The 51,105-nt window shown below is 41.6% G+C and carries 42 protein-coding genes, 1 tRNA gene and 1 pseudogene (1 of these 44 running past the window's edge); 25 read left to right on the forward strand and 19 right to left on the reverse strand.

Features of this window, described 5'->3' with window-relative positions; genetic code table 11:
- The 4 genes in view from L2W36_RS14730 to modC are tightly spaced (at most 2 nt apart) and all read left to right on the forward strand, a layout consistent with a single transcriptional unit that may run on beyond the window.
- Positions 1-1,131 carry the 3' portion of a cobyric acid synthase gene (locus tag L2W36_RS14730; RefSeq protein ID WP_236110414.1) on the forward strand. 339 nt of this gene lie to the left of the window's left edge, so 1,131 of the gene's 1,470 nt are visible here — the last part of the coding sequence; the start codon falls outside the window, past its left edge; the stop codon is at positions 1,129-1,131.
- Positions 1,131-1,889 carry a molybdate ABC transporter substrate-binding protein gene (modA, locus tag L2W36_RS14735; RefSeq protein ID WP_236110415.1) on the forward strand — a complete coding sequence of 253 codons (759 nt, stop codon included), beginning with the start codon at positions 1,131-1,133 and terminating at the stop codon, positions 1,887-1,889. The genes L2W36_RS14730 and modA overlap by 1 nt, the downstream gene beginning before the upstream one ends.
- A 2-nt stretch (positions 1,890-1,891) precedes the next feature.
- Positions 1,892-2,584, forward strand: a complete 693-nt coding sequence (gene modB, locus L2W36_RS14740; protein ID WP_236110416.1) for a molybdate ABC transporter permease subunit — start codon at positions 1,892-1,894, stop codon at positions 2,582-2,584.
- Complete coding sequence (modC, locus tag L2W36_RS14745; protein WP_236110417.1) at positions 2,581-3,693, forward strand: molybdenum ABC transporter ATP-binding protein ModC; 1,113 nt, start codon at positions 2,581-2,583, stop codon at positions 3,691-3,693. The genes modB and modC overlap by 4 nt, the downstream gene beginning before the upstream one ends.
- A 44-nt stretch (positions 3,694-3,737) precedes the next feature.
- On the opposite strand, the gene L2W36_RS14750 is transcribed toward modC, so the two are convergent.
- Positions 3,738-4,175 carry a DUF3069 domain-containing protein gene (locus L2W36_RS14750; protein WP_006072747.1) on the reverse strand — a complete coding sequence of 146 codons (438 nt, stop codon included), beginning with the start codon at positions 4,173-4,175 and terminating at the stop codon, positions 3,738-3,740.
- 234 nt (positions 4,176-4,409) lie between these two features.
- Between L2W36_RS14750 and L2W36_RS14755 the strand changes: the two genes are divergently transcribed.
- Positions 4,410-5,372 (forward strand): GGDEF domain-containing protein, encoded by a 963-nt coding sequence (locus L2W36_RS14755; protein ID WP_236110418.1) that lies wholly within the window; start codon positions 4,410-4,412, stop codon positions 5,370-5,372.
- 151 nt (positions 5,373-5,523) lie between these two features.
- Positions 5,524-6,480 carry a Solitary outer membrane autotransporter beta-barrel domain gene (locus tag L2W36_RS14760; protein ID WP_236110419.1) on the forward strand — a complete coding sequence of 319 codons (957 nt, stop codon included), beginning with the start codon at positions 5,524-5,526 and terminating at the stop codon, positions 6,478-6,480.
- 16 nt (positions 6,481-6,496) lie between these two features.
- Here L2W36_RS14760 and L2W36_RS14765 read toward each other — a convergent pair whose 3' ends face one another.
- The gene (locus L2W36_RS14765) at positions 6,497-7,735 is read right to left on the reverse strand and encodes a GGDEF domain-containing protein (protein ID WP_236110420.1); all 1,239 of its coding nucleotides are present in this window, start codon (positions 7,733-7,735) and stop codon (positions 6,497-6,499) included.
- 292 nt (positions 7,736-8,027) lie between these two features.
- Here L2W36_RS14765 and L2W36_RS14770 point away from each other — a divergent pair, with 292 nt between their 5' ends.
- From L2W36_RS14770 to L2W36_RS14805, 8 genes are all read left to right on the forward strand, one after another.
- Entirely contained in the window at positions 8,028-8,303 is a 276-nt protein-coding gene (locus L2W36_RS14770) for an HlyU family transcriptional regulator (RefSeq protein ID WP_006072740.1), read from the forward strand.
- A 344-nt stretch (positions 8,304-8,647) separates the two neighbouring features.
- Positions 8,648-10,186, forward strand: a complete 1,539-nt coding sequence (gene pntA, locus L2W36_RS14775) for a Re/Si-specific NAD(P)(+) transhydrogenase subunit alpha (RefSeq protein WP_006072738.1) — start codon at positions 8,648-8,650, stop codon at positions 10,184-10,186.
- Positions 10,187-10,194: 8 nt separating this feature from the next.
- Positions 10,195-11,598 carry a Re/Si-specific NAD(P)(+) transhydrogenase subunit beta gene (gene pntB, locus L2W36_RS14780; RefSeq protein WP_006072736.1) on the forward strand — a complete coding sequence of 468 codons (1,404 nt, stop codon included), beginning with the start codon at positions 10,195-10,197 and terminating at the stop codon, positions 11,596-11,598.
- A 619-nt stretch (positions 11,599-12,217) separates the two neighbouring features.
- Positions 12,218-13,672, forward strand: coding sequence for a sensor histidine kinase VxrA (gene vxrA / locus L2W36_RS14785; protein ID WP_006072731.1), 1,455 nt, complete (start codon positions 12,218-12,220; stop codon positions 13,670-13,672).
- Positions 13,647-14,306, forward strand: a complete 660-nt coding sequence (gene vxrB, locus L2W36_RS14790; RefSeq protein WP_006072729.1) for a response regulator transcription factor VxrB — start codon at positions 13,647-13,649, stop codon at positions 14,304-14,306. Before vxrA ends, vxrB begins: the two co-directional genes overlap by 26 nt.
- A complete protein-coding gene (locus tag L2W36_RS14795) occupies positions 14,306-15,184 on the forward strand; it encodes a DUF2861 family protein (RefSeq protein ID WP_031493195.1) in 879 nt (292 codons plus the stop codon). Before vxrB ends, L2W36_RS14795 begins: the two co-directional genes overlap by 1 nt.
- A 91-nt stretch (positions 15,185-15,275) precedes the next feature.
- Positions 15,276-16,394, forward strand: coding sequence for a conjugal transfer protein TraF (locus L2W36_RS14800; RefSeq protein WP_198558919.1), 1,119 nt, complete (start codon positions 15,276-15,278; stop codon positions 16,392-16,394).
- 78 nt (positions 16,395-16,472) lie between these two features.
- Positions 16,473-16,634, forward strand: a complete 162-nt coding sequence (locus L2W36_RS14805; RefSeq protein WP_236110421.1) for a YoaH family protein — start codon at positions 16,473-16,475, stop codon at positions 16,632-16,634.
- A 1,258-nt stretch (positions 16,635-17,892) separates the two neighbouring features.
- Here the strand turns inward: L2W36_RS14805 and yciH are convergent.
- A pseudogene (yciH, locus tag L2W36_RS14810) lies at positions 17,893-18,208 on the reverse strand (stress response translation initiation inhibitor YciH).
- Between the two features lies 1 nt (position 18,209).
- Complete coding sequence (locus L2W36_RS14815) at positions 18,210-18,584, reverse strand: DUF3319 domain-containing protein (RefSeq protein WP_124942082.1); 375 nt, start codon at positions 18,582-18,584, stop codon at positions 18,210-18,212.
- Positions 18,585-18,681: 97 nt separating this feature from the next.
- On the opposite strand from L2W36_RS14815, the gene L2W36_RS14820 reads away from it, so the two are divergent.
- Positions 18,682-19,641, forward strand: a complete 960-nt coding sequence (locus L2W36_RS14820; protein WP_236110422.1) for an integrase — start codon at positions 18,682-18,684, stop codon at positions 19,639-19,641.
- On the opposite strand, the gene L2W36_RS14825 is transcribed toward L2W36_RS14820, so the two are convergent.
- Positions 19,638-20,633, reverse strand: coding sequence for a D-alanine--D-alanine ligase (locus tag L2W36_RS14825; protein WP_236110423.1), 996 nt, complete (start codon positions 20,631-20,633; stop codon positions 19,638-19,640). The genes L2W36_RS14820 and L2W36_RS14825 overlap by 4 nt on opposite strands.
- 164 nt (positions 20,634-20,797) lie before the next feature.
- Positions 20,798-21,388, reverse strand: coding sequence for an SPOR domain-containing protein (locus tag L2W36_RS14830; RefSeq protein ID WP_236110424.1), 591 nt, complete (start codon positions 21,386-21,388; stop codon positions 20,798-20,800).
- 244 nt (positions 21,389-21,632) lie between these two features.
- Here L2W36_RS14830 and L2W36_RS14835 point away from each other — a divergent pair, with 244 nt between their 5' ends.
- A complete protein-coding gene (locus L2W36_RS14835; RefSeq protein ID WP_236110425.1) occupies positions 21,633-24,317 on the forward strand; it encodes a bifunctional acetate--CoA ligase family protein/GNAT family N-acetyltransferase in 2,685 nt (894 codons plus the stop codon).
- A 9-nt stretch (positions 24,318-24,326) separates the two neighbouring features.
- Here L2W36_RS14835 and L2W36_RS14840 read toward each other — a convergent pair whose 3' ends face one another.
- The 3 genes from L2W36_RS14840 to L2W36_RS14850 form a co-directional block, all read right to left on the reverse strand.
- Positions 24,327-25,214, reverse strand: coding sequence for a LysR family transcriptional regulator (locus tag L2W36_RS14840; RefSeq protein WP_006074908.1), 888 nt, complete (start codon positions 25,212-25,214; stop codon positions 24,327-24,329).
- A 116-nt stretch (positions 25,215-25,330) separates the two neighbouring features.
- On the reverse strand, positions 25,331-27,364 hold the full coding sequence (locus tag L2W36_RS14845) for a TonB-dependent hemoglobin/transferrin/lactoferrin family receptor (protein WP_006074907.1): 2,034 nt from the start codon (positions 27,362-27,364) through the stop codon (positions 25,331-25,333).
- A 212-nt stretch (positions 27,365-27,576) separates the two neighbouring features.
- A complete protein-coding gene (locus L2W36_RS14850; protein WP_006074906.1) occupies positions 27,577-27,942 on the reverse strand; it encodes a hypothetical protein in 366 nt (121 codons plus the stop codon).
- A gap of 509 nt (positions 27,943-28,451) precedes the next feature.
- Here L2W36_RS14850 and L2W36_RS14855 point away from each other — a divergent pair.
- From L2W36_RS14855 to L2W36_RS14865, 3 genes are all read left to right on the forward strand, one after another.
- Positions 28,452-29,684 carry an L-lactate MFS transporter gene (locus tag L2W36_RS14855; RefSeq protein WP_236110426.1) on the forward strand — a complete coding sequence of 411 codons (1,233 nt, stop codon included), beginning with the start codon at positions 28,452-28,454 and terminating at the stop codon, positions 29,682-29,684.
- A 151-nt stretch (positions 29,685-29,835) separates the two neighbouring features.
- Positions 29,836-32,190, forward strand: a complete 2,355-nt coding sequence (locus tag L2W36_RS14860; protein ID WP_236110451.1) for a fatty acid cis/trans isomerase — start codon at positions 29,836-29,838, stop codon at positions 32,188-32,190.
- 30 nt (positions 32,191-32,220) lie between these two features.
- On the forward strand, positions 32,221-32,406 hold the full coding sequence (locus L2W36_RS14865; protein ID WP_006074903.1) for a hypothetical protein: 186 nt from the start codon (positions 32,221-32,223) through the stop codon (positions 32,404-32,406).
- Between the two features lie 49 nt (positions 32,407-32,455).
- On the opposite strand, the gene L2W36_RS14870 is transcribed toward L2W36_RS14865, so the two are convergent.
- The 3 genes from L2W36_RS14870 to torS all read right to left on the reverse strand — a co-directional run bounded on the left by L2W36_RS14870 (position 32,456) and on the right by torS (position 36,347).
- Positions 32,456-32,920 (reverse strand): RES family NAD+ phosphorylase, encoded by a 465-nt coding sequence (locus tag L2W36_RS14870; RefSeq protein ID WP_171394080.1) that lies wholly within the window; start codon positions 32,918-32,920, stop codon positions 32,456-32,458.
- Between the two features lie 77 nt (positions 32,921-32,997).
- Positions 32,998-33,351: a hypothetical protein gene (locus L2W36_RS14875; RefSeq protein ID WP_236110427.1), complete on the reverse strand. Its 354-nt coding sequence runs from the start codon at positions 33,349-33,351 to the stop codon at positions 32,998-33,000.
- Positions 33,352-33,425: 74 nt separating this feature from the next.
- On the reverse strand, positions 33,426-36,347 hold the full coding sequence (gene torS, locus L2W36_RS14880) for a TMAO reductase system sensor histidine kinase/response regulator TorS (RefSeq protein ID WP_236110428.1): 2,922 nt from the start codon (positions 36,345-36,347) through the stop codon (positions 33,426-33,428).
- A gap of 92 nt (positions 36,348-36,439) precedes the next feature.
- Here torS and torT point away from each other — a divergent pair, with 92 nt between their 5' ends.
- A complete protein-coding gene (torT, locus tag L2W36_RS14885) occupies positions 36,440-37,432 on the forward strand; it encodes a TMAO reductase system periplasmic protein TorT (protein WP_062461515.1) in 993 nt (330 codons plus the stop codon).
- A gap of 145 nt (positions 37,433-37,577) precedes the next feature.
- On the forward strand, positions 37,578-38,033 hold the full coding sequence (locus tag L2W36_RS14890; RefSeq protein WP_006074898.1) for a methylglyoxal synthase: 456 nt from the start codon (positions 37,578-37,580) through the stop codon (positions 38,031-38,033).
- 49 nt (positions 38,034-38,082) lie between these two features.
- Here the strand turns inward: L2W36_RS14890 and L2W36_RS14895 are convergent, their stop codons facing one another.
- The 4 genes from L2W36_RS14895 to L2W36_RS14910 all read right to left on the reverse strand — a co-directional run bounded on the left by L2W36_RS14895 (position 38,083) and on the right by L2W36_RS14910 (position 43,715).
- The gene (locus tag L2W36_RS14895; RefSeq protein ID WP_236110430.1) at positions 38,083-38,997 is read right to left on the reverse strand and encodes an alpha/beta fold hydrolase; all 915 of its coding nucleotides are present in this window, start codon (positions 38,995-38,997) and stop codon (positions 38,083-38,085) included.
- A 172-nt stretch (positions 38,998-39,169) separates the two neighbouring features.
- A complete protein-coding gene (locus tag L2W36_RS14900; RefSeq protein ID WP_236110432.1) occupies positions 39,170-42,334 on the reverse strand; it encodes a response regulator in 3,165 nt (1,054 codons plus the stop codon).
- Positions 42,335-42,434: 100 nt separating this feature from the next.
- Complete coding sequence (locus L2W36_RS14905) at positions 42,435-43,304, reverse strand: YdcF family protein (RefSeq protein ID WP_236110434.1); 870 nt, start codon at positions 43,302-43,304, stop codon at positions 42,435-42,437.
- Positions 43,305-43,316: 12 nt separating this feature from the next.
- Entirely contained in the window at positions 43,317-43,715 is a 399-nt protein-coding gene (locus tag L2W36_RS14910; protein ID WP_124942090.1) for an OsmC family protein, read from the reverse strand.
- 126 nt (positions 43,716-43,841) lie between these two features.
- Here L2W36_RS14910 and msrB point away from each other — a divergent pair, with 126 nt between their 5' ends.
- Together msrB and L2W36_RS14920 are read left to right on the forward strand one after the other, a co-directional pair.
- The gene (msrB, locus tag L2W36_RS14915) at positions 43,842-44,978 is read left to right on the forward strand and encodes a peptide-methionine (R)-S-oxide reductase MsrB (protein ID WP_236110435.1); all 1,137 of its coding nucleotides are present in this window, start codon (positions 43,842-43,844) and stop codon (positions 44,976-44,978) included.
- Between the two features lie 247 nt (positions 44,979-45,225).
- Positions 45,226-46,332, forward strand: coding sequence for a mechanosensitive ion channel family protein (locus L2W36_RS14920; protein WP_443088398.1), 1,107 nt, complete (start codon positions 45,226-45,228; stop codon positions 46,330-46,332).
- Positions 46,333-46,378: 46 nt separating this feature from the next.
- Here the strand turns inward: L2W36_RS14920 and L2W36_RS14925 are convergent, their stop codons facing one another.
- Both L2W36_RS14925 and aroG read right to left on the reverse strand, forming a co-directional pair.
- On the reverse strand, positions 46,379-46,780 hold the full coding sequence (locus L2W36_RS14925) for a hypothetical protein (protein WP_236110437.1): 402 nt from the start codon (positions 46,778-46,780) through the stop codon (positions 46,379-46,381).
- A 110-nt stretch (positions 46,781-46,890) separates the two neighbouring features.
- Positions 46,891-47,943, reverse strand: coding sequence for a 3-deoxy-7-phosphoheptulonate synthase AroG (aroG, locus tag L2W36_RS14930; protein WP_006074887.1), 1,053 nt, complete (start codon positions 47,941-47,943; stop codon positions 46,891-46,893).
- Between the two features lie 381 nt (positions 47,944-48,324).
- On the opposite strand from aroG, the gene L2W36_RS27440 reads away from it, so the two are divergent.
- Positions 48,325-49,941, forward strand: coding sequence for a VRR-NUC domain-containing protein (locus tag L2W36_RS27440; RefSeq protein WP_236110440.1), 1,617 nt, complete (start codon positions 48,325-48,327; stop codon positions 49,939-49,941).
- Positions 49,942-49,996: 55 nt separating this feature from the next.
- Here the strand turns inward: L2W36_RS27440 and L2W36_RS14940 are convergent, their stop codons facing one another.
- A complete protein-coding gene (locus L2W36_RS14940; RefSeq protein WP_006075750.1) occupies positions 49,997-50,677 on the reverse strand; it encodes a MaoC family dehydratase in 681 nt (226 codons plus the stop codon).
- A gap of 332 nt (positions 50,678-51,009) precedes the next feature.
- Here L2W36_RS14940 and L2W36_RS14945 point away from each other — a divergent pair.
- Positions 51,010-51,100, forward strand: a tRNA-Ser gene (locus L2W36_RS14945).
- Positions 51,101-51,105: the final 5 nt, after the last annotated feature.

Below are 51,105 nucleotides of genomic sequence, written 5' to 3' on the forward strand. Positions count from 1 at the left end.
GCTATGCCTTATGTCCTTGATTCTTTCTCTAAACTAGGCAATCACTTCGACGCCATCATGATCGAAGGTGCAGGAAGCCCCGCAGAGATTAATCTTAGACAAAACGATATTGCCAATATGGGTTTTGCTGAAGAAGCCGATGTTCCGGTTATCATTGTGGCAGACATCGACCGTGGAGGAGTATTCGCTCATTTATACGGTACATTAGCATTGCTATCTGAGAGTGAACAGAATCGAGTCGTTGGTTTTGTTATTAATCGCTTTCGGGGTGACATATCATTGCTAGAGCCAGGGCTAGAATGGTTAGAACAAAAAACAGGGAAGCCAGTAATTGGCGTAATCCCTTTTATACATGGCCTTAATATCGAAGCAGAAGACGCCATCACTGCGGAGTACGTGACCGCCGAAACAACTAAACTAAAGGTCGTGGTTCCCATACTTACTCGTATTAGTAATCACACCGATTTTGACGCTCTCCGATTACATCCTGAAATAGACTTTCGATACGTTGGTAAGGGAGAGCGAATCGATAATGCTGATTTGATTATTCTTCCGGGCACGAAATCTGTTAGAGATGACCTTAGCTATCTGAGAGAGCAGGGGTGGGATAAGGATATCTATCGACATCTACGATTTGGCGGAAAGGTGATGGGAATCTGTGGTGGATTTCAAATATTAGGCAAGCACATTACCGATTCACTCGGTATCGAAGGAAAAATCGGAACTAGTGATGGTTTAGCCTTACTTGATGTCGACACTGAACTACTCCCAGAGAAACAGCTAACCAATGTCACAGGTGTGTTATCTCTTGAAGGTACAAGCGTAAGCGTTTCTGGTTATGAAATACATGCGGGACAAAGCAAGGTTTCAAGCCAGCCACTTATTGAACTCAGTATTGGCACGAAAGATGGTGCGATTAGTGAGGATAATCAAGTAATTGGAACCTACCTTCATGGCATACTGGACTCTTCCGAATTTGTATCTTTATTGGTGCGCTGGGTAAACGGAGAGTCTGTTTCTAGTTATTCGATTAACGATGAAAAGGAACAAGCGCTGGATACGATAGCGGATGCTCTCGAAAACCACCTAGACCTTCAACAACTCTGGCCAGACTTGGGTTTCACAAACTGATGAAAAAGTTATTAATTTTACCTTTAGTTACACTGTCACCAGTAACATTGGCGGCAACGCTTAATATATACGCTGCGTCTTCTATGACGAATGCCGTTGATGAATTAGCCAGTGAGTTTAATCAGCAATCAAATGTTGATGTAGTAAAGGTTTATGGTGGTTCTTCTTCTATAGCACGTCAGATTTATCAGGGCGCTCCAGCGGATCTTTTCATTTCTGCTAACGTTAAATGGGTGGACTATTTAATAAAGAAAGGGACAGTCGAAGCAGAAAATGTATCCAACATTGCACAAAATCGGCTGGTGTTAATCAAAAATAACGCCGTAACACATAAAAGTGCGTTTGTGTTCGATTCTGCGAAGAGTTGGGACCAATGGTTAAATGGTGAACGTTTGGCGATAGGGAGTGTGTCCTCTGTACCCGCTGGTATCTATGCCAAACAATCGCTTGAATCTTTAAATGTTTGGGCGTCTGTACGTTCTCATTTAGCGCCAGTTAATAATGTTAGACAAGTATTAGCTTTGGTTGAGAGAAATGAGGCTCCATTGGGGATCGTCTATAAAACTGATGCGATGGCAAGCGATTCTGTTGATGTAATCGGCGCTTTTCCTGACACGACCCATGATCCTATTATTTACCCGCTAGTTAAATTGAATTCTCGCCACGAGACCCAAGAGTTTGTAGAGTTTATTCAGTCTCAATCAGGCCAGCAAATCTTGGCCAAATACGGATTTTCGCCATTGGATGGTAACCAATAAGCATGTTAACAGACTACGAAATTCAAGCATTACAGTTAAGCCTGAAAGTAGCTGGTGTAGCTATAGTTTGGCTGATACCGATAGGTGTTTTTTTAGCGTGGATCCTAAGTAAGAAAGAGTTTTACGGCAAGAGTATTCTCGATAGTTTGATTCATCTTCCTCTCGTACTTCCTCCTGTGGTTATTGGCTATCTATTACTGATTTCTATGGGCAGACAGGGCGTTATAGGAAAGTTCATTTATGACCTTACAGGCATTAGTTTCAGCTTTAGTTGGCGGGGAGCGGTTGTAGCTTGCATCATTGTATCGCTCCCACTAATGGTTCGCTCTATTCGCCTCTCAATGGACAGCGTCGATCAAAAACTAGAGCAAGCTGCGCGTACGCTTGGTGCTACGCAATTAAAGGTTTTCTTTACCATCACTTTGCCTCTCGTTATTCCAGGAGTGATTAGCGGAACTATGCTCTCATTTGCCCGAAGTTTGGGAGAGTTTGGGGCTACGATAAGTTTTGTGTCGAATATTCCTGGTGAAACACAAACTATTCCACTCGCTATGTACAACTTCTTAGAGACCCCTGGTGCGGAAGATGCGGCGATGAGGCTATGTATTATCTCGATTGTTATTTCTCTTGCATCCCTCTATTTTGCAGAAGGACTAAATCGTTGGATGAGTAAACGATTGGGTGTAGCGAAATGAATAGAATAAGTCTCGACGTAAAAAAGAACTTCTCTGATAGAAGCTTTCACTTAAAAACACAGCTACCAGCGAAAGGTATTACGGCCATATTTGGACGCTCTGGAGCAGGAAAAACGACGTTGATTAATTTGGTCAGCGGCTTGGTAACACCAGATTCTGGGCTAATTGAAGTCGCAGATCGCGTTTTGTTCGACTCTACCTTAAAACTTGATGTAGCGATTGAAAGTAGGCAAGTGGGTTACGTGTTCCAAGACGCAAGATTATTTCCCCATATGACTGTCAGTCGCAATTTGCGTTACGGCGTCACGGGTGGCGACCCAGCGTATTTCAATGAAATTGTTGGGCTTTTAGCTATTGGGGATTTACTAAATCGTTATCCAAGCAGCCTGTCAGGAGGAGAGAAACAGCGTGTTGCAATCGGAAGAGCACTCCTAAGTAAACCACAAATTTTGTTAATGGATGAGCCATTAGCGTCATTGGATATTTCACGTAAACGTGAACTAATGCCGTTTTTAGAGAAACTATCCCACTCTATTGATATTCCAATTCTCTATGTCACTCATAGTTTGAATGAAATTCTTCGTCTTGCTCAGCATCTAGTAGTCATCGAAGATGGCAAAGTTGTGGAGAGTGATACCATTGAGAACGTTTGGAGTTCACCGATTATGCAGTCGTGGCAATCATTTTCAGATAGGAGTTCCTTGTTTAAGGGAGAGATTCTGGAGCAAAACAGTTATTACGGGCTTACGAAAGTAGCCCTAACTGAACAGCATTATTTATGGGTTCAACACACAGAAGGCGTGATAGGTGAACATGTTCGATTGAGAGTAAGAGCAAGTGATGTATCCATTGCGCTGGAACGCCCAAGTAAAACATCGATCCGTAATATTTTATCTTGTACGGTAGAAGCTATTCATCTAGGACGCAAAGGCACATCAAGGCAGAGTGTGGAAGTCATTCTCTCACTGACAAATCAACAAAAATTGATAGCAACAGTTACTCAGTGGGCTATTGATGACCTTGCGCTAGAAGTAGGCCAGAAAGTGTATGCTCAAATAAAAGGTGTCAGTGTCTCTCAAAGAGATGTGGCGATTGAACCGCAAATATAGAAAAGGTCGCAAATTCGCGACCTTTTAAACGAGAACAAAGTACTTTATTTCTCAAATACTTCTTTAAAATCACGCTTCAGAATAGCATCACGACGCGCTTTCTTAATCTGCTTAACCATATCACGAATACAGTTGCTTAAGACTTTATCCAGCAGTTGAGCTCGATAGTCTTCTTTCTCTTCGTCAGTCATGTCGGCAGGGAAATCCATCGTTGTGAATTCTTCCATTGTGCTGACGCCCGCAAATGCTTGACTAACTGAAATCAAAGCATGGAACTGCTCAAAGTTATCAAGGATATTTTGTGCACTGGCAGGTAATGTGTCCCAAGCTTCACGCACAGCTTCTTCAGTCACCTCGTGAATGGAAACCACCATGTTATGCAATTCTTCAGGCACGTCATCAAACGTGATTACTTGACGTAATTCTGGGGATACCAACTCTAAGTCAACTTTGGTTGCTTCGTTATTTTGTGTCTCAGACATACTACTATCTCAGTGTGTAAAATTGCGCCTATCCTAGGAGAAGCGATGTAAAAGTCAATAATAATCGAAGTCTCAGTAAAAATCCTCCCGATATTGGACAAATCAACCTTATCAATACGTTAAAACTCTGATTAAAGTGGGACTGGATGAATATTGTCCTAATATGTGTTATATCTGACTCATTAGGGTTGGCGTGCAATTACAGGAAGGCTTATGACACCCATGGATTCTTCAATGAGAATTCTTCTCGTAGATGATGCGCAACTAGAACGGATGCAGCTTCAAATTCGACTTAAACAACTTGGTCATGTAGTAGAAGTCGCCGCGAGCGGAAGAGAGGCGTTAGCCTTATACCCATCGTTCGATCCAGAGCTTGTACTACTAGATATATCAATGCCTGAAATGGATGGTTTTCAAGTGGCTGCGGAAATACGTGAACGCTATCAAGCAGACTGGATTCCGATTATTTTTCTGAGTAGTCATGATGAACCTGAAATGATTGCAAAGGCTATCAGAGCGGGTGGTGATGATTACTTAGTTAAGCCAGTTAATAAGATAGTGCTACAATCCAAACTTGTTGCTATGCAACGTATAGCTCATATGCGTCGTGAACTTAAACAAGCAAGTGCACAACTACAAGAAGCTAACAGGGCACTGCAACACCAAGCAAATGAAGATGGGCTGACTAAACTATTTAACCGCCGTTATATGGACGAAAAACTCACAGAACTTATTCAATGGCACGGTCGTCATCAGATGGCTCTCTCGGTTATTTTGATGGACGTCGATCACTTTAAGGCGTTCAACGATAATTATGGCCATACTGAAGGTGATCAATGTTTAATCAACATTGCTCAATTTCTCGATGTGATGTTTATTCGTAGTGGTGAATATGTCGGCCGATATGGCGGCGAAGAATTTGTTATTTTACTTAGTAAATGTGATATTCGTGAAGCAGAAGAGAATGCAGCTAGAGTCAGAGAAGGGATCTCTCAGTTAAACATTCCCCACCAGTTCTCTCACACCACGGACAGAGTGACATTGTCACTTGGTGTATTTAGTTTGGTTCCAACTGGGACTGAGACCATCAACGAGCTGTATGAAAGTGCTGACAAACTGCTTTATCAAGCAAAACGAACCGGTCGAAACAGGTACGTTTCCCAAATTGAAGGCGATATCATTAGTACAACCTCGTGAGTCTGGCGTAAAATTTACGTTATGAGCTCCTCATTTTATGAGGAGCTTTTTTATGTTGTTCCACTAGATAACTTCCTAAATTACATACTGTTACCCACAATTATTCAAAGTGGGGCTATTATTAAGATATTTCCACAATGGGTAGAAAGCTGTGTCCAAGGCTCGTTTCGTTTCTTTGATGTGTTTTACAACTTTATCTTCTCACAGCGCAGCTGAGCCTGAATTCCGTGATTTGTTTGAAGAAGATTTCGCAGCAGCTATCATTCTCACAGACAGTGATGCTCTTACATTAGGGTTCAAAGACTTTGATCCAAGCTCAGTACTCAATATTGATAACGACGAAATTGGCTCGCAAGAGGCGCTTGATCGACGCAAAAACATTGCTGTCTCTGCGTTACCGCTTACCTTTTCGTTAAATGATGATGACAGTTTCCAACAGAGGCTAACACTTAGGTTTTCAGCGCTCAGAATTCAAGACCAAATCGTAGATGCACCAGATAGCCATACCAAATATGTTTTAGGTGCGTTTACAGGCTATGAACAAGAAATACAGTTCTCTAAACACTGGACGTTTGAGACAGGCATAGGAGCACACCTTCAATATCTGCACAGTGATTATGATTTTCAATCTCCTTATTCAAAATTACTTCAGCCGTTCCTAGATGGCAAAGTCGTCAATACGTCTGCGTGGGCAGCTAGTTTGCAACCTAAAGTCGGCTTCAATTACCACAAATACAAACCGTGGGGGGAAGTGAAGTTTAATTCAACCTTCAACTATTTCTCAGGGGTAGGTTGGGGAAAAGCAAATGATGGGGATGTGGGAACGCCTGAAGGCTGGTATTGGTCCAATGAAGCCAAATTATTTTATGATGTAACTGATTGGGGGCGTTCAGTTCAGACTATTTACACAAGTCTTAGGCGAGTCGATATTGGAGGGGATACTGTCGGTATGCTTGGAACTCCTCATTACTACGAAGGTACGGTCGGTTGGCTAATGACACCTCCGTTTAAGATTGAGTTTGTTGATAATATCGGGATTGGATTAAGTATTAACTATGGAAGTGACCTCAAAGGGGGTAGCATAGTCCTGTTTTTCAACCAAGATTAATTCACGTAGGACAGTATCAGCGGGTGCACTGAACTTGGTTGCGTCCCTTTTCTTTGGCGCTATATAACGCTTTATCTGCTTTCTTTAAAACTTCTTCTGGTTTTTTTGTGCTTTTGCTGTCTGCTGCACCAATACTTACAGTGATACTTACTGTTGAACCTTTGTTGCTCGCACTACGTTGTTTTGCGCCTTTTTTGTTGTCATTCGGGCGTTCGGCGTTATTTCTAATCACCATTTCATAATCCGCTATCTTCTCTCTCAATTCATCAAGATAGACTTTACTGTCCTTGGCTGTTTTACCCTTAAACAGAATCGTAAATTCTTCGCCACCATATCGATAGACTCGTGCGTTCCCGCCAACAGATAACATTCGTGAAGCAACCAGTTTCAATACATCATCACCTGTATCGTGACCGTAGGTATCATTAAATTTTTTAAAGTGATCGACATCCAGCATCGCAACAGTGAACTTTCTGCCCAAATGCTTCATGTCCATTTCTAAAGCACGACGACCAGGAATGTTGGTTAGTCGATCGTTAAATGCCATTTGATGGCTGGCGGAAATAACATAAATAATGACTAAAACACCCGCTAAAGAAAACAGAGTGCTCGACATATGCGGTACATGAAAGAAAATGAATGTGCTGCTCGCAAGCAAGATACTGGTATAAACAACAGCATCAATCGGTCGATTGTAATTTAATAAGAAAATACCCGTTGCACCGGTTATAGCAAGGCTATACAAAACTAAAACCAAAGGTAAACGCGAAATTTCAGGAATGGCCAAGAGCAGATCACTGTCAAAATGGTTAAAACCACCAGTAGCAAAGTGGCTCAATATCAAATAGCTCCATAGTAAAAAGCTTATGACAATCGCAGAGAAAAGGTACATTCCCTTGCTCAATACACCGGTATCTGGAAACAGAAACGCAAGACAACAAGCAACAGGTAGTAAAAGGCTTAACAAGGAGAGTTCTAGAAGAGTCGTTCCTGTCGATAAAGGACTTTGTAATCTTAATTGAATTACGCCGTACGCCAACAACATTGAAAGTGCCACCATAGCAATGCGCGATTGTTTGAAGCTATGGCTTAGTGCGAAAGCAGTACCAAACAAAATATAGGGCAGGTTTGTAACAAAGCCGGAGTTGGCTTGAGTTGCTGCAATGATATGGTTTAAGCCTACGAGTATACCCGCAATCATGATAAGGGGAATAAATAGCCGGAACAGATTTGAGCTAGCAAAAGAGGTCGACATTAACGATATGACTCAGAGACTTAACAGTAGATTATAGTTCAACACCTTAGGATACGGTAATTTGATGTTTTGCCAAGTAATTTGTTAATGGAAGGCTCAAAACTCACGCCATATTCTCAAACTCAAGAAAAATCACTTCATTAGTTTAATGAGTTTCATAAACCTAACGCCTATATAGCGAAGCTAGAAGTAACGCAAATTGTAAACAAGATTCACTTTCCAAACGCTAATGGTTGACCAAGCGCTATAAACCCTACAACATGAATCAATCCATATAGAAAGAGGAAAAAAAGTGGGATTCTTCTCTAAGTTATTTGGTAGCTCTAAGGCTGCCGAGCCAAAAATCGTTGAGCCAGTTGAGTACAAAGGTTTTTTAATCTACCAGGAAGCGTTAGCTGAAGGCGGCCAGTATAGGATTGCGGGCAGGATTACAAAGCAATTTGGTGATGAAATAAAAGAACATCGTTTTATTCGCTCTGATGTGGTTGGGTCTGAGTCTGATGCGAATGAGCTAATGTTAAAAAAAGCACAAATGTTCATCGACCAAATGGGAGACAGTATTTTCTAAAATCAATCCCACCACCAATATATTGATGTCGATTGATGAAGATTTATTCTGGCAAGACCAGTATTAGTTGTTTGATTTAATTGATGTTGGTCATCTGCTTGCAGCATTTATTGTCATAATATGACCTACCTACACGAAATTCCTCTGCGAAAGCGTATTATAGCACTGGTAAGACCTCTATATTGAGGGTTTCGTGTGGTTTTTTTACTAAAGATACCTGTTTAAAAGTCATTACGTTCAGTTATATGTAATGAAATATTGTTTTTTTATTACAAATAGCTTGATGTTGTGCACTTGGTTGGTTAAAAAAGAACAATACTTCTGCCAATAGTTAAGGAATAGCTATGCAAATTGGTGTGCCAAAAGAAATTCTCGCGGGAGAAACGCGAGTCGCTGCGACGCCCAAGTCGGTTGAGCAGTTACTAAAATTGGGGTTTGATGTCTCAATAGAATCACAAGCGGGTCTACTTGCGAGTTTTGACGATTCAGCTTATGAAGCCGCTGGAGCTACCATCACTTCTTCAAAGGAAGTATGGGAGTCGGATTTAGTGCTAAAAGTAAATGCGCCTACTGATGAGGAAATTACTTTCCTTAAAGATGGAGCGAGTTTAGTGAGCTTTATATGGCCGGCCCAGAATCCAGAGTTAATGGAAAAGCTTTCAAGTAAGAACATTAACGTGATGGCTATGGATTCGGTACCGCGAATCTCTCGTGCACAGGCTTTAGATGCATTAAGCTCCATGGCCAATATTGCTGGTTATAGAGCCGTCGTTGAAGCTGCACATGAATTTGGACGCTTCTTTACTGGTCAAATTACCGCTGCTGGTAAAGTGCCACCCGCTAAAGTGCTGGTAGCTGGGGCTGGAGTTGCTGGCTTAGCTGCGATAGGTGCTGCAGGTAGTCTTGGCGCAATCGTTCGTTCATTCGACGTGCGTCCAGAAGTAAAAGAGCAAGTAGAGTCGATGGGTGCAGAGTTCTTGGAAGTTGATTACCAAGAGAACTCGGGCTCAGGTGATGGCTACGCGAAAGAAATGTCAGATGAATTCAACAAAAAAGCAGCTGAACTCTACATGGAGCAAGCTAAAGATGTTGATATCATTATTACCACGGCATTGATTCCTGGTCGACCAGCTCCAAAGCTGGTAACAAAGGAAATGGTTGATGCAATGAAGCCTGGCAGCGTTATCGTTGATTTAGCTGCAGCGAATGGTGGTAACTGCGAATACACTGTTGCTGACCAAGTGGTAACAACAGAGAACGGTGTTAAAGTTATCGGTTATACAGACATGGTAGGCCGCCTTCCAACTCAATCTTCTCAGCTCTATGCGACTAACCTAGTCAATCTTCTAAAACTTCTTTGTAAAGAGAAAGATGGCAATATTGACATCGATTTTGAAGACGTTGTACTTCGCGGTGTAACCGTAGTTAAAGAAGGTGAGGTCACATGGCCAGCACCGCCAATTCAAGTGTCTGCTCAACCAGCTCCGGCAAAAGTAGAAGTAGCTAAACCTGCGGAAAAAGTAGAAGAGCCAACGTCACCAGTGAAAAAGCTGCTGGGTCTTGCTGCTGCCGTTGGTGTATTTGGCTGGGTTGCTTCTGTTGCACCGGCCGCGTTTTTATCTCACTTTACAGTCTTCGTATTGGCGTGTGTAGTAGGTTATTACGTGGTATGGAACGTCACACATGCACTTCATACACCACTCATGTCGGTAACTAACGCGATTTCAGGGATTATCGTTGTAGGTGCACTTCTTCAAATTGGACAAGGAAGTGGCGTTGTCACGTTTTTATCCTTTATCGCGGTATTAATAGCAAGCATCAACATTTTTGGTGGCTTTACCGTAACCAAGCGCATGCTTGAAATGTTCCGTAAAGATAAATAGGAGGCAACATGTCTGCAGGATTAGTACAAGCAGCATACATTGTTGCTGCATTATTTTTCATTATGAGTTTAGCGGGTCTGTCTAAACAGACCTCAGCACGTGCTGGTAACTATTACGGCATCGCTGGTATGGCAATCGCGTTAATTGCGACTATTTTCAGTCCTGATGCGCAAGGCTTCGGCTGGGTTATTGTAGCAATGGTAATCGGTGGGGCGATTGGTATTTTCTATGCACGTAAAGTAGAAATGACTGAAATGCCCGAGCTAGTAGCAATTCTTCACAGCTTCGTAGGTTTAGCGGCTGTTCTTGTTGGTTACAATAGTTATATTGATCCACCGGCAATCGCTAACGTTGAAATGCTTTCTGAAGCCGAAGTTCATGCTCATCATGTAATTCACATGGTAGAAGTCTTTTTAGGCGTGTTTATCGGTGCAGTAACCTTTACAGGTTCTATAGTAGCATTCGGTAAATTACGCGGGGTTATTTCATCATCTCCACTTAATATTCCGCACAAACACAAACTCAACCTTGCTGCGATTGTTGTCTCAACCTTGCTGATGATCTACTTCGTGAAAGCAGACGGCAGCATGTTTGCTCTAATTGTGATGACACTAATTGCTTTCGCATTCGGTTATCACTTGGTTGCCTCCATTGGTGGTGCGGATATGCCAGTAGTCGTTTCAATGCTTAACTCATATTCTGGTTGGGCAGCAGCGGCAGCTGGTTTCATGTTAGCAAACGACCTGCTCATCGTTACAGGTGCATTGGTCGGCTCGTCAGGTGCCATCCTTTCTTACATCATGTGTAAAGCGATGAACCGTTCGTTCGTTAGTGTTATTGCCGGCGGATTTGGTCAAGAAGTGGTTATTTCAAGCGATGAAGAGCAAGGTGAACATCGCGAGACATCGGCTGAAGATGTTGCCGATATGCTTAAAAATAGCAAGTCAGTTATTATTACTCCTGGATACGGTATGGCAGTGGCTCAGGCTCAGTATCCAGTGCATGAAATCACTGAAAAATTGCGTGCTCAAGGCGTGGAAGTGCGTTTTGGTATTCACCCCGTCGCGGGTCGTTTACCTGGTCACATGAACGTTCTATTGGCAGAAGCGAAAGTACCTTATGATATCGTTCTGGAGATGGACGAAATCAACGATGACTTTAGCGAAACTGACACGGTTCTAGTTATTGGTGCAAACGACACGGTTAACCCTGCAGCTCTTGAAGATCCAAATAGTCCTATTGCCGGTATGCCAGTTCTAGAGGTTTGGAACGCGCAAAATGTTATTGTATTTAAGCGCTCGATGAATACAGGTTATGCGGGTGTACAAAATCCGCTGTTCTTTAAAGAGAACACCTCGATGCTCTTCGGTGATGCTAAAGAGAGTGTGGACGCTATTTCCAAGGCGCTTTAAAGCTCACTAAAAATGATTAAGCCAGCATATGCTGGCTTTTTTGTGTCCGGTTATAACTACTATAACCAATAGAAACGCCGTTAGCTTGTAGTGTTTGTATTGATTTAAGCCTAATCACTCAGTGAGAACAACACTTCAATTAAGGGACTTCGATGCTAAAATCTTTTGTTTGCTTTATAATCTTTGCCGCGATTATGTCAGTTGGAATAGTGAACTATGCAAAGGACTCAAAATCTTATTATCTAGTTCATAAAAATCATCTCGCCGATATCACCTCGACGCTCGACAAACGACAAGAAGCCTGTACAAAGTATTTTAGTTGTTCAACAACCTCTTACTCACAGCTAAAGTACCAAGCTTGTATCGATCCTGAGCGTGGAACTGCAAAGAGCATCTTGCGTCAAAAACGCATAGCTGAACTGCGGTTAGCGAAGCTAAAAGGTCGAGTTGGGAAGATCTTGACGTCATAACACGGGCTACCTTTAAGTCAGCATGGTAAATAGAACCGCAAGTCTTGTTTTCCAATAATTGACAAAATAATTGCGTGCACTTGGCGCGAATCTTGCCGATAATATGTAAATTAGTGTTTTTATATTATTGACCAGACAAGATAATTCGTTTGAAGAAACTAGCGCGCCCTTTGCTTACCATTATATCTATTGTTCTTGCTCCTCTGGCTTTTGCTGAGTCGCTACCTGAACGTATAGATAATTTCGTCAGTTTTTTTGATTTCGAACAAGCGACCGCCTCATACGATGTAAGGGTTATTCAGGCTGATTACCCGACACAGCTTCTTACACCTATATCTATGCTTCCTCAAACAAGTAAATACCCCTTGAAAGAAGTACAACAACTCTATCGGTTGGCTGAAAAGTGCAGTGGCACGTTACCACTAAGCCCTTTAATCACAGAACCTTTAGTTTTTACTAGAGCAATGTGTGGTGGTCGTAAGTTATCGACGAAATGGTTTGCGCGCAGTGGACTGATTCATCCCGGTGGTGGTACTTACGCAGCTAGGTACATCACCAAATACCCAGATAAAAAACAAGAACTTCAAAAGTTTATGCACATCAAAGAAAGAGAACTGGCAGCACCAGGTTCTCTCTTGGGTAGGCTGCAAGTGATGGATGAGCAAACTGTCATATCCTTAATCCGAGGCTCCTCAATGTTCGTTGAAAACGAGGAACTGTGGTTGAGAAGAGGCGATATTTACTATTTATTCCCTTCGAACATTTGGATCTCGAAAGCAAAAGAGGCTGGCCTCAACTTTAAACTAGCTTCTCAAACCAATACGTGTTTCGTGCAAAGAGGGAACTTATGTTGGGAAGTCGAAGATCATTCTGATGTACTTCGTATCAGCATGATCAGCTTGATCATCGCTAACATACTGTTAGTAATTGGTTGGGCAATCTATCGCTGGAATACAAAACGTCAAGAGATGAAAAGCCGGATGTTAGTGTTACAAATTCTTACACACGAATTGAGAACACCCATCGCCAGTTTATCTCTGACAGTTGAAGGGTTCAGACGTGAATTTGAGCACTTACCAGAAACTGTATATGATGAGTTTAGAAGACTATGTGAAGATACACGTAGACTGCGTCAGTTAGCTGAGGCCAGTAAAGACTACCTACAATCTGATAACAAACCTTTATCGACAGAATGGCTACCATCTGTACAAGATTGGTTAAGTTTCAAAGCAGAGGAAGAATTTGAAGCTGACGTGAATTTGACTATTAATCAAGACGTAGCAGCTAAAATTAACATATATTGGTTAGGAACTTGTATTGATAACCTAATACGTAACGCGATTAAGTACGGCGTTGCACCAGTGAGTTTGAATGTTGTGACTTCTTCAAACTCTATCAAAATTGAAGTCATCGACAACGGACAATTAACTTCAAAGGACTGGCGTGAGCTTAGAAAGCCATTTGTAAGTAAGGCAGGCCTTGGGCTTGGTCTTACTATAGTAGAATCTATGGTTGGTCGAATGGGCGGTAAGATGTACCTAGTCGGGCCACCAACAACATTTATTTTGGAGATACCTTGTGAAACAGACACTGCTACTTGTTGAAGACGACAAGAATCTAGCTGACGGCCTTTTGGTGAGTTTAGAGTTGGCTGGTTATAACTGCCTTCACGCTGAATTCATCTCTCAGGTCGAGCAACACTGGGAAGAAGCAGACTTGGTAATTCTCGACCGACAACTTCCGGATGGTGACTCAGTAGAGCACCTTGCTGGTTGGAAGAAAATCAAAGATGTTCCAGTGATATTGCTCACTGCGTTAGTCACAGTAAAAGACAAAGTAACCGGCTTAGATGCAGGCGCAAATGATTATTTAACCAAACCTTTCGCGGAAGCTGAGCTTTTTGCTCGTATTCGTGCACAGCTTCGCGCACCAGAAGCTGACACTGAGGATGCAACTAAGGTTGTAACAGAGAGTTTGGTGATCGATAAAGCGACTCGTGAAGTGAACTATAAAGGTGAGCTGATTACGTTAACGCGTACAGAGTTTGATCTATTGCTTTTCCTAGCAAGTAACTTGGGACGTGTGTTTACTCGTGATGAACTGCTTGACCATGTTTGGGGTTACAATCACTTCCCAACAACACGAACTGTTGACACTCACGTGTTACAACTTAGACAGAAGCTTCCTGGGCTAGAGATCGAAACACTTCGTGGTGTTGGCTACAAAATGAAAGGCTAATGTCTAGAGCATCAAAATTTTTAGCGCTAGCAATCCTTACGGCATCAACGTCAGTTGGTGCCGATTGGTTTGAAAATAATACAACCATTACACAAGCGCATCGTCATTTACTTAATCGTGATTTGGAATCTATGTTCCAATCGCTAGTGGAAGAGTGGCAACAACAACCGACTAAGAGTATCAAGAACCACATAAATAGGTTGTTTTTACAATCTTTAGAAGTGGATTGCGGTAAAGGTTACTCCTCTCAACCTCTACCTGAATGGATTAATTCTGTGGTAGTAAGGCAACAATCTATTCAAAGCCCAGGAAGAGACACCTATTTATCCGCGATAGAAATTGAATCGAAACGAGTCATTTCAGAAATAAGCCTAAAAAAATGGGTTGATAGAAGAGTTTCTAACGACAGCGAATTCTACGTGAATCCAATTGGTGACGCCGTAACGGAAGAAGCAGCTTATGGGATCCGTTACAACTTAACATCGCCCTTAGATGTCGGTCTTTATAGACTTGACGTGCGCTTACTTGACGGCGAAACTTGGAGTCAGTGGTTGATCTTTACCGATCAGTCATTGAAACAGACTGTTCGTTGGTCAGCAAAAGATGAATGGCGTATCGAGAAAAATGCGCTTCTAAACCCTTATTGCCCGCTACCAAAACTCGAAGTGGGTTTATACGATTACATTGGTGGCAAATATACTCAAGTATGGGGCAAAGAGTACGAGTCTGATTATCCAACGAGTCTAGAAGCTAACAACATCACGCCTGATCGATATGTGCTTGCAGTTTCAATGAAGCAAAGCCGTTGGCAAGGCCCAATACTTTTCGAGCGTTCTCAAATAATTAGTAAAACGTTCGACGTGTCCGCCGATGAATAACTCATAAGTAAGATTTCGCTCTGAAAACGCTAAAGAATCTCTAATCGACGCCGTTAATAAATGCACAAAGGATTAACGGCGTTATTTTTAGATGAAAACCCAATTAAAAACACTAGCAGCCCTTATTATTACTACTTCTATGTCGGCAGGCGCTTCGACGTTAGCAATCGATGCTCGTGGCGATGCGATGGGCGGAACGGGGGTTGTCTCTGCTTCTTATCTTACTGCTCCATTCTATAATCCAGCACTAGTTGCCATCTATCGACGAAACGATGATGCAGGAATGTTGTTACCTAGCTTAGGGCTTAACTACAACGACGAAGACAAAATGTTGGATAAAGTTGATAACGTCGTAAATAACCCGAGTGCGGCAGCGCTTAATGAGTTGAATGGTACACAGGCCAAAGTCGATTTTGGTGGTGCTGTAGCATTTGGGCTTCCTAACCGTTTCATCGCGGCAAATATATTCGGCAAGGCATATGTGGAAAACGTAGCTACACCAGATATTGATCAAACAGGTAGTAATGATGCGGAAAAAGCGGCTAGATCAGCAGTAAAAACCGCTTCAGTAGCCGTTACCGAAATCGGAATATCCTTGGCCAAGTACCAAACTTTATTTGGTCAACATTTTTCATTCGGCGTTTCTCCGAAAATCCAAAGAACCTATACGTACGCTTCAGTAAGTTCATTAAATGATTTCAATTTAAACAACATAAGAGAAAACTCTCAGGGCGATACCGCATTTAACATTGACGCCGGAGCGTTATGGTTCCATGGTCCGTTTAGAGTAGGGTTTTCAGCCAAAAACATGTTGTCGCGAAATATTGAAACCGCGAACGGTTCTAAGAATATTGGGGGAAAAGACATACACTATGGCTACGAATACCAATTGTCGCCCCTATATACCGTTGGTGCAGGTTTTATCGCTGATTACTTTCAGTTTTCCGTAGACTACGACCTGAACACCGAAAAGAAATTCACTCAGTTCGATGATGACGTAAGAATGCTAAGAGCGGGTGTAGAAGTCGACTTAGCGCGACAAATTCAGTTAAGGGGAGGGTATATGAAGAACATGGCTCGAGATTCAGATGGAACAATTACAGCAGGTATTGGTTTACGTCCTCTAAATATTATTGAAATGGACATTGCTGCAAGTTACACATCACCTAAGGCTATGGGGGCTTCAATCAACTTTATTGCAACCTATTAGGTTTAATTCCCTTGCTAGTAAATCTAAATAGTCTATAGTCCTGTCATTAATTAACGTCCATGTTATTGGGAGGACTTTATGTTTGACGATTTATCCCTTAGCCATGAAGAGCAGCAAGCTGCTGTAGAACGAATCCAAGAACTGATGAAGCAGGGGATTAGTACTGCTCAAGCGATCAAATTCATAGCTCAAGAGATCCGAGAAGAAAAATCGAAAGACAGTTCTGACGAACAAAGTTGATTTCTGTTATTCAAGTTTATCTATAAAGCCCTTTTAAAGGGCTTTTTTTGTACCCAAATTTAATCCATTCGAATATCAAATACATGCTGCAGAATAGAGCTAAAACGCACGTGATTCATGAGCGCTTGGTAATTGTAAATAACATATTCTATATATATCAATTACTTATAGTAGCGCAATCTACTGTCAGCTTCATTTAAATATATGAGCTTGTAATAAAATTACTTAACCGTTCGAGCAGTGTATATGTTGCAGTGAATTATGCTGCTCAATGAAGGCAGGTGGTTAAAGAATAGTAAGTAGTCACGATCTTAATTTGATCATTTTTAGGTGAGCGAGGCTTGTAACAATTAAGAGGCATGCCTTCGATTACAAAGACTGATAGGTGACTTTGATTAGTCAAAACCAAATAAAACATGACAGTGTCACGTTTATGATAATCTCTTAGTTAGCCAAATAAGATCACCAGAACTAAGACTAGAGTTGCGACTATTAGAAGCACACGCCATATCGGACGTGTGTTTTGAACATCTGAACCGTTGTGATGACACATACCCATAACAAAAATACTCGACTAATTGATTCCATTTGTTAACCATAAAGGTTGCTCCAAGGTTAAAGTCAACGATCCAAAAAGACTAAACTAGAACAACAACCAGTACGGTGCATAACAAAACATAAATGTGGTTTCGTGTTAAAACGTTATTATGTAAGGAGAGAAGTTTAAGGTAGGTTATCTAGGTTCCTTCAAAGTGATGCTGCTTTTAGTTGGGAACATTAATCAAAAATATTTGCACATACGCCGTCAGGTGTTTTTGGATGCCACTTGAACTCCCCAACATTCAAGTGGCTTTTTTTAGCGTCATTATGTTTCTATAACGTGAGGTTTCGTTTTTAAGAAAGGAACATGTTCTTAAGGATTTATACAAACTCGTTGTCAGGCCTTAGATAGCTAGAGTGTTAATTGAAACTCTAGAATCATAGAAGATAGTTTTTAGGTAGTTGTCAAAGGCCTTAATACGTCGTTATATATACCTCATGATGAGTGCGTATTATCTATCTTATGTTAAATACAAGATGTATGAGTTTAAAATCCTTACCTTGAACCCGCTCTACTATCTTGTTTTAGTCCCGATTTAACCATAATCGACATTTACCATAAAATACCTAATAATCACATGAGTTAATCTACGTTTAACTCTGTGTCTATTAGGCTCAAAAAAGCCAGCATTATTATGCTGGCTTGTACGCTATTGGATTAACCGCCCGCAAGTTTGACGGTATATCCTTTTTTCTCTAATGCGGCTTTTATTTTGTCTCTTGCATCACCTTGTATTTCGATGTTGCCGTCTTTGACAGAACCACCACAACCACAAACTTTTTTCAGTTCCGCTGCAATGAGTTTTAGCGCAGCATCCTCTAAGTCCAAGCCAGTGACAATTGAAACACCTTTACCTTTGCGTCCTTTATTTAGTCTGTTTTTGAATTCTAACGATACCATCGCCTTTTGGACGTTCCGGTTTTTGCTTTTCTTCTTTAATGCGTCCAGTTTCTGTTGAATATACAAGAGTCATGTTAGTTCTTAGTCTGTTCTGCTTTCTTCTTTGCGATTAGATAAGCTTCAATGTGTCGTTGAATTGCAAGCTTACCACCTTTGATAAGTTTACCATTAAACATACAGTACCAGGCATTATTTGCACCTGTATCATTCTTTATAGTAAACCCATGAAAATTTTCTTGTGTGCCAGCAGACCCGCTCGCGCGTTCAGTTGCAGCTTGCGTCAGCTGTGATGGATCTATGATAGACGCTGTATCACACCACCAATCAATGCTTTTTTTAACCGCAGGTAAAGAGCCTTGTAACTCTCTGTTTTTAATGGTTACTTTCCAAACTTGGTTTGTTGTACCAATGGATTTGAGGGTAAACCCACGATAACTCGCTAGAGCCATAAAGATCTATCTCTTATTGTGTACGTTGATGCTTTACATTGTGTTTCACATGGTATCAGTTATTCTAAACCAATCAATCGAGTTATAGTGCATTAGTATGAAAAAAGACATACCCAGAATCACAGAAACAAAACAAATTGATAGATACTTAGCGAAACTTAGAGGTTCTATAGATACAAGTACCTTTGATGAACTAACTTCCTATCGCTATTCTAAAAATTCCGTCATCGCGATGACCAAAGATTGGAATTTGTTCAATGACTTTTGTCTCAGTTCTCACTACCCATCGCTTCCAGCTTCCGTCGCCACTATAAAAGCGTTTATCGAGCGTGAACGACGAACAAGAAAGTATTCAACAATAAAACGTTACGTCGTAACGATATCATTAATCCACTATTTATTCGATTTTAAAGATCCTGTCAAATCGAGAGAAATTGGCTTAATTATTGAAAATATAAGAGTTTTAGGCATTGATTCTGTCTCAGAAACTCAAGCATTAACACAGGAACACCTCAAACAGTTAAGGTTAAAACTTGAACGTAGTCAATCTCCGAAAGATATTAGAGACTTGGCTATATATAGCGTGATGTTTGAATGCGCATTAAAACGGCGAGATTTACGTCAACTATCTCGAATGAATGTAAAGCTTAACGAATACGATGAGTGTCTCGTGGAGATTGATAGCGCAGTTTACCAATTAAGCAATGAATCAAGTACCATTTTATTACGATGGCTCGAACTAACACCCTGCACTACTATATTTACCGGTATTGACCGACACGGCAACATTAAGGACAACGAACTGAATGATTCTTCGATTTTTCGAATCTTACGTCAGGCCAGCGACATACTAGAACTACCGTTTGAAGTTAAATTTTCTTCCCAATCGTGTCGTGTAGGTGCTGTTAAAAAGTTGGCTCAGGACGGTCTTAAAATAAAAGAAATTCAAGAATTTGGTCGATGGGCTAGCCCCGCTATGCCACTACAATATAGCGGCAAGCGGACACTATCCGAAAAGGAAAAAGCAAAGTTTAAAGACGACAATAACTATGATTAACGGAATGAAGATTCAATGCAGTCGGACAAAAACTCTGAGAACTCAAGACCAGAATGCTCAACCATCTTCGGAAACATAGAAATCGGTGTCATACCTGGAAAGGTGTTAACTTCGTTTAGGTAAATCTTGTTGTCTTCGGTCAAAAAGAAATCAATTCTTGATAGGTGTCTGAGCTTCATTTGCGTGAATACTTTGACTGCACTGGTATGAATAATGTTTAACTGCTCGTCTGTTAGGTCACTCGCTTCTACTGTTGTAGTTGAATGACTGTCTGAACTGTACTTTTCATCATAAGTATAAAACGCACCATCAGGAGCGATAATTTCACCAGGCTTGGTAATGTGCAATTTCCCTTTGTACTCGTAAGCCGCGACCTCCAGCTCTCTTGGTTTTACTGACTGCTCTATAACAACTTGATCCGAATAACCAAAAGCTGCATCAATACTGGCCTCCAACTGTTCGATTTCAGTTACACTGTAACATCCCACAGAAGACCCCTGCTTTGCGGCTTTTACAAATACTTTTCCCCACTTTTCAAAAGCTTGAGTAGCTCTCGCGTGAGCTTCTTTATCGTTGTCGGTAAGGAATAGATAAGGTGTATTAGGTATGTCTAATGTGTCATACCACAACTTCGATGTGATTTTGTTAAAGCTATTGCTACTAGCTTCAGGGCCACAGCCCAAATACGGAATACCTGCCATCTCAAAAAGAGATTGAATATCGCCGGTTTCACCAGGGAAACCGTGAATACAAGGAACAACGTAATCGATGTGCAGAGTTTGCTGATCATTAACAAGGGCTTTTTGATTAAGGTCTAAGACAACTAAATGACCATCACTGCACTTCCAGCCCTCTTGAGTTATTTCAACCCGCGTAACATTGAATCTAGGATTGAGTTTGAGTTGGCTTTCAAGAAAGTTTGCTGAAACGAGAGACACCTCGTGCTCAGCAGAGCCACCACCACATAGAAGAAGAATATTGAGTTCTGACATCTTAAGCTTGTCCTTAAATTGCTTTCACTAAATGATAAACGATCGAGAAACAACATTCAGTTCTAAATCTGTTAAATCTGCCACCATAGTTACTGTCTGCACATAATACATACAAAAACGCGCTCAATTTTGGATTGAACGCGTTATAACAGTATGAGTATCAATTAGTTCAGCTTGCTCAATGTCGGATATTCCGACTTCTTGATTTGGTCGATGCTACGTACGAACGGCTTAAGGTTTTTAAACTCATTTGGCAGTGTCGCGATAGCTTCCTTCGCTTGTTGCTTCGTTGCATAGTCACCGAAGAGGATTGAATACCATTTCGTTCCGTTTACTACCTTGTAGTTTTGCCAAATTGGCTGGCCGTTCTTTGGTAGTTTATCCGAAAAAGTTGCAACTTTGGCTTGGCTGCCAACGGCAACTACTTGAATTGTGTAGCCAAAACGGAAATCTTGCTCAGCTTGTTTTTTTGATGGTGGTACGATTTTTACTACATCATTTTTAGCAGGCTGTGTTTGGGTCGTTGTCGTGGTAGTTGCAGCCACTTTTTGCTCTTGCACGGGGGCTTTCTGTGCCGCTGGCTCTTTCTTAACATCTTCTGTTTGTGTAGCCGCTACAGCAACAGGAGCAACTGTCGTTGTTTCTACGGGTGTGTAATCCTCGCGATAACTTTCAGATTTCACCTCGGTTGTATACTCACTAGAAGAACACGCTGCTAATAATGAAACTAAACTTAAAATAACGACTTTTTTCATTTTATTACTGCCTGAGTTAATAATTCCCTAAATCATGCAGACAGAACTCTCTTGAATCAAAGATTCACAGCACCTGTCCTTTCTTCCTGTGACATGTTACACAATAATTGAGGTACAGCAATATGTTATGTCTAATTTTAGGAGCCAACAGTGTCTAAGTGATGCCTTCCTAGACTACTATAGTTACGTCTCATAAGGATCATTTGTAGGTCACTGTCGTCTTTTACTGTTGTAGAGGTAAACCATGTCGTTAGACACTCTTTTCAAGCCATCTTCTATTGCTGTTATCGGCGCATCGATAAAGCCTCATCGAGCAGGTAGCGTAGTGATTAAAAACCTTCTCTTGGGAGGTTATCAAGGTACGATTTTGCCCGTTCATCCTCGATATAAATCTGTTAACGGCATACTCTGCTATCGCGCAGTGAGTGAACTTCCGCTAAAACCAGACGTAGCTATCTTGTGCACTAAAGGCGAGCGAAACGTAGATTTATTCAATGATCTTGCGATTTCTGGCGTTAAAACCGTTATCGTAATGGCATCAGATATGAGTCGTCCGTTTGATGATGCGACAACGATAGAACAAAAATGCCTTCAGATAGCGCAGCAGTCTGGCATGCGTATATTAGGTCCAAATAGCCTTGGCATCCTTTTACCTTGGCAAAACTTCAATGCCTCATTTTCTCCTGTTAACTGTAAGCCAGGTAAACTAGCGTTCATATCTCAATCATCAGCGGTTTGTACTACTATACTTGACTGGGCCAATGATAAGAGCATAGGTTTTTCAGCGTTCTTATCCATTGGTTCTGGATTGGATGTGGATTTCGATGAGTTACTTGATTACCTAGCTCGAGACAGTAAGACCGAATCCATTCTCTTGTATGTAGACTCTATTCGCGATGCTCGCCGTTTTATGTCGGCAGCGCGTGCGGCATCGCGTAACCGTCGGATTCTGGTGTTAAAGGCAGGTAGAAACAATCTGACTAATTTAGTCAAAGGCAATGAATCCAACTCATTTGATATCGTTTACGACTCGGCGATTCAGCGCGCCGGTATGCTTAGGGTAAATAACACACACGAACTATTCGCAGCAGTAGAAACGTTAACACATTCCGTCCCACTCCGTGGAGAAAGACTGGCTGTAATAACCAACGGAATTGGCCCAGCAAACATGGCTTTGGATACGTTAACCGATCGAGGCGGCAGTATCGCCCAACTTTCTGATGACACAATATCTAGACTGTCTAAGGTTCTACCTGATACTTGGTCCAATGGGAACCCTATCGACCTTGTCGGTGATGCAACCGCGAAAAGATACTGTGACGCACTGAGCATAGTCTTAGACAGTGATGATGTGGATGCTATTCTAATCATGCATAGCCCATCTGCCACAGCAGATTCGCAGCAAACGGCTGCGGAGCTCATTGAAACGATCCAAAAACACCCCAAATCTAAACGATTTAATGTTTTGACGAACTGGTCTGGAGAAGCGACAGCTAAAGACGCCCGCCTTCTATTTACCAATCATGGTATACCAACATACAGAACGCCTGAGAGCGCAGTCACGGCCTTCATGCATTTGGTCGAATACCGACGAAATCAATGGCAATTAATGGAAACACCAACAACGACAGACTCGTATACCACAGAGCAGCTTTCTAAAGCTCACGAATGGCTCGCATCCCATGTTGAATCCATATCCGAAGATAAAGAATTCACGCAACTTGAATCTCATATCTGCGAACAACTATTTGATTTATTTGAGCTTCCTACTCTTCCCACTTGGTTGGCTCATGACCCAACAGAGGCGATACATCTAGCAGAAAATATAGGTTACCCTGTCACAGTAAAGCTTCGTTCTCCTGATATTGCTCACAAGTCTGATATACATGGCGTCATGTTAAACTTGAGAGATGCCAATGAAGTCAGTAGCGCGGCACAGTCAATACTCGACCGCACCAAGCTCTCCTATCCCGAAGCAAGGATTGAAGGATTGACGGTACAACAAATGGCTAAGATTGCAGGTGGTCAAGAGATTCGCGTCAAAGTGATCACTGATGCTACGTTCGGGCCAGCAATCTTTCTAGGCCAAGGTGGTTCAGACTGGAAAATTGAAAAAGAAGCGGTCACCGCATTGCCACCAGTCAATATGGCTCTAGCTCGTTACTTAATTATTAATGCAATTAACAAAGGAACGTTAAGATTCCAGCAATCTCCTAATCCGGTAAATCTTGGAAACTTAGCGCAATTTTTGGTGAAAATTTCACAAATTATTGTTGCTTGCCCTGAGATACACGAATTAGATATCCACCCACTCCTTTTGAATGGTGATGACATCACTATATTAGATGCTTCAGTGGTAATAAAAGGCTACGAGGGAGAACCTCAAGCTCGGCTTGCAATCAGGCCGTATCCTACCGAGATGGAGGAGCTCATAACTTTGAAAGATGGCTCAAAAATTTCGTTGCGCCCTATTCGACCTGAGGATGAACCTTTTCATGCAGATTTCATTAATAACGTCACCAAAGAAGACCTTTATAAGCGTTTTTTCTCAGATGTCGGTGAGTTTAACCATGAGGCGTTAGCAAACTTAACTCAAATCGATTACGACCGTGAAATGGCATTTGTTGCTGTCGACCTTAGTTACGCTAATCCACACATCATAGGAGTCTCTCGAGTTTTAGTTACCCCCGATAATTCTGACGCCGAGTTCGCCATCTTGATACGTTCTGATTTGAAAGGCAAAGGGCTTGGGCGTGTATTAATGAATAAAATTATTGATTATTGTAAAAGTAAGAACACCAGACAGATCTCTGGAATGACCATGCCAACAAACCGCGGGATGCTGACGCTAGCCCAAAAATTGGGTTTTGAGCTAGACGTACAATTCGAAGATGGTGTGGCAGATATGGTTTTAGTATTAAATCGATGATTTGAGCAATTATTGTAGATCCCAAGTGTTGGCTAAATGGCGTATACACCAGGACTTGGCCTCTCCAATATTGTTTCTTTTCCAAGCCATAACGATATCTATGGTCGCTTCATCGGTGTCTTTGATTCGTTTGAGCTTACCTTCTTTGATCAAAGTATCAGCTACTTGTGTTGGTAAGGTCCCAATCCCAAGCCCTTTTACCAATGCATCTATTTTAGTCACTAAGTTTGATACGGTAAGACGAGGTTGCTTCTCTAGAATATTAACACTTAATGCAGGTTGCTCTCTCGCAGTATCAGCGATAGCAATGACTCGATATTTTTCTCGAGCACTACTGTCAAAAACACCACTGCGTTTATGTACATAATGATCAGTTGCAGCGACCCAAGTCATTGACATAGGGCCGAGTATTTGTGTTTTCACCCCTTGAGGCACAACTTCAGGTTGAGGACACACCAACAAAGCGCAACGGTCTTCATTTAATGACTCCCAACAGCCCGCTAATACCTCTTCCTCTAGTTTGATTCTGGTTTTGCTCACCATGCCAAGTTTATCAACTAAATCAAAAAAATTGCCAACAGGAATAATGCTGTCGTATGCAATCGTAAGGTCAAGCTCCCATCCATTTGCGAGCAAACGAGCCTCATTGACCATATTCTCTGTAGCTTGGAGTATGACTCGTCCTCTCTCTAGAATAAGCTTTCCTGCATCCGTTAAAGATGCTTTGTGGCCCGAACGGTCAAAGATCATAATATCTAAATCTTGTTCAAGTTTTTGAATCTGATAGCTCAGGGATGACGTTGCTTTATCGAGTTCTGATGCAGCTGCAGCAAACGACCCTCTTCTTTCTATAGCGTCAAGAATATGAAGAGCCTCTAGTGTTATGGGGTTATGCACTTAACTTCCTTATCAATGAAACAGATAAATATATAATACAACCTAGCGCGAATAAAAAAAGCGACTTCATTTAGAAGCCGCTTTTCTACGTTATAGCATTTTAAAATCTGAGCATATTAAAATGTATATTGAGCATTTAAGCGAACAGAACGACCTGGTTGATATACTTGCGTCCATGCTGTTCTGTAATTTTCATCAAAGGCATTAATTAAAGATAAATCAACCTTTAGCCCTTCGAGGTTGCTTGTAGGTTCCCAAGATGCATAAAAGTCAACAAGTTGGTAAGAGTCAAATGGCCCCTCGGTGTAACCTGTTGGAACTCGATCCTGTGCACTTACGAAAGTAGCCCTAGTACCGATTTTGGTATCGATATTCCAAAAACCATATTGTAAATGTGCAACCCATTTATCCGCCGGAATGTTAGTAATCCATTCATCAGTATCGGTATCTTTACCACGAGTTTGACCATAAGATAAACCGACCAATAGTTGCTGCCAACGATAGTCCGCTGCTACTTCATAACCGGTAAGTTCTGCGTTATCGATATTGCTCGATCTACTTGTACCTGCACACCCCTCAAGCGAACCACCAATACCACACGAGCTAGAAGGTGTCATGTCTACATCTAAGTTGATAAAGTCTTTAACTTTGTTTTGGAATGCAGCTGCTGTTATGTCTAAAGAGTCATCAGCAAATACATTTTCAAAGTTAAATTGTCCCTTAAGCTCGATGTTGTGAGATTTCTCTGGGTTCAATTCTGGGTTTGGAACAAAGATGTTGCTAGGACCACCAGGTCCAAAGGCAAAGTGTGTTCCACTCATATAAAGCTCTGATGTATCAGGCGCTCGGAACGCTTCGTCATATCTAATCGACCAGGCCATCCACTGCTTAGCTTGCCACAACAAACCTACAGATGGTGACCATGCCGACTGGTTATTATCGTCATAGCCTTGAGCTTTAGATGTGAAAGAATCGTATCTGACGCCCAAGTCAGCGACTAATGATTCCACAATTTGGTAATTGATGTAGCCAAACGCTCCAATTACTGAAGTTTGTGCATCTTTAGGTAATTCAGGTCTTCCTGAAACTGATGCTGCTCGCGTTGCATCTAGCTCATCTAAATAACCATCGACTCCGGTAAATAACTTCAATTTCCCTGATTCAGATTGGTTCGTTAGATTGAACCCTGTGGTGTTTACTTGAGATATATCTTCACCAGCTATAGAGGGGTCGTTTTCGGTGATCTTAGTATCATTTCTATATAGGGAGGCTTCTAGGTTAACCCAAGGATTATTAGGGTTAAATGCGTAGTTGACGCCATAGGATTGATCTTTAGTGCGGCGACTAATCAAGCCATCAGGATCATTAAGTTGGCCACTAGAGTCACCTACTACAGGTGGGCGACCATCTAAATCAGCATAACGGAGGTTAAATCCAAGTTTGTGTGCTTCGTTGATTTGCCAGTTAAACTTAGCAAGGCCCGTTTTGTTAGTAGCCTCAGTACCGTAAAGTGTAGAACCATCACCTTGTTTCATGTAACCACTGTCTTTGTAGCTACCAGCGAGAATCCAATCAATGTTGTCGTTTTTGTTAGCTAAAGCCGCGGTATTTGTCCAAACATCACCATTGTCTTGGTAACCAACTTTTACGCGACCACCTAAACCGTTTTCTTCAACGATATCGTCAGCGCTCAGGGTATTCTGTACTACTACGCCACCTATAGCACCAGACCCGTATAACGAACTGATTGGGCCTTTCACAACTTCAACGCTACCTAAAAGAGATGGATCTAAAAAGTAAGTAGGTCGATGGCCGTACTGCATGTTTTGACGGTTGCCATCAATTACTTGCAAGACTTTGTTACCACTCAATCCTCGGATATTGATAGATTGATTACCAGGTACATTTGCACCTACTACGGACACGTTAGGTTCATACTTTATAGCTTCGGCGACGGAATTAGGTTGGATTTCATCGAGTTTTTCTAAGTCCACTTTAGCTACAGAACGCGTTTTGTCTTGATCAGTTTTCTCAGCACGAGAGCCTGTCACAACGACCTCATTCAATGAGGAAACATCATTCTCCGCGAAAGCGTTTGAAGAAAGTGCTAGCACCACTGAGCTAGCGATAATCGACAGTTTAAGTTTCATAGTTCCTTCTTTATATCTGTTCGAATCACATCAAGGACGTTGATTATTACAAATATAAATACGAATTACTATCATTTCCACTTGCGTTAGTGGCAATTATTTTCATCTTTACATTGATTTACACTACAGTGTGCATTCTGTTTTATATGGGATTTTAGGCACAAAAAAAGGAAGGTAAACCTTCCTTTTTTAGATAACTTTGAATGATATCTTTAAGCCAACGATGACTTCATTACTTTAGGTGTAGGCGTAATGCTATCTCTATAGCTAAACCACAGATAACTTACTGCAATAATGTAGAACAGATATGAAAGCGCAAAAACAATAGGCGATGTGATCAGATCGTTTGAGATACTGAGGCCAACACCAACTACAGTAACGGTCAATTTGGCCATCGTACCTAACAACAACAAGCCCATTGCAAATTGAGGGAATCGAGTACTTGCAAAAGCAATCATGTAACATGCCCCTACTGCTAGTGATGCAATAGATAAGCCTAAAAGGTATGAGTGAAGGTGATCAGCTGCCGCATAACCTGCTCCAAGTGAAACACCAAGCAACATTAAAATCTTAGTCATGAACATAAGTTACCTCAACAAAATAGAAAAATAGTGTTTGAAATATCCATTTTTCAAATATGCAAACTCATTTTACATGTATTGTCTGTGTTATTTTATCGAAATTCAAGCACGTTTTTTACGCAATTTACTAGTTTAAATCGACACCATTTTTGTTGTAACAAGTAGCTAACATAACTTACCTTTGTTCTCCCTTATTTACAGTATGTTACGTATTTTACCTACGTTAACTGCAACTGAATTAACAAATAAATTACATACAAGAGAATTCGGATTAATTTAGATTTCTGTGAACAGCACCGGGAATACTTTCGATGAAACAAAATATTAACCTGAAAGCGTAACTTATTTTACATGAGTGAGTTTCTTTGAACTAATTCAAAGAAATCGATTCCAATCACAGTTTTATTGGTTATAATCCGCGCTCATTTGCGACATATGTTGATAAACGCAAACTTAATTTGAATTTTTAACCCCCCGAACATTGTTCGAAATATCAGAGAACCAAAATGAGCAAGATTGATAAAGCTATGCGAATCCTAATTGCAGGATTCTGTATCAACCTTTGTCTTGGCATCCTATATGCTTGGAGTGTCTTCAATAAAGCGTTAGTTAGCGAATGGGGCTGGAGTGCTGCTGATGCATCTTCACCTTATGCTATTGCAACCATCACCTTCTCTATCTGTCTTTTAGTTGCGGGTATTCTTCAAGACCGTATGGGTCCACGTAACATCCTAATTTTAGGTGCAGCATTAACTGGCTTAGGCATGATCGCGTCAAGCTTTGCTCAATCAGTTTTAATGCTAAATATTACCTTTGGTGTTATCACTGGCGCAGGTATCGGTTTTGGCTACGCTTGTCTTTCTCCATCTGCGATGAAGTGGTTCCACCCTTCCAAAAAAGGTATGGTTAATGGCTTAATCGCCGCTGGGTTCGGTTTAGCGGCGGTTTACCTGGCACCTTTGACTTCATCTCTGATTGGACAAATGGGGATCAGTTCTGCGTTTATGGTTCTAGGTGTTGGTGTCCTAATCATTGCGGTTCCACTTGCTGCTACTATTAATAACCCACCAGCAGGTTACATTCCTGAAGAACCAAAAGTAAAAGCAGGCAAAGCACCAGTTCAGGTGAAAAAGGCGACCGATATTAGTTGGAAAGCGATGCTTAAAACACCTCAATTTTACTCGCTTTGGATCATGTATGCATTTGCAGCGGCAGCCGGCTTGATGATCATTGGTAACATCACAAATATCGCGAGTGTTCAAGCTAACTTACCAAATGCTGTTTACCTAGCTTCATTACTGGCTATTTTCAACTCTGGTGGTCGTATTGCAGCGGGTATCCTATCGGATAAAATTGGTGGCGTTCGTACGCTGATGCTTGCGTTTATCTTACAAGGCGTAAACATGGTGATGTTTTCGACTTTCACTAGCGAATTCATGCTAATTATCGGTACCGCTGTTGCTGCAGTTGGTTACGGTACGCTTCTAGCTGTATTTCCTTCTCTAACTGCGGAATATTACGGTCTTAAGAACTACGGTACTAATTACGGCGTACTTTACACCTCTTGGGGTATTGGCGGTGCAATCGGTGCAGCAATCGTTGGTTACTCAATGACTCACGGCGGCGGTTATAACCTGGCCTACACAATTTCAGCTGCAATGATGGGCGTTTGTGTGGTTCTGTCTTTCATCACTAAACCAATTTCAGAGCAAAAAGCGACGCAACTTTCAGCGGCTTAACAGCTCTATCTAATATTGTTTCATCAAGGCTCAACGTTCCGTTGGGCCTTTTTTTTGTTAAACGTTGGAAAAATATTGATTTATTAACAAAAATTAGCACTATGCATAACAAGGAATTTGAACGCAATTTGCGTAGCATTGAGAGCTAATGATGAAAACGAAAAGTATTGTCCTTTATTTACTCGTACTGGTGTTTTCTGGTTGTGCTACTTACGCCGGCCTAAACTATGACCAGCTATTTGGAAAACCAGAAGTCCGGGAAAGAACCGTTACCCCAACCTCACCCACCGCAGATTACTTTCTTACTGAAGTTAAACCTATTATCGATAATCGCTGTGTCGTATGTCATGCATGTTATGACGCTCCTTGTCAGTTAAAACTGTCTTCTGTCGATGGAATAGACCGAGGTGCTAGTAAAGAAATGGTATATCAAGGCACTCGCCTAACGGCGTCTCAACCAACGCGATTGTTTGAAGACGCACAAAATACCTCTGAGTGGCGTGAACTCGGTTTCTTTCCTGTTTTGAACGAACGTCAGCAGACATTAGCTGGTAACTTGGACGCTGGGTTGGTCTCTCGAATGATCACTCAAAAAGCCAGACATCCTCTTCCGGAAACGGCACAACTTGAAGGTTTTGATTTCTCTATTGATCGTACTCAAGTTTGCCCGACTATTGAAGAATATGACGCTTATGAATCAGATTATCCGCTTTGGGGAATGCCTTTTGGTATGCCTAATTTGGAACCATCGGAGTATCAAACGCTGATTGCTTGGTTAAGTGCGGGAGCAAAAATGAATGCGCCTATCCCGCTGAACTCAGAAGAACAAATGATGGTCGACAAGTATGAAGTGTTATTAAACAAAAGTGCTCGCAAAAACCAACTTGCCGCTCGCTATATATATGAACATTTGTATTTGTCTCACTTGTATTTTTCAGAGATTGAGTCTCAACGTCGATTTTTCACCATTGTTCGCTCAGCTACGCCTCCAGGAGAACAATTAAAACGTATCGTCACCAGAAGACCTTATGACGCTCCGGGCGTGGACCGTGTCTACTATCGTCTTGTTCCCGTTCGAAGCACCATTGTTGATAAAACCCATATGCCGTTTGCACTTAACGATCAGAAATTGGAACAATGGTATGAATGGTTTATTGAACCGGATTATGTCGTTCAGTCCTTGCCAAGCTACGATATCAATATAGCAGCGAACCCTATGACGGCTTTCAAGGACATACCTGTGAAAGCGCGTTTTAGCTTTATGTTAGACAACGCACAAAACACAATTATGGCGTATATCAAGGGGCCTGTTTGTCGCGGTCAGTTAGCGCTTAATGTAATTAACGATCGTTTCTGGGTGTTCTTTTTAGATCCAGAGAAATCCGATATACCCGCGGTAAACCAATTTTATCAAGATCAAGCTGACAACTTAAAGCTCCCTAGCGAGCTAGAAAGCAATACCGTTCCAATCACTAACTGGGTCAAGTATTCGAATCAACAGGCTCGATACCTTGAGGCTAAATCTGAGTTTATGAACACGTGGTTTAAGGGTGGAAAGCATCTGACTACCGACGTACTTTGGACCGGGGATGGCGAGAACCCAAATGCTGCGCTAACCGTCTTTAGGCATTTCGACAGCGCATCGGTTGTTCAAGGGCTAGTTGGCACTAAACCCAAAACGGCATGGATCCTAGACTATGCGTTGCTTGAGCGTATTCATTACCTACTCGTTGCAGGCTTTGATGTTTATGGGAACTTTGGCCATCAACTTATCACTCGTATGTTTATGGACTTCTTGCGTATGGAAGGAGAAAGTAACTTCTTGGCACTGCTACCAAATACAGTTAGACATGAAGAGTTCAGCAGTTGGTATCAAGACCAAAGTCCGCAATTTAGTGCGTTCTTACAACGAAACATCAAACCATTTAGTCAACCGACTCAAGAGCTTTACTTAACTACAGATTACAAATCTGAGCTATTTGACAAGATTGAAGCCAAACTTGAGCCAGTGCTGCATGACCGATTTAAGATCGTCAACACAGGTCTTTCAGCAGAAAATGAGGCCTTGCTTCAGCAAATCGATAGCATCACAGGTGAAGGGCTTAAATCCGTACCGCAGATTATTATGGTGATGATAGAAACCGAGTCAGGTAATGCACAGTTATTTACGCTACTACACAATAATGCTCACATAAATATTTCGAGCTTATTTTCAGAAGAAGCCAACCGCGATTACAAGAATGACAGTCTCACATTTGTGCGTGGAGTGATCGGCAGCTACCCTGCTGCGTACCTAACTCTCAAAGAACGCGAAATTAAAAATTTCGTTAACGACCTTAAAAATATTCAGGATGAACAGAGCTACATAAAACTGCTCGACAATTATGCAGTTAGACGTAGTAGCAAAGAATTTTGGGGTTTTAGCGACCGCGTTCATGAGTTTTACCAACGCACCCAGCCTATCGAATTTGGTCTTTTGGACTATAATCGATTTGAGAACAGATAGGTGCTCTCCGGAACTCTTAGGAGGTGTATGATGAGCATTAAAGATAGCATTGAAGCCATCGAGCAACAGATATATGTTGCCTGTTCAGACGGCGACTACGAGGCCGTGAATATGTTGGAACACCAACTTGAACATTTGAGAGGACTCTCAAACAGAGGACTTGATGAAGACCCCTATGCGATTGAACATCGCACCTTCTATGAAGATGAACGGTAAATCATCAAGGACGATCTAATAAAGGGCTCATTTGAGCCCTTTTTTTATTTTATGATTTAATTATGAGCTGCTTACCATACACGGCGGCGAGGCGCTCATCCGGGTCATATAAGGTGATTTCACCATCCTCCCAACGGATAGCTACCAAGTTATACTCGCCTACCATTTGATAGCTAGGTACTAATAGTGCCTTTACCTCAGGACGTCGTTGAAGTGCTTGGTATAGAACCCAACCCAAAGGCTGTTTTTTCTTCAAAAGCTCAAGTCGCCAGCCTGGAGAGAACTCTTGATAATATAAACGTAAGTCGAGTACACCATTTATGTCGATATGGTATGAACATAACGTCATCGGGTCGAGCAAACGTGTCGATGCGCCACCTGCTACCTCGGCAATACACGTTTCCGGCTTCAAACTTAAGTACAGTGCGGGCGACCCCTTGGGATTGAATCGCCCCCCCACACGCGAAGCTCCTTCAGTACTCAGTGGAGACCATGCCCAAACCGGGTTGTGCATTCGATAACAAACACCTTGAAACCTAGTTAAAGGGGCAGAAAGCAGAGTGGATATCAGTGGATTGGTTTGACTTAACATCACTCAAAAGAACCCATCTCTTTTGCTGTAATATAATCGTTCAATGCGGCTACACCGTCAGCTTTATACTGCTTAATGACCTCCGAAGGCGTCAATCTGCCAAACGAAGCGATCGGTTCTCCAATAAACCATGACCAAGCCGCTTGCTCACTCGAAAACCAAGGCTGAACCCTTCTTAACAGTGCATGGACTTCTATAAGACGGGTTTGAATTCTCGCTTGCTTTATGCGGTCCACTCGTTTTAATGACTGAACAGGTAAGTCCACAAATAAAGCGATATGATCAACTGTCGTGTAAAACGCGTTGGCCCATAGTTTGGGATCTTCTAACCCTTCACGTTGTAAACTCAACATTGGCACCTCGACAAATTAATGACATGATATTACGTCAATTATAAGTCAATATCAGCAAGTAGTCACCTTTTGGTTCAACCTGTATACTTATCCAGTACTGCTATCAGTGAGTCTACGGACATTCTCTGAGCCGCAACCAAAGGTTCCAGCAGTTCTAAATATCGTCCAAGTTGATCTTCTGAAGATTCGATGGATAAACAGATTTCAAAAAGTCTACTTAAGCCAAGAGAGCCTGCAGAGCCCTTCATTTTGTGGGCTAACGCCTTAATATCTTTAGCATTATCAATTTGTGCGGCTTGTTCTAACTCGTGTAATGTCTGCTCACTTGTACGAGTAAATGCGTCTACAATCTTGGCCATTCTTTCGATTCCTAGCACTTTGATGTCTGCCTCAATAACACTAGGATCGATAATACCCGTTTGTTCAATAGCAGGTTCTTCATGAGTAGAAATTACATGTTCTTCATTTTTCATTTCGAAATCGCGGCCTTTTAACTTCGTTTGTATCATCTCTTTTAACGCTTCTCTATCTACGGGTTTCGGAAGGTAGCCATCAAAACCTGCTTCTAAGTAGCTCTCAACTTCCTCACTAAATACGTGAGCAGAAACGGCGATCATAGGCGCATGATGTTTTTGTGCTTGAGAATCTTCGATTTCACGAAGTTGATGCATTAGGTCAACGCCATTGCAGTCAGGAAGGTTGATATCAACTAGGACGATATCAAAGTCGTTATGAGAAAAAATATGTTTTGCATCATGGCCACTTTCAGCGCAAATGACATGGTGTCCCATATTCATTAAAAAGCCTTCAGCCACCATTGCGTTAACCGCATTATCTTCAATCAACAGGATGCGGCCATTTACCGTTTTAGTGATACCAAGCGGTTGGATTATTTCTTGTTTATCTATAGTGCATTGCTCCAGTGGAACAACAAACCAAAAGCGGCTACCTTCTTCTAAGTAGGAGTCAACGTAAACTGCCCCATTCATCGCTTTGACCAATTTTTGGCTGATCGCTAAGCCAAGCCCAGTGCCGCCCGCAGTTGAATACCCATTTTCAGCTTGAGTAAATGCGTCAAACAGATTGAGCTGATCCTCAGGACTGATACCAACTCCTGTATCTGAGACTTCAATCATGACACACGTTTCGTCATCTGGATCGAGAGAGACGTATATATCCACTTGGCCCGAAGGTGTAAACTTAATAGCATTACCGACGAGATTATTAAGCACTTGGCTTAATCGAGTGACATCGCCACAATAGACGTCAGACACGTCACTTTCGATATGAAATTTAAAGTCGAGCCCCTTCTCTAAAGCTTTGCCTAGCATAAGTTGATAGCAGTCTTGGATCATACGATAAAGATCAAACGGCTTATTTCTGATTTCTAAATGTCCTGCTTCTATTTTAGAGTAATCGAGCACATCATTGAGAATCGCAAGCAGGTTCTGACCACTTCGATTAATGACATCCAGAAACTTCTGTTGCTGGTTGTTTAGTGGTGTCTCTTCCATTAAAGCTGCTGTACCTAAAACTCCATTCATAGGAGTGCGTATTTCGTGACTCATTGTCGCTAAGAATGCCGATTTGGCACGGTTGGCTTGCTCCGCGGCATTTCTCGCTTTGGCATGGTTGAGTACTTCTTGATTTAATCGTTCATTACTCTTCTGAAGCTGTAACGTTCGATCAGCCACGATCTCTTCAAGATGTTCTTTATGCTCTTGAAGCTCTCTTTTTGCCGCTGCTTCAGCCTCAGCAACCACCTTAAGTGCCTGAGCAGTATTGCGAGCGGTGATGATGGCTTGTCCCATATGAGCAAGTTCATCATTACCCTTGACGGTGACATCCACCTTTAACTGGCCTTTAGCAATGGAAAGTAGTGCTGATGAGTATTCACCAAGACGTTTCACTACGGATACATAAACCACTCGCCATACAATCAAAACAACAACGACAAAACCTGCAATAGATAAAAGAGTTAACGTCCATTGCGCAAAGCTTAATGTCGAAGATAGCTCAGCCACCGCTTTCGTGGTCGTCGCATTTGATTGATCGACTAACTTCGACACGGTGGAGTTTAACGACGTAAACTGTTCTAGCGTCTCTTGCATCAATGCTTTAGAGCGTTGTCTAACATTGTGTTTCTGAGTAAGTAATGAGAAAACGCGCTTTCCTTGAGATAGTTCAGCCAAAAGCTCACTCATTTGCTTAGAACGAGCAGGGTCTTCAACTCCTTTGACTCGTCTTGTCATAATACTGATGTTGTTTTGGTAGTCCTTTTGCAGTTCTTCAATTCGGCCGAGATCTGAAACTGTACGACTCTCCTCAATTTGATTTAGAGTCTTAAAAGCCAATAAGTGCAACTCATGTAATCGTTCCGACAAGTCAAGGTCGACTTCTACCAAACTGTCTAGCGCATCTAGGGCATCGGCTTTATTTTCTTGCTCCAGTAAGCGATATATGTGAGTGACGTTCGCAACGGCGATAGTACTGGTGTTAAGAACCTGAGTGCGCGTTAGCTGCTCGAGTTCTTCTGCTTTTACTCTTAGAAGCTCGACTTCATCATCAATAGACTGATCCAATGTAATAGATTGCTCCACAGCAACTCCAAGCTCGACAAGACTATCAATAATTGATTGGACATAGTTCTCAAGCTCGTTGAGCAATTGAGAATCAAATGAGTCTGAACCTAACGTTTTTATATGAGTGAGGAGCGCTTCCAAACGTGAAAATAACACCTTGCCGGCTTCTTGGTGTTGTTCTTTGGTTTTCGCATTAGACAAGGTTTGGACAGAAGCGATGATACGAGTACTCAACTCTGATACTTCACGCGCTTCGAGCATTGAAGGAATAGCGGTATCGACTACATTGCGCTCTGTTTTAGCAACAAAAGAGAACCCTGATACACCGATAGCCGTTGATAACAGAACCAACATCGCCATAACAAGAAACGAGAATAATAATTTACGGCCAATACTGGCTTTAGCGAGTAACATTAACCACTCCGGCAGAATCCACTTCTTTACTCTTTGATAGTACGCTATATTTTGCAGTGTTGAAGATAGAGATGCCACTAAACGATTAACCAATGTCAAAAAAAAACATATTCCATTCCATTTTCTCTGCTGCCTTGCTCATTTCTAGCTCGCAAGCCATCGCGTCTCAAGAAAAGATCTGTGCAATTTATCCTCACCTCAAAGATTCCTATTGGCTATCCGTTAACTACGGCATGGTTCAAGAAGCCAAAGAGCAAAAAGTAGAGTTGAAAGTGTTAGAGTCTGGTGGCTACCCTAATATTGATAAACAAAGGGCTCAGTTAAGCGCTTGTCGTCAATGGAATGCGGATGCCATTATACTGGGCACCGTCTCGCCTACCGCATTCACACACGATTTATCGGTCTATACAGGTGATGTACCAGTTTTTGCAACCGTTAATCACCTTGTCGTCGACAAACAACAATCTAAACACGTGAAAGGCGTGGTTGGCGTTGATTGGTATTGGATGGGTTACAGAGTTGGAGATTATCTTGCCAAGAAACACCCCAAGGGCTCAGGAAACACCCCTGTAGCATTGCTACCTGGTCCTCGCTCTAGTGGTGGCACGAAGCCCGTCATTCTTGGGTTTCTCGAAGCTATCAAAGATAGCGACATCAATGTAGTAGAAACTCTATGGGCTGACAATGACAAGGAGTTACAGCGTAACTTGGTTCAAAAGGTTATAGAGGACCACGATAGTCTGGCCTATATTGTTGGGAGCGCTGTTGCGATTGAAGCAGCAATCAGTGAACTACGAAGTTCTGGGAAAGAAGATAGTATTGAGCTTTTGTCCATCTACCTCAGTCACGGTGTTTACCGTGGGTTACTGCGAGATAAAGTTCAACTAGCTCCAACAGACAAAATGGTTGAACAAGGTCGCCTCTCATTGCTCCAAGCCACTTCTTACTTGAGAGGTATTCCATTTCAAAAAGACCAAGCACCGAGTATTGAAGTACTTTCACCGACACACTTATCGAGTCTAGCGATTGAAAAATCACTATCTCCTACAGGCTACCGACCTGTCTTCTCAGTCCAAGGAGATTAACTGTCACAGATATCAGTTATCTTCATTGATACTGAGTAATACAACTATTAACATCAAAGTATCTGAATACCTTTCAATTCCAATAATCAATGTGACAATACTCGGTTATTGGAATTGGAAGATAAACACTTAGGAATTGAGTCAAATGCAAAAAACCATTCGTACCATGCCAGCACATAAACACATTGCATTGGTCGCACATGACCATTACAAACCAGAATTGCTGCGTTGGGTACAAGAGAACAAAGAAAAGTTACAAGGTCACTTTTTGTACGCCACTGGCACCACTGGCCACATGTTAAGTAAAGAGACCGGCTTAGCAATCAAAAGTATGATTAGTGGCCCAATGGGTGGCGACCAACAAATCGGTGCGTTGATCTCTGAAGGTAAATTAGACATGCTGATTTTCTTCTGGGACCCACTAAACGCGGTGCCGCATGATCCTGATGTTAAAGCCCTACTGCGTATCGCTAGCGTTTGGAATATCCCTGTCGCCACAAACCGTGCAACGGCCAACTTCTTGTTTGAGTCCAACCTTCTAGAGCAAGAAGTTGAAATCGAAGTTCCAGATTACGATGCGTATTTGGCTGAGCGAGTCTAGGCATTCAAACAAAGCGCCAGTAACTTACTGGCGCTGTCAATTTGCTACTTTAACTCCGAGCTAAATGTTCCAACAGTGCAACATTCACTTGCTCAGCCGCCTCAAACTGCAATACGTGACCAGCATTCTTCAATAACACTAATGTTGTTTTTTCACCCAACATGTCAACTACCCTGCTAGCATCTTTAACTGGTATTACTTTGTCTTGATCACCCCAAATAACCAATTTGTTTATGCCACTTCGCCCAACTACTTTATAATCTTCGCTAGGGTCTTTGGAAATTAGGTTAATAGCCGTATCGATAATGGCTCTTCTGAAACCTCTGTATTGCATTTGCTCTGCAAACCTCTTTTCCCAATTTGGCTGTTTTTCCGGATAGACTAAATCATTAAGTTGATTGGCGGCAAGCTTCGGAATAAAGAAACTATATCCAAGCCATTTGCCAATGACAGGTAATGTCAATGAACCAAGGTCAATAGGCTGATTAAACGGTGCAATGTAACCCACACTCAGTACTTTGTGTGGGAATGTTGAAGTGTAGCCCGACACTATTGCACCTCCCATAGACAAACCAATCAAGTGAAATTTATCCTTCGGCACAACTGCCTGCGTTAACTGTTCTATCTGGTTAACAAATAGTTGGCAATCATAGGTTGTATTAGGTCGATCACTGAAACCGCGTCCATACAAATCAAACGTAAGCACTCTGTAGCCTGCACTAACAAGCGAAGATATGTTTTTCTCCCACATATATGAGGGTGCGGAAAAACCATGAACCAGCACCACTACCTCGCCACATTCGTCACCTTGTAATTCATAATGAACATAACCCTCTGACAGTTTAATCACTCTCCCAGGCACCAGAGCTCGACTATATTGGTCGAGGGAACCCTTCTCTGTATTACGAATAATGGGTAACAATAAAGCAGCAAATATAAGAATTGAAATAGAGATAAGTAGCATCGAAACACTCGCGTAATTTAGGTTTACTCATAGTAGGTGTTTCGTTGTGATGGTTCACCTAATAAAGCGAACAAAGTATGCCTTTATTTAATAGTACAATGGCATTGCTATCTTTCGTGACGTTATATGTGTCCCCGCAATGCCATTGTTAAAAAGACTAGGTCTAGAAAAACTAAGACAGATAGTTGTTCATTTCATGTAGGAGTTTTTCTCTGCGAACAGGCTTTGGCACATAAGCATCCATTCCTGCATCAAAACACTTCTGAATATCATCATCGACCACACTGGCTGTTAACGCGATTATTGGCGTTGGGTTCAATCCATTCTCTTTCTCGTACGAGCGTATATCCTGTGTTGCATGAAAGCCATCCTTTATTGGCATCATACAGTCCATCAAAATGACATCGAACTTACCTTGACTGATAAATAGCTCCAATGCTTCTTGGCCATCAGCCGCTATCACGTAATCAAACCCAGCTTTTTTGAGATGTAGTGATGCAACCTTCTGATTAACTAAATTATCTTCCACCAACAGAACTCTTCCAGAAGAGTGAGCATCAGACACTGACTGAGCTTCTGCCAGTGCTGGATTAGATTTAGGCGTCTGTTCAATCGATATCTTGTTATCGAGTACGATAGGACTATCAACCGCGCCTTTAAGCTCAATCGCCGACACGATCTTTTCTTTGAGTATTTCGGCTTTGAAGGGCTTAGGAACATAATCATCCATACCCGAGTCAAAACACTTCTGAATGTCATCATCGACTACACTAGCTGTCAAAGCAATAATTGGAGTCCGAGGTAGATGATTATTAGATTCGTAACTGCGTATTTTTTCTGTCGCTTCGAATCCGTCCATAATAGGCATCATACAGTCCATCAAAATAAACGCGTAGCTCGTATCTTTCTTGTAATGCTCAATAGCTTCTACACCGTTGTTCGCAACATCATATTCAAGCCCCATTTTATTAAGGTGCAGGCTAGCTACTTTTTGATTCACGATATTATCTTCAACTAATAAGACTTTGACTCGTTTAGTAGCATAAGTGTCGATGTTTGGAGTAGCTAGCCCTTTATCTAACGTCCGACAGCACGCCTCGAGCGATTTCAAAAGTCGATTACCCAGTAAAGGGTAAGTAATGAGTGCGCAAATGTTATTGCCAAAGTCCTTATTCGAGCTTTCAAACTGTCTGATTAAACATATTGCCGTTCGGTTAGCTTGGATCTCTGCAAAGCGTGTTTCATCCTTATCAGAACTGACATCTCCACCTTCAACATAAATTAATAAAGTTTTCTTCTGTGGATTGAGCAAGTCAGCCTCTTGAATTGAACGGCAAACCCGAGCGATGTTCAGCTGATAAAAGTCGAGCTCAGTACGTAAACGGCGTTCATAGGCCGGCGCATCACAAACAATAACGAGCTCATCGAAGAGTAATGGACTGCGGTGCTGATACTCTTTTTCATCAATGGCTAAATCTAGTGTGAAGTAAAAGCGACTCCCTACTCCCTTCACTGAATCAAGTCGGATTTCCCCTCCCATTAATTCAATCAATTGAGTGCTGATCGCTAATCCAAGACCCGTACCTCCAAACTGTCGCGTTGTAGAGTCATCTTCTTGAGCAAACGCTTCAAAGATTTTGGATTGCCTTTCTTTGTCGATGCCAATACCCGAATCCTGAACTTCAAACATCAACGACGCCATGTTATTAGACTCGCCTTGATAGTGTACTCCTATGGTAACACTACCTTTATCAGTGAATTTAACGGCATTAGACATAAAGTTCATTAACACTTGACGCATGCGATGATCATCAGCAAGAACACGAAACGGAACGTTCTGGTCGATATCAACGATTAGCTCTATGCCTTTCTCTTTGACTTTTGGTGCCACGATCGATGCGATGTCATAAATCGTTTCCCGTATAGAAGTGGAGTGCGGGTTGATTTGAAGCATCCCTGATTCAATCTTCGAAAAGTCTAGGATGTCATTGATTAGGCTTAATAGCAGCTGGGAAGAGGTCTCAATCGTATCAACGTAATCTTTTTGAGTAGCAGTCAAGTCTGTATCAGACAAGACTTCAGAAATACCAATAACACCGTTTAGAGGGGTACGAATTTCATGTGACATGTTTGCTAAAAAACTACTCTTTGCTTTACTTGCTTCGATGGCATTTTCTTTCGCATGCTCGGCTGCGTTTTTAGCTTCAAGCAGCTTACGTTGACTCTCTTGCTGTTCGTTCGTCAACCTTTCGACCTCACGTGCAAAGCGGCTCAATTCGTCTTTACCGCCAATTCGAGCCGTAAGCGGTATGTCTCCAGTACTTTTTTCATTCTCCAAGTAAGATAGAACCAAACTCAAATTACGAGTTACACGATGAGCAAGACTTATCCCAATACCGACCACTAAGATGGTTAGAACGCCAACTAGTGTTAAAAACAGCAGTCTTTGTTTTTCAAAGCCAGAGACAAGTTCTCTAATTTCACTTCTAAGTTGTACCTCAATAGACTGAGACACGCCCTGAATTAGATTGAGCCTCAAGTCTAGCGCTTCCATTCCAAGCTTAATATCAGCTACAGATAAAGCGTTTGCACTCTTGGTATTTAAAAGCTGCTCTCTAAAAACACTGCTCTGCTCAAAAGCAGCGTTAGAAAAGGCTTTCAATAGCAAACTAACTTGAGTTTCATCCGCATTTATCGCGATAAACCTTTCTACAAAAAGTTGCTGGCTCTGCACTAAGTTAATTATCGACTCTCTTGCTGATAGCATAGCTTCACTGTTTAGTTGATTGCCATTTACTAACGCATTGATCTGCCAGATTTCTTCTCCAGCCCAGAACATTAGCCACTCTAACTGTGCGAGAGATACCAAGTGCCCATCGACTTGTGGAATAACAGCCGTTAATGGAGTTTTCTCTACAAACAACAGTAATTGCTTGTAACTCTCATTTTGCCAATCAACTAGCTCATGGGTCTCCGTTATATCTTGGCTATCTCTAATCGATTCAAGCGTTTCAAAATAATCAACAAGAAGGTTATCAATCCGCTTTAAATCTTCTACACCGTATATTTTTGCCGCATATTGTTGGAGAGAATCAAGCACAGGGGAAAGCTCAACAGTCGCCTTTTCAAGTCGCGTAGAATTTGACTGTGATTGTGTATCGGAAAGAATTTCAGAAAAGCGTACTAACGCTTCTACTTTTTCAAGGTTGTTTAGTTGGAGATTTAGGGTAGAAATCTGACGAGATGCCAAGAAAATAATCAGCACTATCGGTAACAACACAAGTAAAACCATTTTGCGTTGAACCGACAAGTTATTCCAAAAGTTAAGTTGCCTCATTCCCTTGCCCAACTAAAGTTTAGATACTTTGAGTGTAGGACATCATGGAGACAGGTCGAACTAATCGACTAATTTAATGATAATTTTCACCAGAAGTCTGTTATCGCCACCACTTAATACTCTCGTCCCGCTCAGGATCCAAACATCGATTTAGGTAGTTTAATACAGTGTCGAATAAAGAAAGATCGTTCTCTATGTCACTGGTGTTCTCTGTTGATGATGTTCTTTCAACTGCTGCCTTCAAGGCCGGCAGTTGGTCATACAACACAGCATGAGATGTAGGCGAAACGAGATCTTCTAACTGCGCTAATGCACGATGGGCAATAGATAACGGTTTTACGACTACTTCAGATAAAGGACGTCTAAACACCTTATCCCTAACCCCCTCCAAATACACACGGTAAGTCGTCAGTTCATCGAGCAAGAGAAACAACTGTCCGTTTACACAGTGGTGAGGATAAGGTACTGGGAAATGTGACTTTATGTCAGATGAGATAGTTAAATTCAACCCTGCACGCTGGCATTCGGATTTTAGGTAGCGTAGCAAACCTTGCTCATCGAGTAAGGATTGGATGGTAAACATCCTTTCCAAGTGGTAGTCATTCGAAACAAACTTCACTTCAATTTTCGCATCATTTTGTAGCAATTCACTTTCTAAGAGTACTTCTGACAAGTGAATGATGTTTTCCACCGTACTTGTTGATTCCTCTTCGAGCAAAACAGCGCCAATGTTGGAATTATCCATCGATGAAAGACCAGCTTCAAACGCTTCAAACATTAATCGAGCCTCAGAAACTGACTGTCCATTCGTCACGCCACCACAAAAGGCAATAATCGATGAGCTACAGTCACTGCTGCCAACATGACGCAAGATTTCTTCAACTCTAGACATTCCTTCCAGAGTGAGTGCATTGTTGTTGAGGCGCTTTCCTAGAACAACGATAAGTTGATCGAATTCCTTTTCTTTCACCGATGTCGTCCTTTAAATAATTTCCCAAGAGTGAGTCATTTCAACACCAGCACCAAGCATGAGACATACCGAGCAATATTTCTCTAATGAATCTTTGGTTACCTTAGCCACTAAGGCTTCGTCAAGATTGTCACCACTGACTTCGAAATGAATGTTAATCGCGGTAAAGATTCTTGGTGCTGTTTCACGTCGTTCTGTCGTTAGCTTCGCATTTACCGATGTTACGGCTTGGTTTTCTGACTTTAATCCGTCTACCACATCAACTGAACTACAACCACCTGCTGCCATTAAAACCATTTCCATCGGACTTGGTGCGGTATCACCCCCACTGCCATCCATCACGATGGAATGACCAGATTGAGATTGTCCTAAAAACTTGAATCCTTCGATCCATTTCACTTCCGCTTGCATATAAACCTCTGCACTCCGACTGATTGTAAGGACTGAGATAGTAACCGATAAAACGGCAATTTGAAATTTTTCCCCATGCCACTCTGTCTACTAGAAATAACAAACACTACTTAATTTGGAGCTTAAATGACGAACTTCACCAAACTACTTGTTGCGTTAGTAGCGGCCGTTCCAGTTTTTTGGCTTATGGTACCGAGCAAGGGGATGGCTGACTCACCTAAAACAAAAGGAGCGAATCAAGAGGTCGCGACTTTAGCGGGTGGCTGTTTCTGGTGTACTGAATCAGATTTAGAACAATTACATGGCGTGACAGAAGTTGTATCTGGTTATGCGGGTGGTCAACAACAAAACCCGACATACCGACAAGTCGCGAGTGGCAGCTCAGGTCATATTGAAGTTGTTCAAGTAAGCTATGATGCTGACGAAGTCTCGTACGAGCAAGTTCTTGACTACTTCTTTCGCCATATTGATCCAACTGATGATAAAGGCTCATTCGTAGACCGAGGGCCGCAATATCGCCCTGCTATTTTCTACCATAACACCGACCAAAAGCAGATTGCGGAGCGATTTATGTCCGAGATAGACACACTCGGTGTGTTTCAAAAACCTCTCGCTACCGAGTTGATTGCTTTTGATACTTTCTGGCCTGCGGAGGAATACCATCAGGATTTTTATAAAAAAAGTAGCTTGAAATACAAATACTATCGATACAATTCTGGTCGCGACCAATACTTAGATGAGATTTTCGGTGAAGACAGAAAAGATAACCCAATGACCCTTCGCCAAATGATAGATAACCAAATGAATAAGACTTCGGTAAAGCGTTATACCAGGCCAGATAACAATGAAATCAAACAGACCCTTACTGACTTACAGTTCTATGTTACTCAAGAAGATGGTACAGAAAAGCCATTCAACAATGAATATTGGGATAACAAAGAGGATGGTATCTACGTAGATGTTGTTAGTGGAGAGCCTCTATTTTCTTCCACTGATAAGTACAAGTCGGGAACCGGCTGGCCTAGCTTCACTAAGCCCATAGACGAGGGTTACATTGTCACAAACACTGATTATAAGATGATTTTTCCAAGAACTGAAGTAAGAAGCAGATTTGCAGATTCTCATCTTGGGCATGTGTTTAAAGATGGCCCCGCACCTACAGGACTGCGTTACTGCATGAACTCAGCGGCAATGCGTTTTATTCCAAAATCAATGCTTGCACAGCAAGGTTATGAACAATACTTAGCTTTGTTTGACCAATAAGTGGGCAGCATAAACCTATGCTGCAAGTGTTGCTCATTTTTCAAAGGTTGAACGCACGCGATACCAGTCTACTCTCGGTATCGCGTTTCTTTTTGTATTGAAAAAATGGTTTGTTGCCATAAAATAAAAATCACTTTCTGCATGTACTATCCTTATTAATCTGAGTAATATCCGATAATTACGATTCATTTACTCATTGTTTGATCTGAACAAATACATTGAGTTAATAGAAAGGTTTCTAACGGCGATGAACAGTTCTATGGATACGCTACAAAACTATATTCAATCTTTTGGCTACGATCTATTAAGTAATCTACTACTTATCACTGGCAGTAGTTTCCTTCTTTGGGTTGTTTGGCGAATATTCTATGGGCGACTTGAAGCACTGACACAAAGAACCAGTCTTGTATGGGATGATCTACTTATCAAAGCGGTTAAGTCTCCTATTAGTGTCCTCATTTGGCTCTGGCCTGCAACCGTATCTATTGGGTTAGTTCTGACCTCTCATACAGACACAGATACGAGTTGGTTAAATAAGGTCGACTTACTGCTTGTTATATCAACCTTTATCTGGATTTTTCTTCGACTTATTCAAAACGTTGAAGAGCATGTCTTGGCTCAGAAAAAACGCGATGAGACGACCGTTCAGGCCATAGCAAAAGTAGCGCGCTTGTTTTTTATCTCCATAGGCATATTGACGGTAATGCAGGCGCTAGGCCTCAGTCTATCAGGCTTACTTACCTTTGGTGGCGTCGGTGGCTTAATTGTTGGTCTTGCGGCTAAAGACCTACTGTCTAATTTCTTTGGCGGCATGATGATTTATTTTGACCGCCCATTTAAGGTCGGTGACTGGATACGCTCTCCAGACCGCGCAATAGAAGGAACAGTGGAACGTATTGGTTGGAGAATGACCATTATTCGTACCTTTGATAAAAGACCACTCTATGTTCCAAACTCTGTTTTCAGCAACATTGTCGTTGAGAATCCCTCACGTATGCTTAATCGCAGAATCTATGAAACGATTGGTCTTCGTTATGACGATGGAGACAAAGTCAGTCAGATTGTTGATGAAGTGAAAACCATGCTAGAAAATCATAAAGATATCGACACCAAACAGACACTGATGGTGAATTTCGATAAATTTGGTCCTTCTTCGCTTAACTTTTTTATCTATACCTTTACCAAAACAGTAAACTGGGCTCGCTATCATGAAGTAAAGCAAGATGTCTTATTAAAAGTAATGGACATTATTAAGAAAAATGACGCTGATATTGCCTACCCTACGCAAACTTTGAAACTTGATCCTGTCTCGATTCATGAACACCCCACTGTGAAAGACATCATTGTCGAGTGACTTTAAAAGGGAGCATTTAATGCTCCCTTTTCCGTCATAAAACGCATTAGCTTTTGAGTTGTCTGGCTTGATACTTTTCTGATTTGAATCCGCCATTTCTTCGTTTCATCTTTACCTCTACGGATCTAGCCTTGTTGGAAACATCGTAACGGATAGCCTGCTTCAGGTAAGCATCATTTAGTCTAGACTCTCTCGCCTCGAGTTTTATTGTTTTCGAAGAACGATTCACGTGACAACGATAATCCCAGTCGTTGTTACCATCTTTTAATGCCAGAAGTACTTGTTTTCCGGCTAGCCCTTTTGTATTGATTCCACGTGGTTGTTTATCAATGGCAAGCGCTAGACCTGCCGTACAGAGTTGTTCATTGGTCAATGTGGTTGCACTTACGGTAGTAGGAAGAAGAACGCTAAAGCAGACGATGAGGATATGATGGATAGACAGTTTCATTATATTTAACCTAAAAATATGATAAGGCCACACATAATAGTATGCCATACTGTATAATTCAATAAAAAAGCCCTCGGTTAGCCAAGGGCTTAAACATCTATCAAAAATGCTTACGCTTTACGACGTGCTTCAACAGCGTCTGCCAGTTCACGAAGTACATTTTCAGTATCTTCCCAACCGATACACGCATCAGTAATCGACTGACCATAAGTTGGCGCAACTCCATCTACTAAATCTTGGCGGCCTTCAACTAGGTGAGACTCAATCATTACACCAAAGATAGCGTCTTCACCGTTAGCCATCTGCTGAGCTACATCGCTAGCAACGACTTTTTGACGTTGGAATTGCTTTGAGCTATTCGCATGACTAAAGTCAATCATAACTTTTGCAGGTAGGCCATTCGCTGTCAGCTCATCTTTGATCGCTTTTACATGATCAGCACTATAGTTTGGCTCTTTACCACCGCGCAAAATAATATGACAGTCAGGGTTACCAGCGGTTTCAATAATCGCCGAATGACCGTATTTGGTTACAGACAAGAAGTGGTGAGAAGCGCTAGCAGAGCGAATCGCATCAGACGCAATCTTGATGTTACCGTCAGTACCGTTTTTAAATCCTACAGGGCAAGAAATACCAGAAGACAGTTCGCGGTGAACTTGAGACTCAGTTGTACGCGCACCAATCGCACCCCAGCTAATAAGGTCAGCAACATATTGCGGGCTGATCATATCAAGGAATTCACTCGCCGTTGGCATGCCCATATCAGTCAAGTCTAGGAGTAGCTTACGACCCATACGCAAGCCATCGTTAATCTTGAATGTGTCGTTTAAGTAAGGGTCATTAATGAGGCCTTTCCAACCTACTGTTGTGCGTGGCTTCTCAAAGTAAACGCGCATTACGATTTCTAGTCTGTCACCAAGTTCGTCACGCAGTACTTTTAGTCGTTTGCCGTACTCAATCGCCGCTTCAGTGTCATGAATAGAACATGGACCGACGATCACTAGCAGACGGTCATCGTCGCCTTGAAGGATATTGTGGATTGCTTTACGTGCGTTAAACGTTGTTGAAGAAGCAACTTCTGTCGCTGGAAACTTCTCTAAAACAGCAACTGGTGGTAATAGTTCTTTTACTTTATTAATTCGTACATCATCAGTTTGAAACATTGCTTACTTCTTCCTATTCTTTTAAATCTACATCTTTGATACACGACCGCATTCCATTTTGTGACTTATGTCGTGCTCTTTCCTTGTAACTTATCTGCTTCGAACAATAAGTTCAATCACTATTTAAATAAAAAGGCAAATTAATTGCTCGTTTTTAAAATTAGACACAGTGTAAACATATTAATACAGTTATTTTTGAATAATAATCATACAGTTAATTAGTATTGTCAGAAAAACATCCATTTGGCTGATAGATCTACATCACTAATCTACGACTCAACAAACGCTCTGTTTTTGGTAATGTGATATTTTTTATAGCTCAAATTACTCAACTAATATTTAATAAAACGGAATTCACCTAAACAAGAAGCGTCGTTCCTAGTGCCTGTTTTTTCACCACCTACTCTGTCACCTAAGTATTATCGAGATAACTTCATACGTTTGTTGTTGCATGTTGAGTCTATCAACTCTGATTTATTGAAACAGAGTGAACGACATTGGATTGAATCGTTTCACACTCTTAGTGAAAACGCACAATGCCTTGTTATTCGGTTAATGACTCGCAAGGGGATTTGGTTTAGAGACGATAAACTGAACTATCCCGAGATCGGCTGTCTCGATTCACCCATATTAGAACTCATAGAGTATGGTTTTATAAGTACAGAGCCACCGACAAGTTCATTTGAACTCGCATCCACGTTGTTATCAAAACCTGAGATTCTCACTTTTTATTCAGGTCTAAAACGTACCGCTAAAAAGAACGAACTGATAGAACAGTTACATCACAAACAGCCTAATCATGTTCCGAAACTTCCGTTCACTGTCGTCAGATTGTTGGACGATGAGGTGTTACCCCTTCTTTGTTTACTATTCTTTGGAAATCGGCACCAAGAGTTTGCACAATTCGTTTTAGAGAACTTAGGAATTCATAAGTTCGAGAATTATGAAGTGTCTAAGGCAACTAGGTTGTTCAATAATAGAGCGGAAATCGACTCAACTCTTGAAATTACAGATCTAAGGATAGCGTACACAGAACTAACAAAGCCTTGTTCTAAGCTCATAAGGCAATTTGCTGACTTGCTCCCATCTGCAAACGGACAGTACGCCACTAGGCAGTTAGACAAACTCACTAATCTAATCGCGAGAGATCTCGAGCGACAAGGCGACCTCGACCTCGCTTTTCGCCTGTTCGAGTCCTCTCGGCTCCCGCCATCGAGGGAGCGACAAGTTCGTATACTAATTCATCAAGAGAAATTCGAGGCAGCCATTAGAATTGCACTAACAATGATTAGAAGCCCTCTAAGCATCGATGAGCAAGAAGTCGGAGAACGACTCAAAACTAAACTCGACAGGAAATTAAAGACAACTCTTGAGAAGATGGTCAAACCTAGTTTTCCAGAACGTAGGTTCAATCTTGATTTATCTCATGAACGTGTTGAATTAGTCGTTTGCAATGAGCTATCTGATCTAGGATGGAAGGTTTTCTATTTAGAGAATCAGTTTCTCAACACTATGTTTGGATTGGTATTTTGGGACATTATTTTTGCCCCCGTCGAAGGCGCTTTTATCAATCCGTTCCAACGCCAACCGCTCGATTTATATCATCCATCATTTATTGAAAAGCGAAAAGGCGCCATCGAACAAAGGCTATCCGAAGTTAAACGAACTGGTGTTAAGCCGTACCTAAACATTCTAGAAACCAAAAAAGATATTCAGAACCCATTCATTGTTTGGGACCTAGTGGATACCGAATGGTTAGAGTTGGCAATGACATCCATTGACTATGAGCAATTAGCAGATTTGTTTGCTGTTCTTCTCTCAGACCTAAGAGCCTATCGCAATGGTATGCCTGATCTAGTCGCGTTTAAAGGCAACGAATGGTTATGGTGCGAGGTAAAGGGACCTGGTGACAAACTTCAGAACAATCAAAAACGTTGGTTTAAACAGATGGAGAGATTAAATATTAATTATGAAGTGTGTTACGTCAATCATGACTGAGTTAGTGGCAAGCAAAAAAAAACCAGCAATGATGCTGGTTTTTTTGAAATTCGACTTAGAAGTGTAAGTGAATCACAGATGTCGCAATGCACGCTGGGCGACGGATCCCTTCTATTTCTACGCGTATTTCACGCTCTATCTCAAGACCTTTCTTGATCGGTGTAACTTTGACCAAGGTACTCTTAGCACGAAGGTTACTACCTACCTTAACTGGATATGGGAACCTTACTTGGTTCAACCCGATATTTACCATCATCTTCGCAGTCGGAAATAGAGGTTTATCTGGGTCAACACTATCTGTTAGTGCTGGCAACAAAGACAGAGTTAAGAAACCATGTGCGATAGTGGTCTTAAATGGTGATTCTTGTTCTGCTCTTTCTGGATCAGTGTGGATCCACTGGTTATCTTCAGTAATTGATCCAAATTGATTGATTCGTTCTTGACCTACGTGAATCCAGTTACCTTCATGAATCACAGTGCCAATTTTGTCTTGCAGTTCGTCAAATAGTGCCTGTGCTGCGGGCTTGAGCACAATTTCTGGTTCGACCTGTACTACATGTGGTTCATTTACTGCAGGCTTGTGATAGTCTCTGACCCATGCTAAAAAATTGCTATGGTTTGTCTTGTCGACAAACTCAGTCCAATATTCGCGAATAGTGGGCGACATCCATTGCATAAGCTCAGACTGATGCTTAACCGAATCAGCTCTTTGTTTAAACAATTTTACAACTTTCATCTTGACCTCAAATCTCAGTTCATAAGAACTAACCCTACTATTTTGAAGCATGTCCCTTCATCACGCAAACTTTTTCGAGCGAACACGCGTATTCTGAACGCTGTTTTATTTTTATATTTCAACACCTTAGCAATAAAAAACATTATTTTATTTAGCAGTAAAACTCGCTGAATATCCTCTTTTAGTAAAACAATCTTCTTGGAATCACACACATAACGAGCATCATGAGTAAATCGACATCACTTTGACTACATTTAACGCAGTCAGTGTTCCAAAGGCAATTTTCTTCTTTACAGCCCTTTCCTATGATTCTATTATTAGCGCCACAAAACGGAGAGATGGCTGAGTGGTTGAAAGCACCGGTCTTGAAAACCGGCATACGTTAATAGCGTATCTAGGGTTCAAATCCCTATCTCTCCGCCACTTTT

It is taken from the genome of Vibrio sp. McD22-P3, assembly GCF_021568915.1.
GTDB lineage: Bacteria > Pseudomonadota > Gammaproteobacteria > Enterobacterales > Vibrionaceae > Vibrio > Vibrio mediterranei.

Coding starts and splice junctions, on each gene's coding strand:
- L2W36_RS14850 (WP_006074906.1), bottom strand. CDS start 27,942: ATGACTAAGATTTTAATGTTGCTTGGTGTTTCACTTGGAGCAGGTTAT.
- L2W36_RS14795 (WP_031493195.1), top strand. CDS start 14,306: ATGTCTAGAGCATCAAAATTTTTAGCGCTAGCAATCCTTACGGCATCA.
- L2W36_RS14765 (WP_236110420.1), bottom strand. CDS start 7,735: ATGTCGACCTCTTTTGCTAGCTCAAATCTGTTCCGGCTATTTATTCCC.
- L2W36_RS14750 (WP_006072747.1), bottom strand. CDS start 4,175: ATGTCTGAGACACAAAATAACGAAGCAACCAAAGTTGACTTAGAGTTG.
- modB (WP_236110416.1), top strand. CDS start 1,892: ATGTTAACAGACTACGAAATTCAAGCATTACAGTTAAGCCTGAAAGTA.
- modC (WP_236110417.1), top strand. CDS start 2,581: ATGAATAGAATAAGTCTCGACGTAAAAAAGAACTTCTCTGATAGAAGC.
- msrB (WP_236110435.1), top strand. CDS start 43,842: ATGACGAACTTCACCAAACTACTTGTTGCGTTAGTAGCGGCCGTTCCA.
- L2W36_RS14835 (WP_236110425.1), top strand. CDS start 21,633: ATGTCGTTAGACACTCTTTTCAAGCCATCTTCTATTGCTGTTATCGGC.
- L2W36_RS14855 (WP_236110426.1), top strand. CDS start 28,452: ATGAGCAAGATTGATAAAGCTATGCGAATCCTAATTGCAGGATTCTGT.
- L2W36_RS14940 (WP_006075750.1), bottom strand. CDS start 50,677: ATGAAAGTTGTAAAATTGTTTAAACAAAGAGCTGATTCGGTTAAGCAT.
- L2W36_RS14860 (WP_236110451.1), top strand. CDS start 29,836: ATGAAAACGAAAAGTATTGTCCTTTATTTACTCGTACTGGTGTTTTCT.
- torS (WP_236110428.1), bottom strand. CDS start 36,347: ATGTTACTCGCTAAAGCCAGTATTGGCCGTAAATTATTATTCTCGTTT.
- L2W36_RS14920 (WP_443088398.1), top strand. CDS start 45,226: ATGAACAGTTCTATGGATACGCTACAAAACTATATTCAATCTTTTGGC.
- L2W36_RS14875 (WP_236110427.1), bottom strand. CDS start 33,351: ATGTTGAGTTTACAACGTGAAGGGTTAGAAGATCCCAAACTATGGGCC.
- L2W36_RS14910 (WP_124942090.1), bottom strand. CDS start 43,715: ATGCAAGCGGAAGTGAAATGGATCGAAGGATTCAAGTTTTTAGGACAA.
- L2W36_RS14865 (WP_006074903.1), top strand. CDS start 32,221: ATGAGCATTAAAGATAGCATTGAAGCCATCGAGCAACAGATATATGTT.
- aroG (WP_006074887.1), bottom strand. CDS start 47,943: ATGTTTCAAACTGATGATGTACGAATTAATAAAGTAAAAGAACTATTA.
- L2W36_RS14800 (WP_198558919.1), top strand. CDS start 15,276: ATGAAAACCCAATTAAAAACACTAGCAGCCCTTATTATTACTACTTCT.
- L2W36_RS14805 (WP_236110421.1), top strand. CDS start 16,473: ATGTTTGACGATTTATCCCTTAGCCATGAAGAGCAGCAAGCTGCTGTA.
- L2W36_RS14820 (WP_236110422.1), top strand. CDS start 18,682: ATGAAAAAAGACATACCCAGAATCACAGAAACAAAACAAATTGATAGA.
- L2W36_RS14870 (WP_171394080.1), bottom strand. CDS start 32,920: ATGCACAACCCGGTTTGGGCATGGTCTCCACTGAGTACTGAAGGAGCT.
- L2W36_RS14925 (WP_236110437.1), bottom strand. CDS start 46,780: ATGAAACTGTCTATCCATCATATCCTCATCGTCTGCTTTAGCGTTCTT.
- L2W36_RS14830 (WP_236110424.1), bottom strand. CDS start 21,388: ATGAAAAAAGTCGTTATTTTAAGTTTAGTTTCATTATTAGCAGCGTGT.
- L2W36_RS14890 (WP_006074898.1), top strand. CDS start 37,578: ATGCAAAAAACCATTCGTACCATGCCAGCACATAAACACATTGCATTG.
- L2W36_RS14900 (WP_236110432.1), bottom strand. CDS start 42,334: ATGAGGCAACTTAACTTTTGGAATAACTTGTCGGTTCAACGCAAAATG.
- L2W36_RS14845 (WP_006074907.1), bottom strand. CDS start 27,364: ATGAAACTTAAACTGTCGATTATCGCTAGCTCAGTGGTGCTAGCACTT.
- modA (WP_236110415.1), top strand. CDS start 1,131: ATGAAAAAGTTATTAATTTTACCTTTAGTTACACTGTCACCAGTAACA.
- pntB (WP_006072736.1), top strand. CDS start 10,195: ATGTCTGCAGGATTAGTACAAGCAGCATACATTGTTGCTGCATTATTT.
- torT (WP_062461515.1), top strand. CDS start 36,440: ATGTCAAAAAAAAACATATTCCATTCCATTTTCTCTGCTGCCTTGCTC.
- L2W36_RS14825 (WP_236110423.1), bottom strand. CDS start 20,633: ATGTCAGAACTCAATATTCTTCTTCTATGTGGTGGTGGCTCTGCTGAG.
- L2W36_RS14755 (WP_236110418.1), top strand. CDS start 4,410: ATGAGAATTCTTCTCGTAGATGATGCGCAACTAGAACGGATGCAGCTT.
- L2W36_RS14895 (WP_236110430.1), bottom strand. CDS start 38,997: ATGCTACTTATCTCTATTTCAATTCTTATATTTGCTGCTTTATTGTTA.
- pntA (WP_006072738.1), top strand. CDS start 8,648: ATGCAAATTGGTGTGCCAAAAGAAATTCTCGCGGGAGAAACGCGAGTC.
- L2W36_RS14815 (WP_124942082.1), bottom strand. CDS start 18,584: ATGGCTCTAGCGAGTTATCGTGGGTTTACCCTCAAATCCATTGGTACA.